We start from the raw sequence: 56,336 nt of genomic DNA on the forward strand, positions 1-56,336 counted from the left end.
ATTCCTTTCTCTTGTTTTCTTGGGGCTTTGGTTTTTCCTCCAACCCTAAATCAGGCATCACACCGATTTTTATTTGCTCTAACCACTAACAGACCACGACGGGGCGCGCACCGGAATCGATTCCGGTGCGCGCCCCTTACGCATGTGGTGCGTCAGCCGCCGAGGCCGGGGAGGCCCGCCGGCAGCCCGCCGAGCAGGCCCTTGACCGGGTCGGCGCTGCGCTGCCCGCCCTTTTCGCCGCTCGGCGCGGCCTTGGACGTGGCCTCGCCGAGGGTAGTCGGCAGCGTGGTGGCAGTCCCGGTGAGCGCGTCCTGCGCACCGGTCAGCGCCTCGGGAGCTCCGCCGGGGAGCTTGGTGACGACGTCCTGCACGGGCAGCGTCGTGGTGGCGGAGCTCAGCGTGCCCGTCAGGTCGGGGACGGCCGGCAGGGCCGGCGCCGCGGAGGCGCTGCCGGCGGCGGCAGCGGCGAAGGCGGCACCGAGAGCGGCGGCACCGAGGGTCTTGGCAGCAGACTGCTTCATGAAGAGAACGTCCTCGCAAACGGGGATGGGGAGCGGCTCTGCAAGCTAGCCACGCCCGGACTCCGCCGCAAACACGCGAAGGCGGCCGGGAATTGACGTTCCCGGCCGCCTCCAGTGCGGTGTGCTCAGCCTCGTGCGGAGGAAGAACCGCTGGTCGCGGCGGTCTGCCGGAACAGCCATTCGGATTTCAACTCGGCGTATCCGGGCTTGATCACGTCATTGATCATGGCAAGGCGTTCGTCGAAAGGAATGAATGCTGATTTCATCGCATTGACTGTGAACCACTGCATGTCGTCGAGCGTGTAGCCGAAAGCGTCGATCAGGTGCTCGAACTCGCGGCTCATGCTCGTACCGCTCATCAGCCGGTTGTCGGTGTTGACCGTGGTGCGGAAGTGCAGCTTGCGCAGCAGCCCGATGGGGTGTGCGGCGTACGAGTCGGCCGCGCCCGTCTGGAGGTTGGACGTCGGGCACATCTCCAGCGGGATGCGCTTGTCGCGCACGTACGCGGCGAGGCGGCCCAGCGTGACGCTGCCGTCCTCCGCGACCTCGATGTCGTCGATGATGCGTACGCCGTGACCGAGCCGGTCGGCGCCGCACCACTGGAGCGCCTGCCAGATGGAGGGGAGCCCGAAGGCTTCACCGGCGTGGATCGTGAAGTGGTTGTTCTCGCGCTTGAGGTACTCGAAGGCGTCGAGGTGGCGGGTGGGCGGGAAGCCCGCCTCGGCGCCGGCGATGTCGAAGCCGACGACGCCGTTGCCGCGGTAGCGGTTGGCGAGCTCGGCGATCTCCAGGGCGCGGGCGGCGTGCCGCATCGCGGTCAGCAGGGCGCCGACGCGGATCCGGTGGCCGTTCGCCTTCGCGCGGCGCTCGCCCTCGCGGAAGCCGTCGGTGACGGCCTCGACGACCTCTTCGAGCGTCAGCCCCTTCTCCAGGTGCTGCTCGGGGGCGTACCGGACCTCGGCGTAGACGACGCCGTCCTCGGCGAGGTCCTCGGCGCACTCGGCGGCGACGCGGAAGAGCGCGTCACGCGTCTGCATGACGGCGCAGGTGTGGGCGAAGGTCTCCAGGTATCGCTCCAGCGATCCGGAGTCGGCGGCCTCGCGGAACCAGATGCCGAGCTTGTCGGCGTCGGTCTCGGGAAGGGCCTGGTAACCCGCCTCGCGGGCGAGATCGATGATCGTGCCGGGCCGCAGACCACCGTCGAGGTGGTCGTGGAGCAGCACCTTCGGGGCGCGGCGGATCTGGTCCGCGGTGGGCGTGTTAAGGGTCTCGCTCGTCATCTGCGCACTCTAGCGCCTACGCGCGTAGATCGCCTCCGTCGATACGTAACAGTGACCGTGCGGACGGGTGGAGTACATCTGGGCTTCTGAGACTGTTCTGTCATGGCACAGCAAGCAATCCCGGTTTCCGGGGCCGCCCGATTGGGCCGGCCGGTCGGAGCGGCCCGAGTGGCCGGGGGCGGTGACCGCACGGTCTGCGGCGTGGTCCTGCTTCTCCCCGCCGGTGAACCGATGTCGGCCCGCAGACCGTCGCCGCTGGCGTACGCCGGTGTGCGGCCGCTGGCGCGGAGTCTGGCCGCGGCGGGGCGCGCGGAGGGGCTCGCCGCCCACGTGGTCCGCTACCGCGGCCGCGGCTGGAACGGCTCGGACGCGCGGCTCGCGGCGGATGCGACGTGGGCGGCGGACGAGGTCGTACGGCGCTACGGGGACGTACCGGTGTGTCTCGCGGGGATCGACATGGGCGGGCGGGCGGCGCTGCACGCGGCGGACCACCCGGCCGTGAACTCGGTGCTGGCGGTCGCGCCGTGGCTTCCGGACGACGATGTCGCGGCGGCGGAGGAGCCGGTGAAGCAGCTGGCCGGGCGCCAGGTGCTGATCGTGCACGGCACGAATGACGAACGTACCGATCCGGAGCTGTCGTACCGGCTGGCGGAGCGGGCGAAGAAGGTCAACCGCGACACGTGCCGCTTCGAGGTCCACTCCGACGGCCACTCACTGCGCCAGCACCGCCCGGAAGTGCTGGCCCTCGCGGCCGACTTCGTCCTGGGCGCGCTGTTCGGCCGCGGATACGCCCGCCCGGTGGCCGACGCCCTGGCCGCACCGCCGCCGCTGGGCTTGCGCATGCCGCTGGCCTCCGGCTTCGGCCACGCACTACGCCGCTGAAGCACCCCCGCTGCTCGGGACCAGGGGGGTGCCGGCGCTCAGCCCTCCGGTGTCGCTTCCGCTACCCAGCCGTACGGGAGCTCCCCGCCGTCGAGGGTGATCGCTTCCACCGCGCGCGTGCGGGGATCGATGTCGGCCGCGACGCCGTCGCCCTCGTAGCGGGGGTACCCGGACGCCCCGGTACCGCCAGTCGCTTCCACGACCGCCGTCCGCAGCGTGGACCCATGGTCCGGATGACCGTCCGCATCCGCCGCCCGAGGCTTGATCGCGACCGTGTAGCGGGCGGGCGGCGGCGGCTGCGGAGCAGCAGGAGTCGGCATACTTCGACGCTAGCGCCGTCCCCCACCGTCCGCCCCGTACGACGCGCGCCCCGCGCGACCCTCTGCCAGGGTCAAACGCATGATCCGTCTGGTCCGCGCCCGCCTCGCGCACTGGCCGACCGCCGTGCCCGTGCTGGCCGTCGTACTGCTCGTCCTCACCTGGGGGCGCGACCTGCCGGGAGCCGTGGTCGCGCTGCTGGCCTGCTTTCTGGCCGGTGCGGTGCTCGCCGCCGTACATCACGCCGAGGTGGTCGCCCACCGGGTGGGCGAGCCGTTCGGCTCGCTCGTCCTCGCCGTGGCCGTGACCATCATCGAGGTCGCCCTGATCGTGACCCTCATGGCCGACACCGGCGGCGAGAGCGGCGACAAGAACAGCTCACTGGCCCGGGACACCGTCTTCGCCGCCGTGATGATCACGTGCAACGGCATCGTCGGGCTCTCGCTCCTCGTCGGCTCGCTGAAGCGGAAGGTGGCGGTGTTCAACGCCGAGGGCACCGGCGCGGCGTTCGCGACCGTCGCCACGCTGGCGGGACTGAGCCTGGCCCTGCCGACGTTCACCACCAGCGCTCCCGGCCCCGAGTTCAGCCCGGCCCAGCTCACCTTCGCGGCGCTCGCGTCCGTGCTGCTCTACGGGCTGTTCGTGATGACGCAGACCTGGCGGCACCGGGACTACTTCCTGCCCGTGACCACCCAGGGGAAGGTGATCGACGTGGAGGAGCACGCCGATCCCCCGGCGCGGCGGGTCGCGCTCATCTCCCTCGGGCTGCTCGCCGTGTCGCTCGTCGCGGTGGTCGGGCTGGCGAAGGGTGTCTCTCCGACGATCGAGGAGGGAGTCGCGGCGGCCGGTCTGCCGGCCTCCGTCGTCGGGGTCGTGATCGCCCTGCTCGTGCTGCTGCCCGAGTCGATCGCCGCCGTACGGGCCGCCCGGCGCGACCGGGTGCAGACCAGCCTGAACCTGGCGCTCGGATCAGCCATGGCGAGCATCGGGCTGACCATTCCGGCGGTCGCGATCGCCACCGTCTGGCTGGAAGGGCCGCTGCTGCTGGGGCTCGGCGCCTCGCACATGGTGCTGCTGGCGCTCACCGTGGCCGTCGGCACGCTGACCATCGTGCCGGGACGCGCGACGCCTCTCCAGGGCGGCGTACATCTGGCGCTGTTGGCGGCGTACATGGTGCTCGCCGTCAGTCCGTGACGCGGCCCACCCCCCTCACTCCGGGAGCAAGTGGCCCCTGCGCGACAGCAGGAAGCGCTTGAAGGCCGCCACCGGCGGTGTGTCCGGGTGGCCGTCCAGCCACGCGACTCCGATCTCCCGTACAGCGCGCGGGGCCGTCACCGTCAGTTCCCTGACGCCGGGGCGGGCCACCGCCGGGGGCGGCAACAGGGCGACGCCGAGACCCGCCGCCACCAGGCCGCGCAGCGTCTCCGCCTCCTCGCCCTCGAACGCGACGCGCGGCTTGAAGCCCGCCTCGGCGCACAGGTCGTCGGTGATACGACGCAGCCCGTAGCCGGGTTCGAGGGTGACGAACGCCTCGTCGGCCGCCTCCGCGAGACGCACGCGCTTCCGGGTGGCCAGGCGGTGGTCGTCCGGGACGACCAGGCGCAGCCGCTGCTCGTCGATGCGGCGGGCGACCAGGTCGGGGGCGTCGGGGACGGGGGAGGTCAGGCAGAGGTCGAGGTCTCCGGCGCGCAGCCGTTCGATCATGGCCTCGCCGTAGTTCTGGACGAGCTGGAAGCGGACCCGCGGGTGGTCCGCGCGGAAGGCGCGGATCAAGCCGGGGACGGTCTCCGAACCCATGGTGTGCAGGAAGCCGAAGGCGACCTTGCCGGTCGAGGGGTCGGCGTCGGCCCGTACCGATTCCGCCGCCCGTTCGACCTCCGCCAGTGCGCGCTCGACGGTGGTGAGGAAGGTGCGGCCGGCGGGAGTGAGGGCGACCGTGCGGCCCTTGCGGGCGAACAGGGCGACGCCCAGGTCCTCCTCCAGCCTGACCATCGCGCGCGAAAGCGTCGACTGCGGGACGCCCAACTCGTGGGCCGCGCGCGTGACGTGCTCGTGGCGGGCGACCGCCGCGAAGTGCGCGAGGCGCGGCGCGAGTACCTGCTGGATGTCTTCTTCGTAACTGCTGGGTGACAGGCGGGGCCGTGAGCTCGGGTTATGCAGCATGGGATTGATTATCGTGTGTTTGTGCATTGGACGCATGAAGCTGCGGTGTTTACGTTCGATGCATGCCTCCTGCCAGTACCAAGGCGTCCACCACCCATGTGGACGCCGACGCCGTTGTTGACGTTGACACCGACTCCCGTCTCGCCCCCTCCTCCCCCGGCTACCGCCGGATGAGCTTCGCGCTCTTCGCCGCCGGGGTCGCGACGTTCGCCCTCCTCTACTCCACCCAGGCGCTGCTGCCGCTGATCTCCGCCGACTTCGGCGCGAGCGCGAGCGCCGCCAGCTGGACCGTCTCGGCGGCCACGGGTGCGCTGGCCCTGTTCGTACTGCCGATGAGCGCGCTCTCGGAGCGCTTCGGGCGCAGCCGGATGATGACGGTCTCGCTGGTGGTCGCGGTCGCGGTCGGCCTGCTCGTGCCGTTCGCGCCCTCGCTGGAGTGGCTGGTGGCGCTGCGCGCGGTGCAGGGCGCCGCGCTGGCCGGTGTGCCGGCCTCCGCGATGGCCTTTCTCGCGGAGGAGGTACGGCCGAAGGCACTGGTCGGGGCGATCGGACTGTTCGTGGCGGGCAACTCCATCGGCGGGATGAGCGGCCGCATCGTCACCGGCTGGGCGGCCCAGCTGTGGGACTGGCGCGCGGCGCTGGCCGCCGTCGGCCTGATGTCCGTGGTGTGCGTGGTGGTGTTCTGGCTGATGCTGCCGAAGGCCCGCAACTTCACGCCCGGTTCGCTGAACCCGCGGGCGCTGGCGAAGACGGTCCGCGGTCACCTGGCCGACCCGCTGCTGCTGCGTCTGTACGCGATCGGCGCGCTCTTCATGACGGTCTTCGGCGCGGTTTACACGGTGATCGGCTACCGGCTGGTCGAGGCCCCCTTCAGCCTCCCGCAGGGCGTCATCGGGTCCGTGTTCCTGGTGTATCTCGTCGGTACGGTCTCCTCCGCGGCGGCCGGAAAGCTGGTCGCCCGCCTGGGCCGCCGAGGTGCGCTGTACCTGGCGGTCTCGACGACCGCGGCCGGTCTGCTGCTGTCGGTGGCCGACGCGCTGGCCGCCGTGCTGGCGGGCCTGGTGCTGATCACCGCCGGGTTCTTCGCGGGGCACGCGGTGGCGTCGTCCTCGGTGAGCCGTACGGCGAAGACCGGCCGGGCGCAGGCATCCGCGCTCTACCAGTCGGCCTACTACCTGGGCAGCAGCGTCGGCGGCACGCTCGGCGCGGTGGCCTTCCACGCCGGCGGCTGGGCGGGGACCGTACTCCTCGGGCTGGTCGCGGTGCTCGGGGTCGTATCGATCACGCTGTACGGCACCCGGGTCGCCAGGGTCGAACAGCGCCGGCACGTTCCGCGACCCGTTTCGCGGCCGGTTTTCGCAGCCCGCCCCTGAATGTCAGTGGCGTCCGGTAACTTCCGAAGTGCTGGTGCCAATGGCGAGTGGGGTGGACCCGATGAGTGATGTCGTGACGACGCAGGACCTGGACTCCCGGCTGGAGAAGCACCGGACCGAGCTGACCGGGTACTGCTACCGGATGCTGGGATCGGCCTTCGAGGCGGACGACGCCGTGCAGGACACGATGGTCCGGGCCTGGCGGAATTTCGACAAGTTCGAGGGCCGGTCGTCGCTGCGCTCGTGGCTGTACCGCATCGCGACGAACGTATGCCTCGACATGCTCAACGCGGGAAACCGCAGGGCCCGCCCGATGGATCTGACCGCCGCGACCCCGGTGGCGCAGGCCGCGCTCAACTCCCGCCCCGAGGTCACCTGGCTGGAGCCGGTGCCGGACGGGCGGGTGCTGCCTTCGGTGGCCGACCCGGCGGAGACCGCCGTGGCGCGGGAGAGCGTGCGGCTCGCGTTCGTCGCCGCGCTCCAGCATCTGCCGCCGAAGCAGCGGGCGGTGCTGATCCTGCGCGAGGTGCTGGCCTGGAAGGCGAGCGAGGTCGCGGAGCTGCTGGAGACGACGGTCGCTTCGGTGAACAGCGCGCTCCAGCGGGCCCGCGCGACGATCGCCGAGCACGGCTCGCAGGAGACGGACACCGCGAATCCGCTGGACGAGGAGCAGCAGAAGCTGCTGGAGCGGTACGTCGCGGCCTTCGAGGGGTACGACATGACCGCCCTCACGGCGCTGCTCCACGAGGACGCCACGCTGTCCATGCCGCCGTACGACCTGTGGTTGCGGGGACACGACGACATCGTCGGCTGGATGCTGGGCGTCGGCGAGGTCTGCCGGGGCTCGAAGCTGGTCCCGGTCGTGGCCAACGGCACGCCGGCCTTCGCCCACTACCACCCGAGCCAGTCGGGCGACGGCAGCTTCGAGCCGTGGGCGCTCATGGTGATCGAGATCGTGGAGGGCAAGGTCAGCGGGATCACGTCCTTCCTGGACACGAAGCGCTGGTTCCCGCTCTTCGATCTGCCGGCCCGCCTGGAAAAGGAGTAGGAGCGGGAAGTGCGCAAGGTTCTCGTGATCGCCTGGGCGGTGCTCGCGATGACGGGGTACGGGCTGACGGTGCTGCTGGACGAGCCGCGGGAAATCAGCCCAGCCGGCCGGGTGTCGCCGCAGGACCCGTCGCCACCGTCCCCGCCGACATCGGACGCGGGGTGCCCGACGCCGGAGGATCACGAGGACGGGACCGTCGTCCTCTGCGTCCTCAAGACGGCGGGCTGAGACCGGCCAAGGGCTTCCGGGATTCAATTCGGAACCTTGTTGCACCCTTCCATTTCTACGACCGAATACCTTTCCGTTTATCATGCGGGGCGCCGGGCGAAATCACTTCGTACCACCCGCATTCCGACGATTTTCCTTTCGATCCGTTACTGCCCTCCTATTGCCGCGTTGAAGGAAGGTGAAGGCCGCAAGCCCTGCGGTCGACCTCTTCATCTCGCAAGGAGAACTGATGTCGCATATCGCGAAGGCAGCTGCCGTCATCGCCGGCACCGGTGCCATCCTGGCCGGCGGGGCCGGCGTGGCCACCGCCAACGCCGGAGCGCATGGTGAGACCGTCGGGAACCCCGGTGTCATCTCGGGCAACGCCATCCAGGTGCCCATCCACATCCCGGTCAACCTCTGCGGCAACACCGTGAACATCATCGCCGCGCTCAACCCGGCGTTCGGCAACACCTGTGCGAACGTCTCGGGCCACGGCGCCTACGGTCACTGATCCCCGCCTCACGCCACTGCGGCCTCCCCTTCAGGTATGGGGAGGCCGCAGTGGTGTGTCCGGTGCTAGGCGTAGCGGTAGATGCGGCTGTGGTCGAGGAGTTGCGCGGGCGCCACGTTCCACGGCGGCATCGGTTCGTCGAGGCTGAAGACCCGCCCGCGCTGCGGATCGGACCCGGTCAGCTTCTTGCGCGGCAGATAGCCGGAGCGGGGATGCGCCCGCTGCCAGCGGTCCCAGAGCAGGTCCATGAAGGCGTGGTGGAGCCAGAAGACCGGGTCGTTGGGCGAGGTGGCGCCCAGCATCGCACCGCCGACCCAGCGGTGGACCCGGTTGTGGTTGAACGTCGTGGCCGTGCCACCCCGCCCCCACCCCTCGATCTTGTTCCGGAAGCCCCTGGTCGTGGTGGAGTTCCACGGCGCGGCGTCGTAGAGCGGGTCGCTCAGCGCCTTCGCCACGTCCTGCCTGGTGGGCAGGGAGACGGGGGCGGAGGGCCGGCCGAAGTTGCGGGTGAGGTAGGCGCCGTCGCCGACCCGTGCGCGGATGTTCCAGTTGCCGGTGGCGTGGGCGAACGGTCCCGTCATGACCTTCTGGTCGCCGGCCCGGCCGTTGCCCCCGAGGAAATCCTCCGCCCACAGCGACGCGGCGGGAGTGTTGTCCTTCGTCCAGTCCCAGTACGGAACCGACACCCCCGGATCGACGGCTTGCAAGGCGCGTTCGAACTCCAGGAGATAGCGGCGGTGCCACGGGAAGAAGGAGGGCGTCATATGGCTGACGCGTGGCCCGGGCTCGTCGTCGGTGACGTAGTGCTGACCGTGCAGGGTCACGAACTCGTCGTACCGCCCCGAGCGCTTCAGCTCCAGGAGCGCACTGACCAGACGCTTCTTCTCCGTACGGGTGAGGTCGCGTTGGTTCTTCCGGGTGTACACCACTGTTGGCCCTCCCCTCTTCAGAGACTGTGCAGGGGGGATGCCGACAGCTGGGCGTCACCCAGCTCGTCCACCGCCGCGCGTGCCGCGTCGAGCAGCGTGGGGAACGACTCGTAGTGGTTCACCAGGCTCAGGTAGCTGCCGTCGGCGCGCCGCATGACGTGCAGCGGCCGGCCGTCGATGCGTACCTCGGCGTCCCGTACGGCGGCGACGGTCATGGCGTCACCGACGGCCCGTACGCGGCCGGCCGCCCTCGCGGGCATCGTGACCCTGGCGGTCCCCTGGATGTACCGGCCGCGGTACGTCTCGGCGAACCGCTCCAGCGCCGGTCCTGCCGTGCCTCCCGGCCTCTTGGTGAGGATCGGGGCGAGCGCCCCCGCGGTGCCCGCGATCACGCCCATCGCGAAGACTCCGCGCAGCAGAATGCGGCGGGTCAGGGAATCCCCTCGCACGGTCGCTGCGCTCCTGCGCGTGATCAGGCCCATGCCGAATACCCCTTGCCCTTCGCGTCGGTCCACTCTTGCGATGTGCGCGTGCCTCGGTTTTGACAACGACCCGCCGGCGAAACAGTTCTCGTGGGCGGGCGGCCGGCGCCCGTGAGGGACGCCGGCCACCGGATGCGCGGCCTCAGTCCATGAGCAGGGCGGCGGCCGGCGTGCCCTGCAGAATCGGCGAGACCAGCCCGAGCTGCGGCAGCACCGGCTCGGGCAGCCCCGAGAGGTGCTCGCGGGGCGCCGACAGCGGCGCCCCCACAGTGGCGCCCGGCGCCTTCAGCGTCAGGTCGGAGGCCTCGGAGACGGCGCGCAGCGCACCCAGGTTGCCCTCCCCCAACGGATCCTTCACCGGCAGTTCGACCTCCGTCTCCGGCAGCTCTGCCGTGAACGGCACCGCGGGCAGCGTCTTCTCCGGCAGGAGCCGGCCGGTGACGTAACGCGGCCCGTCGGGTACGCCGGCCACGGGCACCGGCACTCCGGTGCGCAGTTCGGGGGCCTCGACCGGCAGGACCCGCTCCAGGTGCTCCAGCGGCAGGTCGACAGGCGCCGACGTGCCGGCGGCGGCGGGAGAGGCCGCCGCCGCGGTCGCCATGCATGCCAGGAATGCCGCCGTGACGGAGCCTCGGATGGTCAAACTCATTGGTACGTACGTCCCCTCTGATTCGCAGACACGCTGTTGCTCTGCAAGAACGAGCCAAACGCCCGAACCAGTGCATAGTTCCCCCGTCCGCAGCAACCGACTCGGGCCAAAACGGCCGCCCGAGCTTCTGAAGGGTGTGGGTATGAACATCCCGACGCAGGCGTCCACGCAGCACATGCTGCGGGCGCACAACGCCGATCTCGCCGATCCGGTGTTCTGGCAACTGCCGCGCTCCGAACGGCTGAAGGCCTTCGCGCTGCTGCGCGGGCTCGACGCCCCGGTGCGGTTCGGGGAGAGTCCGGGCAAGAGCTTTTACGCACTGGTGAAGCACGCGGACGTGATGGAGGCGAGCCGGCAGCCGCGGCAGTTCGCAAGCGCTCCGGGCGTCACCACTCCGGAGCCGGCCGCCTGGGCGAAGGCCGTCTTCGGGAACTCCATGGTCAACATGGATGGTTCCGAGCACGCCACGATGCGCAGGATCGTCTCCCGCGCCTTCACGCCGCGCCTGCTCGCCGCCGCGGAGGAGGACATCCGCGCGGTCGCGAGGCGGGTGGTGGACGAGATGATCGACCGGCGGCCGGGCGACTTCGTCCCGTCGGTGGCTTCCCGTATGCCGTTCGAGGTCATCTGCAACCTGATGGGCATCCCGGAACGCTACCGCCCGGAGATCGCCGACCGCGTGAACCACGCGTCCGAGAATGTCGGCGTGAAGCGTGGCCTGCGGGCCAGGCTGCGGGTGCCGGGGCGCGGTCTGCGGGCCCTGGCCCATATGCAGCTCGTCATGGCGAAACTCGCCCGTGAGCGCCGCCGCCGGCCCACGGACGACCTCATTTCGGCGCTGGTACGTGCGGATATCGACGGCCAGTCGCTCTCCTCCCGTCAGCTCGGCGCCTTCTTCTCGCTGCTGCTTGTCGCCGGGGTGGAAACCACCCGAAACGCAATCGCCCACGGGCTGGCACTGCTGACCGAACACCCGGAGCAGCGCGCCCTGTTGGTGTCCGACTTCGACCGGTACGCCGACGGGGCGGTGGACGAGATCGTCCGCCACTCGACGCCGATCATCCAGTTCCGCCGGACGGTCATTGCTGAATGCTCCCTGGGCGGACGGGAGTTCCGTCCGGGCGAGAAGGTGGTGCTCTTTTACGCTTCGGCCAATCGCGACGAAGCGGTGTTCACGAATCCCGATGTCTTCGACATCACCCGCGACCCGAATCCGCATCTGGGGTACGGCGGTGGCGGGCCGCATTACTGTCTGGGGTCACATCTGGCCCGGCAGGAGATGAAGGCCCTGTTCCACGAGCTGCTGACCCGGCCGCGGGATCTGCGGGCGGTGGGGATTCCGGAACTTGTCGACTCGAATTTCGACAACCGGGTGCGCGCCCTGCGTTTCGCCTTCGACCTGTCCTGAGGAATTTCACCCGAGTGGCCGAGTTCGAGGGGGCCCGTATCGCCAATGGCCTACTGACAAGCATGCGGACAGCCCATTAGTAAGACTTTCTGCCTACTGTCGGACGCGTCGGTAAGAACGACCGATCGTAGGAGGAGTCATGGCTAAGAGGCGCCGTCTCACCGGCACCTGCATCGGGACGGTTGCCATAAGTCTCGTCGTCGCCGGTGGTGTTCTCGGAGGAAGAGCGGCCGAAGCAGCACCGCCCACCGAAAACACCTACACCTCAGAGGATCCGGAGAATCCCCCGCCCTCCATTGGCGCGTATCTCGACTACGGGCCCGACGGCGTGACACGGATGGCTGAACTGTCCCAGTGGCTGGGCGGTGCGGAACTCTCGGTCGGGCACACCTACCTGCCGGGCGATCTCTGGGAGAACATCGAAGGCCGCCCCGGCTTCCTGCGCTCCTGGGCGGACTGGCGGCGCGGTGCGCAGGACCGCATGTTCGTGCTCAACGTGCCCATGCTGGAGCGGAACGAGGAGCGCCTCTCCGACGACGAGGTCCGCGGGCTCCTCCAGGAGGGCGCCGGCGGCGCCTTCGACCACCACTACCAGAAGCTGGCCACACGCCTGGTGGAACTGGGCGTACCGGACACGGTGATCGTCCTCGGCTGGGAGATGAACGGCACGACGTACTCGCATCGCTGCGGACCGGACCCCGATGCCTGGAAGACGTACTGGAACCGCATCGTCGCGGCGATGCGGTCCGTTCCCGGCCAGAAGTTCCGCTTCGACTTCGCCCCGAACCGCGGCATCGACGCGATTCCGTGGACCGAGTGCTATCCGGGCGACGACGTCGTGGACATCATCGGCATGGACTCGTACGACCAGCCTCCCGGCGACACCTTCGACCAACAGGTGTCGGATCCGTACGGGCTGCAGAAGCAGGTCGACTTCGCCGCCGAGCACAAGAAGGCGATCTCGTATCCGGAGTGGGGGCTTTTCCGCAACGGCGACAATCCGGAGTACATGAGGCGGATGCTCGACTGGATGGACGAGCACAAGCCGCTGTACCAGACGATCACTGATTACTGCCCGCACGGCGTCTGGCAGTGCGACGAGAACCCGCAGTCGTCGGAAGTCTTCCGCTCGAAGCTGTTCGGGTGGCAGCCGCCCGGGATGCAGACGCCGGGTACGCCGACGCCCGACACGCCGACGCCCGACACGCCGACGCCCGCGCCGCCTCAGGCCCCCGCGCCTTCCGTGCCGAAGCCCGCGGAGATCAAGCCGGTCAGGCCCACGCCGACCGATCCTCCGGGAAAGCCGTCCGACGAGGAACGGGACGAGAAATGGTGCGTGCCCATCGAAATGGGCGAATGGATCAACCAGTGGATGAAGGACTTCACGGTCTGTGTGAAGCCCGGGATCCCGAAGCACTGGAAGCCCTGACGGCCCCGTCCGCCCGCCAGCTGTTCACCCGGTCACGCCAGTCACGCGCCGCCGGAAAGCGCGTGCTCACGGTCTCGGCGGCCCGCTCCCGCATGGTCACCTGCGACTCGCGCATGCGCAGCAGGGGTTCCAGGCCGGACCGGGCCAGCAGCAGCCGCTGGTTGGTGACCGTCGCCGGCCGCCAGTGGTTCTTGTACGGTTCCGACCCGCGCAGCAGGCTCAGCACGCCGCGGCCCGAGCCCGCGGCCAGCTGTGCCTCGTGGCGCAGCAGCATCGCCGTGACGTCCACCTTCTTGTCGCGGAGTGCCGGATCGGCGCCGTACAGGTAGCCGCCGGACAGGAGGCCGGACTGGAGCGTCATGCTCACCGCCACCACGTCGCCGTCCAGCCGGAACTCCGTGACCGCCGCGTCACCGTCGCGCAGCATCCGCCGCCCGGCGCGCCCCAGGTGCTCGGCGAATCGCGGTCTGAGGTGCTCCACGTTGACGCCGCGGCCCCGCCACTGGAGTTCGTGCAGGTGAAGGAGGCGGCCGATGGCTCCGGGTACGTCGTGCTCAGGGACCTCGCGCTCCTCGATCCTCAGTGCGTCGATCTTGCGCAGCTTGGCCCGTACCCGCTGGGCGCGGTTGCTCTGCATCCGTTTGAGGAGCGCGTCGATCGGCTCGGCGGGCAGCTCCATGCACGTCGAGTCCGTGAGCTGGGCCCGGGCGCCGGTCCATCGCTCGTACAGCAGCTCGGCCGCAGCGCCGGGCCGTACCTCGCGCAGGTCGATCACCGCCTGGCGGGCCGCTCGGTCGAGTCCGCGTTCCAGTGCGGTGATGGCGTTCTTTGGCTCGTTCGCGTCGACCAGTACGTCGGAGAAGTCCGAGATCGCGCCGCCGATGGGGACGAGCAGCGGCATCGGGCGGTGCACGAGCATCAGCGGCGCCGCGCCGATCAGCCGGCCGTCGCGGCGGGCCAGTACGACGCGTAGCCGGCCGTTCGTCCCGTACGAGAGCCACCAGGAGTGGAGCCAGGCGTGGCTCTGGAAGGGTGTGGCGGCGGCGCAGCGGCGGTGGAGTCCGTCCCATTCCTGCTGGAGCGCGGCGAACCGGGCGGGGTCGCGGCACAGCGTGACGGTGAGGCCCCGGGTCCGCTGGTCGCCGGGGGCCATCACACCAGCTCCCGCTCGGCGTTGGTGTTGGTGTTGGCCGTGGCGTGGGCCGTGGAGGGTGCGGGCACCGACGCGGTCGTGCGGGGGCGCCTCGGCCGTACGAGGAGCGCCAGGCCGCCGATCAGGCCGCCGGTGCTCCCGCCCACGGCGGCGCTGATCGGGACGGACGGGGAGGCCGGCTCGGCCGGTGCGATCGCGCGGGAGAAGACGAGCAGCTTCACGCCGGTGTTCTTGGAGACGTGGTTGCTGCTGACGAGGACGGCTTCCGCCACGGCGTTGGCGATGTCCGCCGCCGCAGCCGGCTTGGCGGCGGTGCCGGTGATCGCGATCATCGGCGAGTCGGGGGAGGTCTGCGTGCTGACCTGTGTACGCAGCGCCTTCGGCGGGACTCCCGCGGCCACGCGCGCGTACGCGAGGGTGGAGTCGCTGGTGGTGATACGGCCGTAGGCCTGGGCGTAGCCGAGGGCCGCGGTGGGCTCGATGCCCTTGGCGGGGACGGCTACGACGTAGCTGGTGGCGGTGTACTCCGAGGTCTTGAGGGCGCCGTACGACACTCCGCACAGTGTGCCGAGGAGGGCGCAGACGGGGACGGGCCACCACGCGGGGAGGGTGGTGGCTTTGATGTGTTGTGTGGTCTTCGTGAGGAGCCGGGTGATCCGTCCGGGGGCGGCGGGCTGCGGCTGCGGCTGGTCGGGTGACTCGGTCATTGGTGTGTTTTTCTCCTGGTCGAGGGAGCGGAGGCAGTGGAAGTGAGGGCGTGTTCGTACACGTCCATGAGGCGTGCGCTGCTGCGCGCGATGTCGTAGTGGCCGACGGCCGGCGGCGGAACCAGGCGCCGTGCTCCGCCCTCCATCTGCCGGCGCAGCGCCGCCGTCAGCTCGCCGACGTCACCGGTGATGCGCCGGGCGCCGGGGGCGTGGCCCGGGGGCAGGTCGTCGATGGCGGGGCAGGTCCGGTGCAGTACGGGCAGGCCTGCGGCCAGGGCCTCCACCACGGCCAGGCCGAAGGCCTCCTCGCGCGACGTCGAGACGAAGACGTCGACGGCGCAGAGCATCGCGGGGACGCGAACGCGGGGCGTACGGCTGCGGGCCTTGGTGACGCCGCCGGTGTCGCGAGAGCAGTCGCCCAGGAAGCGGATGCGGTCCGTGGCTCCCAGGCGCGCGGTCAGCGTGCGCAGTGCGCCTGTCTCGGGGCCGTCGCCGGCCAGCAAGAGCCACGCGCCGGGCAGGGCCGCGACCGCTCGGACCAGTACGTCGAACCGCTTGCCGGGGACGAACCTGCCCACCCCGCCGACCACGAACGCGTCGGCGGGGACGCCCAGTTGTGCGCGGGTGGTGAGGCGGCGTGCGGCGTCGAAGCGGAAGTGCGCGGCTTCGATGCCGTTGGGCACCACGTGGATGCGCGCGGCCGGTACACCCCAGTCGCGCAGCCGTCCGGCAACGGTGTCGGAGACGGCTACGGTGGCGGAGCCCAGGCGTTCGGTGCCCAGGTACAGCGCGCGGGCGCCGCGGGTGAGCGGGCGGCCCTCGATCTCCGACTGGCCGAGGGAGTGTTCCGTGGCGACCGTGGCTTTGACCCCGGCCAGCCGTGCGGCGATCCGCCCGTAGACGCAGGCGCGGTACAGGTGCGTGTGGACCAGGTCGTACTTCCCGCGTCGGATCAGGTTCGTCAGCGCGGGCAGGGCCTTGAGGTCCCGGTTGCCCTTTATCCCCAGGTGGGCGACCCGGACGCCGTCCGCGCGCAGCCCTCTCGCCACCGGGCCCGGGTTCGTCAGCGTAACGACGTCGCAGGGTACGGGCAGGTGCCGCAGCAGCAGCCGCAGTTGCTGTTCGGCGCCTCCGGTGCCCAGGCCGGTGATGATGTGCAGTGCCTTCATCGGCCTGGACCCCGTACGGCGAAACGGTGGCGCAGCCGCTTCGCCCGGAGGCGAAGGCCCCGGTCGGCGTGGCTGATGTGCGTTCGGGGCAGGGCGTACGTGCCGAGCGGCGGGTCGGGGGCGATCGCGAAGCCGTAGGTGTAGCCGGCGGCGCGTACCGCGTCTGCCACGCGGTCGTCGACGATGCCGTACGGGTAGCAGAAACTGTCCGGGGCGGTGCCGGTGATCTCGCGGAGCAACTCCCGGCTGTGGAGGGTTTCCTGGCGCAGGTCGGTGTCGGACAGTGCGGTGAGGTTCTGGTGGTAGAGGCCGTGCGAGCCGATCCGCATGCCGGCTGCTGCGGCCGTTCTGATTTCCTCCGCCGTGAGCAGCCGCTTGCGCGGGCCCAGCGCGTCCCACTCGTTGGAGCCGCCGCAGCGGCCGGGCAGGACGAACACCGTCGCCGTGAACGCGTGCCGGCGCAGCACCGGCAGCGCCTCGTGCAGGAAGTCGGCGTATCCGTCGTCGAAGGTCAGTCCGACCAGGTGGCCGGCGCGGCCCGCCGCGTGGGCTCGCAGGAGTGTGCCTACGTCGACTCCGGTGAGTCTTCGGCGGCGCAGCCAGGTCAGGTGCCGGTCGAGGCGTTCGCGGGCGACGGTGATGCCGTACGGGTCGTCCGCCGGGTCGGCCACCGAGTGGTACATCCAGATCCATGGCCGGCGGTGGGGGCGGGGGGTGCGTACGGGGCGTTGGGCGGTGCGCGTTGTCGTTTCAGTGGCCATGGTGGAACCTCTGTCGGGTTTGGGCCAGCAGGTGAACGACCTCTGGGGCTCTTACCGCGAGTCCGCAGAGGACGAATACGGTCGGGACGAGGACGCAGCCGACTGTCAGGCTCAGCAGCGGGTCCGACATCCTCGGGGCGGCCGCCGCGCCCGCCGTGGCCGCCGCTGCCGCCGCGAGCATCAGGCGGCCGAGGGATGCGGTGATGGCCCGTACCCGTACGGGGACCACGCGCGAGCCAAGGCCGGTGAGCAGGAGCAGCGCCGTCGTGGTGATGCCGACTGCGTTCGCCGCCGCGATGCCGTGTACGCCGAAGCTGCCGACCGCGGCGGCGCCTGTGGCGGTGGTGACGACCAGGCCTGCGGCCATTGCGGCGGCCGGGTACCAGGTGGGGCGGCTGGTGGAGAAGAACGGCCTGCTCAGGGCGCCCACCAGGCAGTGGCCCAGGAGGCCGGCCGCGTACACGCGCATGACGGTTGCCGTCGTGGCTGTGTCCTGGGCGTCGAACGCGCCGCGTTCGAAGAGTACTTCGATGATCTGCGGCGCGTAGCCGAGAACCAGCGCTGTCCCGAGGAGGACGACCATCGCGGCCAGGGCCAGGTCTCTTTCCACCCTGCGGCGGGCTCCTTGCTGGTCTCCTTCGGCCATGGCTCTTGCTACGACGGGGTACGTCACCGTGCAGATCATGAGCGACAGCACCATCGGCATCTGCGCGACCTTCTGCGCGTAGTTCAGGTGCGAGATGGCGCCGCCGGGGAGGGAGGACGCCAGGAAGCGCTCTACCAGGACCTGGGCCTGGCGGCTCACCGCGAAGAGAACCACCGGGGCCAGGACGGCTGTGCCCAGGAGTGGGGGGATGGTGGTGCGGGTGCGGGTGCGGGTGCGGGTGCGGGTGCGGGTGCGGGTGCGGGTGCGGGTGCGGGTGCGGGTTGGCTTTACCAGGCGTAGGAATGTGGGGAGTTGGGTCAGGATCATCAGGAGGCTGCCTGCCGCCACCCCGGCCGCGGCTGCTCGTACGCCCCAGAGGGAGTGCAGCGTCAGCATCGTGACGATGATGCCTAGGTTGTACGCGGCGTAGACGCCGGCCGGTTGCCAGAACCTGCCGTGTGCGCGCAGGGCGGCGCTGAAGTATCCGGTGATGCCGAAGGTCAGTACGGTCACCGCTGTGAGGCGGGTGCAGTCGGTGGCCAGTTGGGGGTTGCTGAAGCCGGGGGCGAGGACTTTGACGAGCCAGGGCGCACCGAGGATCAGGGCCCCGGCTGCGCAGGACAGCAGGGCGAACAGCCGGGGCAGGGTGGCCAGGACCAGCGCTCTTACCGCGTCGCGCTGGGCGGCGCGGCGGGCGATGGCGTGGCTGAAGGCGGGGACCAGCAGCAGCGCCATCGCGTCCTCGATGAGGAGGGTTGACGCCATCTCGGGCAGGGTCCAGGCGATCAGGAAGGCGTCGCTGTCGACGCTCGCGCCGAAGAGGTGGGCGATGGCCTGGTCCCGTACCAGACCCAGCAGCGCCCCTGCCGCGGTCAGGCCGGCGGTGACGGCGGCGGCCCGCGCCAGAAACCGGCCCAGCTTCGGCGGATGCGGGTCCCGGGGCTCTGGGGTCGGTGCCGCGCCGTGGCGTCTCCTCGGGCGCCGAACGTTCGGGTAGCGCGTTGTTTCTTCGGGCTCGTTGCGTTCGACGCCCTGCGGGGAGCGCCCCGGCACGTCCCCTCCTGGCACCGTGTTTCGCGGGGCGGGGTCGGGCTCGTCGAGTGCCCGCGTCGGGTGGGCGGGGGCGTCGGTCATGCCCTCTCCTCGGACGGCGCCAGGGCCCACCAGGCGGCCAGGCCCAGGATGATTCCGGTGAGGACGGTCGAGGGGCCGCCGATGTCGGCGTAGAGGAAGTCGACCGTCTGCCAGGTTGCCAGGCCTACTGCTGCCAGGCCGCAGTCCGCTGCTTTTTGGGGGGCTCGGGTCAGTCTGCGTAGGGCTGTCAGGAGGATCGCTGCCCAGCCGGCCAGGAATGCGGTGAGGCCGATCAGGCCCTGTTCGCTGAGGACCAGGAGGTACATGTTGTGCGGGGAGAGCAGGGCTTGTTTGTGGAACGTCTGGCCCGCTCCCGCGGTGTCGCTGCCTGAGGAGAGAGCGATCGACGCGTGGGCGTCACGGTGGGCGGGGAAGCCCTTGAGGCCTACTCCGGTGGCGGGGCGGTCCTGCCACATGCTCACCGCGGCGGTCCACATGGTGTAGCGGTCGGTGACCGAGCGGTCGGGCGCTTCGGTCACCTCCGTGATGCTGGTGAGGCGTTGGGAGATCATCTCGGAGCCGATGCCGAAGCCGCCTACGAGGATGACCGAGGCTGCTGTGAGGGTGGTCAGGGCTCGTACCGCCTGGCGCCGGCCCGTGAGGAGGATCATGGCGAAGGCTGCGGCGAGGGTGGCGATCCAGGCTCCTCGGCTGAAGGAGAGCGCCAAGGGGATGGTCAGTGCTGCTGCTGTGGCCGTGGCGGTCGGGCGCAGGTACGGGTGAGCGTTCTTGGGGGGGCGCAGTGCCAGGGCCAGGGCTGCCAGGAGACCGTAGGAGACCACCGTGGCCATTCCCATGACGTCGGTGGCGCCGAAGGTGCCTACTGCCCTGATGTCCTCGCCCATGTACGACGCGCCTGTGTTGGTCGCGTACTGGTAGACCCCTGTGGCTCCTTGGGCTACCGCCAGGGCGATCAGTGCGGTCGTGATGACGCGGAAGTGGTTCGGGGTGCGGAGGAGGAGGACCACCGCTGCGGGGACCAGGACGAAGACCTGGAGGTAGCGGGCGAATCCGGTGAGGGCGGCTGTGGGGTCCGTGGCGGTTGCCGTTGCCACGGCGATGGCGACGGCGGGGAGGCCCAGGACCAGCGCGGCGGTGAGGGTGAGTGGGCGTCGGCGTTCGTGTAGTGCTTTGGCCAGAGCTGTCAGGACAAGGGCGCACGAGGCCAGGTCCGCCGGCGTGATGTTCGCCGATGTGCCCGCTCCTGCGGTTTGGATCGGCGCTGCCAGCAGCAGCACTGTGGCGATCAGGGGCAGGAGCGGTAGTCGGTCGACGCGCGGTAGTGGTGTGGTCCACACGGCCGTCATGCTCAGCTGCCTCCGAGCCGGAACAGGGAAGCGGCGGTGCGCATGAGGATGCACACGTCCTGCCAGAGCGACCAGGTCTCGATGTAGAGGTTGTCGAAGCGGGCGCGGTCCTCGATCGAGGTGTCGCCGCGCAGTCCGTTCACCTGGGCCAGGCCGGTGATGCCCACGGGCATGCGGTGGCGGGCCTGGTAGCCGGGGTAGGCGTGACTGAATTTGGAGACGAAGTACGGGCGTTCGGGGCGGGGGCCCACCAGACTCATGTCGCCGCGCAGGACGTTCCAGAGCTGGGGAAGTTCGTCGAGGGACGTGCGGCGGAGGATGTTGCCTGTCGAGCTCATACGGCGGTCCGTGGCCACGCTCCAGCGGGTGGCGGACTCGTGCTCGTCGGCCGGGCTGAGCGTACGGAACTTCAGGAGGGTGAAGGGGCGGCCGTCGCGGCCGATGCGCTCCTGGCGGAAGATCACGCCGGGGCCGTCGGAGAGGCGTACAGCCAGGGCGCAGACCGCCATCACGGGAGCTGTCGCGAGAAGCGCCAGCGCGGCGACGGAGGCGTCCATCGCTCGCTTGGCCGCGTGTGCCACTGGTCTGTGGAGCCGGGTGTGGAGCGGTTGTACGGCGAAACCCCAGAGGTGGTCGGGGTGGTGCGTGTGGTCGGTTACGCGCCAGAGGTGGCAGTCGTGCTCGGTGAGGAGCGCGACCAGCGCTGTCGCGTCGGGGGCCTGCTCGGGCGGGTGGGTGAAGACGGCGTGGCGTACGGAGTTCTGGATGATCGCGCGGCTGACGTCCTCCAGGGTGGCGAGGACGGGGAGTTTTTCGGTGGCGTCCGTGGGTGAGGCGTCGATTCTGCCGACCGGGCGCAGTCCGTACTCGGGCCGCTCGTGGAGGGCCGCCGTGACCTGCTGGGCCACCGGGCCGCGGCCGACGATCAGTGCCGACTGCGGGCGCCGGGCGGCCGTCCTGCGGCGGGTCCGGTAGACCAGGGCGCGGGAGGTGCAGGTGAGGGTTGTCTGCGTGGCGGTCGCGAGGGTGATCGTTGCCCAGGTGACGGTGTGCTCCGGGGCGTACGTGCTGAGGGCCTCCGCTGTGGCGTACCACTGGATCAGGGCGAGGATGAGGAGCGGGGGGAGCTCGGCCAGCGCTGAGGGGGACAGGCGTGCGCGATAGAGGCCGCGGTACGTGTGCAGTGCCAGCATGAGTGTCGCGAGCGGGGCGAACACCACGGCCGGCCACGGCATCAGGGCCAGGGTGAGGGCCAGCGCGAGGGCGTCGGCGGCCAGGAGGCCCGCGACGGGGCCGCGCCGGATGCTCCGTGGGGCGAGGGGTACGGGGCGGCGGCCGGTGGCGCTGCGTGGCGGGTGGACGGACGGAGCCGTGAGCGGTACGGCCGTGGCCTGGGCGGTGTTGGGCGCGAACGCACTCTCCGTCGTCATCGCTCGGTGCGCCTCCTCGTCATGGGTCGGTGCGGGCTGAGAAGTTCCCGATAGAGGCCACAGACGGCTGCGGCGGTCTCCCGTACGTCGCGGGTCGACCGGGTGTGGGTCTGCGCCGCACGGCCGAGGGCGTCCCGGAGACCGGGGTTGTTCAGCAGCTTGGTGAGTGCCGCCCCCAGGGCCGCCGGGTCCTCGGGCGGTACGAGGCAGTGGGCTTCGTGACCGGGCGGCAGGCTCTCCCGGGCGCCGCTGACGTCGGAAAGCACGACCGGCCTGCCGCAGGCCATGGCTTCGAGCGGAGCAAGGGCCATGCCCTCCCAGCGGGACGGGAGGACCACGATGTCGGCCGCGTGGAACCAGGGGCGGGGATCGCGGCTCGCGCCGGCGAAGAGCACGCCGGGGTGGGGGTCCGACATCAGTTGGTCGCGGTCCGGGCCGTCGCCCACCAGGACCAGCCGGGCGCCGGGTACCGCCCGGGCCACCTGTTGCCAGGCCCGCAGCAGAATGTCCTGGCCCTTCTGGCGGCACAGGCGGCCTACGCAGACCACCAGGGGGGTTCCGGCGGCCATCCCGGTCAGCAGGGGCAGGGCGGCGCGGGCGGGGGCGCGGCTCGCGCCCTCGTCGGGGCGGAAGTGGCGGAGGTCGATGCCGTTGCGGATCACCGACCAGCGGGCGGCGATGCCGGCCTCCTCGCCTGTTTTACGCTCGGTCTCGCTGACGCACAGGGTCCTTGAGCTCCAACGGGTCCCGTACTGCTCCCATGTGAGGGCGAGTGCCGCCTCGCGGCCCTGCACCGCTTCGAAGGACCAGGCGTGCGGCTGGAAAACCGTCGGCACCCGGCCGCGTACGGCCAGCCTGCCCGCGAGCCCGGCCTTGGCGCTGTGGGCGTGCACGACATGGGGGCGGCTCTGGCGGATCAGCCGTGCCGCGGTCATGACTTCGCCGGCCAGGCCGGCACCGGGAGCGCGTACGGCAGGCCAGGTGTGTACGTACGCTCCTGCCTCGGCGGCCTCGGTCGCCAGCGCTCCGCCCGGCGGGCAGGCGACAACGGTCCGCAGGCCCTCGCGCGTCTGCGCTCTGACGAGATCGGTGACAACGCGCGCGACTCCCCCTTCCACCGGCTGAACAAGGTGAAAAACCGTCAGTTGGCTCTGCTCGGTCCAACTTCTTTGCAGCACGTGCGGCTCCTGACCGAGAAAGCAACCGCGGATTTCGGATGGGAAACAAGGCGACGAAAGCAGGAGTGAACTTTGTCAGAACGCCAGTTGGAAAATCACGCTGGACTCGCCTGTTCGGCCATTTGGAGCCTTTGGGCCGTGGCGGCCTTTCAGCGGCATTGACTTGCGTCAACAGGCCTTCTCCGCTTTTGCGGAAATAACCCATCGGGTGATCGCGCCGCAGGGGTTACCGCGCTGACCCAAGGCCCTAGGCGACGTCGCTGAGGCCCGCCAGGCGCAGCAGCATCAGCAGGTCCTGGCGGACGCCGCACAGCCGCAGCCGGCAGCCGGCCCTGCGGGCGGTGAGCCGTAGGCGGGCCAGGGCCTCGACGGCGGTGAGGTCCGGGTGGGTCAGTCCGGTGACGTCACAGATGACCTCGGTGGCCCCTGATGCGTACAGCAGGCTGTCGAGTTCGTCGCACAGACGAGGGACGTCGGCCGGGGTCACCCGGCCGACGACGACGAGAACGGTCGGCATCGTGGCATCCACATGAGGGAGACCCTGGCGGCGTCGGTAACTCATCGGTGGACGAGAAGAGCGGGACCGGTGGCTTCCACCGGTCCCGCTCGGTCGTGCACGTCGTACGGGTCAGGCGATGCGGCCCAGCACGATCGGGTTCGGGGTGAACTCCGTGCCCTCGGGGGCGGTGAGGACCCCGCCGTTCAGGGCTTCCAGGGCGTACTCGAACTTCTCCGGGGTGTCCGTGTGCAGGGTCATCAGGCGCTGGCCCGCGGTGACCTTGTCGCCCGGCTTGGCGTGGAGTTCGATGCCCGCGCCCGCCTGGACCTGGTCCTCCTTGCGCGCGCGGCCCGCGCCGAGGCGCCAGGCCGCGACACCCACGGCGTACGCGTCCATGGTGGTGAGGACGCCGGACTCGGAGGCGTGGACCACGTGCTGCTCGCGGGCGACCGGGAGGGCCGCGTCCGGGTCGCCGCCCTGGGCCGCGATCATGCGGCGCCAGACGTCCATCGCGGAGCCGTCGGCGAGCGCCTTGGCCGGGTCGGCGTCCTTGAGGCCCGCCGCGTCGAGCATCTCGCGGGCGAGCGCGAGGGTGAGCTCGACGACGTCGGAGGGGCCGCCGCCCGCCAGGACCTCTACCGATTCGCGGACCTCGAGGGCGTTGCCCGCCGTCAGGCCCAGGGGCGTCGTCATGTCGGTGAGCAGGGCCACCGTGCGTACGCCGTGGTCCGTGCCCAGGCCCACCATGGTGGCGGCGAGCTCGCGGGCGTCCTCGATGTTCTTCATGAAGGCGCCGGAGCCGACCTTCACGTCCAGGACGAGCGAGCCCGTACCCTCGGCGATCTTCTTCGACATGATGGAGGAGGCGATCAGGGGGATCGCCTCCACCGTGCCGGTGACGTCGCGCAGCGCGTACAGCTTCTTGTCGGCCGGGGCCAGGCCGTCGCCCGCCGCGCAGATGACCGCGCCGGTCGATTCGAGGACGTTCAGCATCTCCTCGTTGGAGAGCAGCGCGCGCCAGCCGGGGATCGACTCCAGCTTGTCGAGCGTGCCGCCGGTGTGACCGAGGCCCCGGCCCGAGAGCTGGGGTACGGCCGCACCGCAGGCGGCGACCAGGGGTGCGAGGGGCAGCGTGATCTTGTCGCCGACGCCGCCGGTGGAGTGCTTGTCGGCGGTGGGGCGGGAGAGCTGCGCGAAGTTCATGCGCTCGCCCGAGTTGATCATCGCTGCGGTCCAGCGGGCGATCTCGACGCGGTTCATGCCGTTGAGCAGGATCGCCATCGCGAGCGCTGACATCTGCTCGTCGGCGACCTCACCGCGCGTGTAGGCGTCGATGACCCAGTCGATCTGCTCGAGGCTCAGTTCGCCCTTGTCGCGCTTGGTCCGGATTACGGAGATGACGTCCATGGGGTTTATCGGGTTCCTTCCGGGGTGCCGGGCGCCAGGTGCTGGGGGCCGAAGGCGTCGGGGAGCATGTCGGCGAGGGTACGGATACCCGCCGACGTGTCGAGCAGCAGCGCGGGGCCGCCGAACTCGTACAGCAGCTGGCGGCAGCGGCCGCACGGCATCAGGATCTCGCCCCGGCCGTCGACGCAGGTGAAGTGCGTCAGGCGGCCGCCGCCGGTGGCGTTGAGCTGCGAGACGAGGCCGCATTCCGCGCACAGGGAGAGGCCGTACGAGGCGTTCTCCACGTTGCAGCCGGTGACGATGCGGCCGGTGTCGACGAGGGCCGCGGCGCCGACCGGGAAGCCCGAGTACGGGGCGTACGCATGGGACATGGCCTCGCGCGCCGCCTCCCGCAGGGCTTCCCAGTCGGCTGGAACCGCGGCGTCCGTCATTTGCCCTGGCCCTTCCGGTACGGCATGCCGTTGGCCTTGGGCATCCGCAGCCGTTGCGCGGAGAGCGCCAGGACGAGCAGCGTGGTGATGTACGGCGCGGCGTCCACGAACTGGCTCGGGACCTCGTCGGTGAACGCGTACCAGGTGAAGAGGAGCACGGCGGCCACGGCGGAGATCGCCGCGGGGAGGTACTTCTTCTTGTAGAGCTGCCAGAAGACGACCAGCAGCAGCAGGATCGCCAGCAGGAGCAGCATCGCGTGGACGTTCTCGGCGCCGCCGCGCAGCTTGAGGCTGTCGGTGAAGCCGAAGAGGCCCGCGCCGAGCGCCATTCCGCCCGGCATCCAGTTGCCGAAGATCATCGCGGCGAGACCGATGTAGCCGCGGCCGCCGGTCTGGCCCTCCTGGTAGATGCCGGTCGCGACGATGGCGAGGAACGCGCCCGCGAGGCCGGCCAGGCCGCCGGAGACGACGACGGCGATGTACTTGTACTTGTAGACGTTCACGCCGAGGGACTCGGCGGCCATCGGGTTCTCACCGCAGGAGCGCAGCCGCAGGCCGAACGCCGTACGCCACAGGATCCAGATGGTCGCCGGGATCAGCAGCAGCGCGAAGATGGTCAGCAGGGAGAGGTTCGTGAGCAGGCCGCCGAGGACGCCGGCGACGTCCGAGATGAAGAACCAGTGTTTGCCCTGGATGTCCTGTAGCCAGTCGGACAGCCCTGGGACGGTGACCTTGGTGATCTCGTCGATGCGGGGGGACTGCTTGGAGGAGCCGCCCTCGACCTGGTCGAAGGTGAAGTTGGACAGGTAGCGGGTGGCGCCCACGGCGAGGATGTTGATGGCCACACCGGAGACGATGTGGTTCACGCCGAAGGTGACCGTGATGATCGCGTGCAGCAGACCGCCGATCGCGCCGCCGAGGATGCCGAAGGCGACACCCGTCCACGGGCCCCACTGGTAGCCGGCGTACGCGCCGAACCAGGTGCCCAGGATCATCATGCCTTCGAGGCCGATGTTGACGACGCCCGCGCGCTCGGCCCACAGGCCGCCTAGACCGGCGAGGCCGATCGGGATGGCGAGCTGGAGCGCGCCGGAGACCTGGCCGACCGAGGTCAGGTCGTCGGCGCCGCTGATGATGCGGACCAGCGAGACCAGGGCGAGACCGCCCGCGATGATCAGCAGGATGACGGGTACGGACAGTTTGCGGCGGGCGCTCTTCTTCGGCGCCGCGCTCACGGCGGAGACAGTGCTGGTACTCATTACGCCGCCACCTCCTCACGGTTCTTGCGGGCGGCTGCGGCGAGCTCCTCGCCCACCTTCTGCTGCTGGCGGCGGAGCCCGTAACGGCGGACGAGTTCGTAACTGACGACGACCGCGATCACGATCAGGCCCTGCATGATCGTGGCGATTTCTTTTTCGTAGCCGTACTGGTCGAGCGCGGCGGACGCCTTGTCCAGGAACGCGATCAGCAGTGCGCTGAAGAAGATGCCGACCGGGTTGTTGCGGCCGAGCAGGGCGATGGTGATGCCCGTGAAGCCGATTCCGGTCGGGAAGCTGAGGCTGTACGTGTGGGTGTCGCCCAGCAGCGTCGGCATGCCGGCGAGACCGGCGACGCCGCCCGAGATGAGCATCGCGGTGAGGATCATCTTCTTGGCGTCGACACCGGAGGCCGCGGCGGCGCTCTCGCTGGCGCCGGTGGCGCGCAGGTCGAAGCCGAAGCGGGTGCGGTTGAGGATGAACCAGTAGACGACGCCGAGTGCGAAGGCGACGAACGTGAAGCCGTAGATCTCGCCGCCGTCACCCATGCTGACGCTCGGGAACCAGCCGGACTCCGCGATCTCACCCGTGGTGAGGTCGTTGGAGCCCGGGAGCTGCACACCGAAGTTGTCGGTGAGGATCAGCCAGGCGATCAGGCTGGTGGCGATCGCATTGAGCATGATCGTGGAGACGACCTCGCTCACTCCGCGCAGCGTCTTGAGCACACCCGCGATACCGGCCCAGAAGGCGCCGGTCAGCATCGCGACGATCACGATCATCGCGATGTGCAGCGGACCCGGCAGCTCGACGGCGGCGCCGGCCAGGGCCGCCATCATCGCGGCGAGCCGGTACTGGCCGTCGACGCCGATGTTGAACAGGTTCATCCGGAACCCGATGGCCACGGCGAGCGCCGCCAGGTAGTACGTGCCGGCCTGGTTCAGGATGAGCACCTGGATGTCGGCGTACTGCGCACTCTCGACCATCAGCGTGTACGGCTCGAACGGGTCGCGGCCCGAGGCGAGCAGCACCACCGAGGTGAGCGCGATGGCGACGACCAGCGCGAGCACTGGGCCGGCGAGGCCCAGAATCAGCCGGTCCTTGTCGAATTTCTTCATCAGGCCTCGTCCTCCGGGGCGTGCTCCAGATGACCGCTGGCGGCGCCGGTCATGGCCGAGCCCAGCTCCTCCGGGGTGATGGTGGCCGGGTCGGCGTCCGCGACCAGGCGGCCGCGGTACATGACCCGCAGGGTGTCGGAGAGCCCGATGAGCTCGTCCAGGTCGGCGGAGATCAGCAGTACGGCCAGTCCCTCGCGGCGTGCCTCGCGGATCTGGTCCCAGATCTGCGCCTGCGCGCCGACGTCCACGCCGCGCGTGGGGTGCGCGGCGATGAGCAGCTTGGGAGCGTGGCTCATCTCGCGGCCGACGATCAGCTTCTGCTGGTTGCCGCCGGACAGGGAGGCCGCGGTGACCTCGATACCGGGCGTACGGACGTCGTACTCGCGCACGATCCGCTCGGTGTCGGTGCGGGCCGCCTTCAGGTCGAGCAGCCCGCGCTTGGAGTTGGGCTCCTCGGTGACGTGGCCGAGGATGCGGTTCTCCCACAGCGGCGCTTCGAGCAGCAGGCCGTGCCGGTGGCGGTCCTCGGGGATGTAGCCGATGCCGCGCTCACGGCGCTTGCGGGTGGGCGCGCGCGAGATGTCGGTGTCGTCGAGTGTGATGGCACCGCCGTCCGGGGTGCGCAGACCCATGATCGTCTCGACGAGTTCCGCCTGGCCGTTGCCCTCGACACCCGCGATGCCGAGGACTTCGCCCTTGTGGATGGTGAAGTCGATCCCGGCCAGCACCTCGCGTACGGCGCCGTCGGGGTCGATGGCGTTCAGGTGGAGGTCCTGGATGCGGAGCATCGGTACGTCGGTGACCGTCGACTCGCGGGTCTCGGGCGACGGGAGTTCGGTGCCGACCATCAGCTCGGCGAGCTGCTTGGTGGTGGTCTTCTTCGGGTCGGCGGTGCCCACGGTCGTACCGCGCCGGATGACGGTGATGTCGTCGGCGACGGACAGCACCTCGCCCAGCTTGTGCGAGATGAAGATGACCGTCAGGCCCTCGGACTTGAGCTCGCGGAGGTTGGCGAAGAGCGCGTCGACCTCTTGCGGGACCAGGACGGCGGTCGGCTCGTCGAGGATGAGGATGCGGGCGCCGCGGTAGAGGACCTTGAGGATCTCCACGCGCTGGCGGTCGGCCACACCGAGGTTCTCGACCAGGGCGTCGGGGCGCACGTTCAGTCCGTACGCCTGGGAGATCTCCTTGATCTTGTTACGGGCCTTGTTGCCGATGCCGTAGAGCTTCTCGCCGCCGAGAACGACGTTCTCCAGGACGGTGAGGTTGTCGGCGAGCATGAAGTGCTGGTGCACCATGCCGATGCCGCGTGCGATGGCGTCGGCGGGGCTGTGGAAGGTGGCCTGCTCCCCGTCGATGGTGATGGTGCCCTCGTCCGGCTTCTGCATGCCGTAGAGGATCTTCATCAGGGTCGACTTTCCGGCACCGTTCTCACCGACGAGGGCGTGCACGGTGCCCTTGCGGATGGTGATGTCGATGTCGTGGTTGGCGACGACGCCGGGGAAGCGCTTGGTGATGCCGTGCAGTTCTACGGCGGGGGGCGGGCTGGACGCGTTGATGACGCACTCTCCTTGGCGGAAAGGAGCGGGAGGCAGGGAGGCTGGGGCGCGGCGAAACTATCGCGCTGCGAGAGTGTCTACGCGCGTAGCACTGCCAAATATCAAAAAGACGGGGCGATGCGGGCTTATTCGGATGCGGCCCGGGGGCCGGAGAGGCGGCGGAAAACCGCCTCCCCGGGCCCCCGGGTCTCGCGTCGTCGTGGCCGGTGGGCCGTTACGGCGCGGTCTTGACCTTGATCTTGCCGGCGATGATCTCGGCCTTCGCCTTGTCCACGGCGGCGATGAGGTCCGTCATCTTCTTGTACTCCGGGTTGGAGTCGGAGAGGCCGACGCCGTTCTCCTCGAGGCCGTAGCGAACCTCACCGGACTGCGGCTTGCCGTCCTTGACCGACTTGATCAGGTTGTAGACCGCGTCGGAGACGTCCTTGGTGACCGAGGTCAGGATCTTGTCCTTGTACTTCGCCAGACCGGCCTGGGTGTACTGGTCCGAGTCGACGCCGATGGCCCACTTGCCCTTGGTGGCGGCCGCCTCGATCGAGCCGGAGCCCGCGAGGCCCGCGGCGTGGTAGATCACGTCGGCGCCCTTGTCGAGCTGGCCCTGGGCGGCGGCCTTGCCGAGGTCGGGCTTGGAGAAGCCGTCGAAGTTCGGCGGCTGCGTCAGGTACTGCTTGAGCACCTGGACGTCGGGCTTGGTGTCCTTGACGCCCTGGGCGAAGCCCGCCTCGAACTTCTTGATCAGCGGGACCTCGACACCACCGATGAAGCCGACCTTGTCGGTCTTGGTGGCCTTGGCGGCGGCGACGCCGGCGAGGTACGAACCCTGCTCCTCGTTGAAGACCATGTTCGCGATGTTCTTACCGGTCACCGAGGTGTCGTCGATGATGCCGAAGGTGGTCTTCGGGAACTTCGGCGCGACCTTCTTGATGGCCGGGGCGTAGGCGAAGCCGACACCGATCACCGGGTTGTTCCCGGTACGGGCCAGCTCGGTGAGGCGCTGGACCTTGTCGGCGTCCGACTCGCCCTCGGAGGGCTCCTGGTCGTTGCCCTTGATGTCCAGATCCTTCTCGGCCTTCGACAGACCGGCGTAGGCCGCGTCGTTGAAGGACTGGTCACCACGGCCACCGATGTCGTACGCGATGGCGGCGCTGGGCTCCTTCGAGCCGGAGCCGGAGTCCGACGTCTTGCCACACGCGGTGGCGGAGAACGCGAGGGCTGTGGACGCGATGGCCACAGTGGCAATCCTGGTTACGCGGCGCAAGGGAGGGCTCCTTCGACCTGACCGAAGCGCCTCTTCCGGCGCTGGTTTCGCGGCGATCGTAACGCGCGTAGATGCCGGATAAGCGACCGTACGGCAGCTGTTATCGGATCGTCGTGAACGGAAGGCGCCGTGGCTGATTACGAACGGTGTCCGTCAAGCAGCACTGCGGCGGTGAAGAGCTCGACCCCCGCCTCGATCGCGGCCTCATCCACGTCGAAATCACCACGATGCAGGTCACGCCGGGCCGTGTCACCCGGAGTGCGTACGCCCAGACGGGCCATCGCGCCGGGAACCTGCTCCAGGTACCAGGAGAAGTCCTCGCCGCCCAGGCTCTGCTCGGTGTCCTCGATCGCGTGCAGTCCGCGCCTGGCGGTCATGGCGGCGACGAGCAGCTCGGTGACGTCGTGCTCGTTCACGACGGGCGGGACGCCGCGCACGTAGTTGATCACCGACTTGGCGCCGTGCAGGCTCGCGACCTCGTCGACGGCGGCATGGACCAGGTCCGGCGCCTCGTGCCAGGCCTGGAGGTCCAGGCAGCGGACGGTGCCGGCGAGGACGGCGCGCTGCGGGATGACGTTGCAGGCGTGACCGGACTCGATGCGGCCCCAGGTCACTGCGAGGCCCGCGCGCGCGTCGACGCGGCGGGCGATCAGCGCCGGGACGTCGGTGGCGACCCTGGCGACGGCCGTGACCAGGTCGGTGGTGAGGTGCGGGCGGGCGGTGTGGCCGCCGGGCCCGTCCAGCGTGATTTCGATGCGGTCGCAGGCCGAGGTGATCGGGCCCGTACGCAGACCGATGCGGCCCGCGTCGACCTTGGGGTCGCAGTGCACCGCGATGATCCTGCCGATGCCGTCGAGCCCACCGGCTTCGACCACGCCGAGCGCGCCGCCGGGCATCATTTCCTCGGCCGGCTGGAAGATCAGCCGTACCGGATGCGTCAGCACGCCCTGGCGGTCCAGCTCGGCGAGGATCAGGCCGGCGCCGAGCACCACCGTGGTGTGCACGTCGTGGCCGCACGCGTGCGCGCGGTCCGGGACCGTGGAGCGGTACGGCGCGTCCGTCTTGGTGTCCGGGATGGGGAGCGCGTCGATGTCGGCGCGCAGGGCCAGCATCGGGCGTACGCCGTCCCAGCCGGCCGCGCCGGTGCCGATGTCGCAGATGAGTCCGGTGCCGGAGGGCAGCACACGCGGCGTGAGGCCTGCCTGCTCCAGGCGGGCCTTGATCGCGGCGGTGGTGCGGAACTCCTGGTTGCCGAGCTCCGGGTGCATGTGCAGGTCGCGACGGAAGGCGATCAGCTCAAGGCGCAGGCTCTCGGGCAGCGTGCCGGGGAGCTGGGGCGCCACCGGCAGTGCTGCTTCTTCGGACTCGCAGATCAGCTGGCTCATCCCTGAAAGAGTAGGCGTCTTATGGGGGTAACTAACCAGCGATCAACGAAATTTCAGCCGCATAGGGGAAAAGAATCTGGTTCCGAGGCGCATAAGCGTCGCTGGGGGCGGGTATGCTGCGCCGCTCCTCGTTCCCGTGCCGGCCTGGTGTTTTCCCCTCCAGCGGGTCCGTTCCCGGGCGCGCTGGGGCGCCGACGGGACGCGCGATACACGTGGTCAAGGTCACATACGTGACTAACTAGACATTTGCCCCAGCGCGGGCAGGTGCTGGACGTCGCGCGCCGTGGTCGTGACGCCCGACAGGAAGCCCTGGGCGCGCGGCGAAGCAGTGTCCCGCAGCCACAGCGGGTTCACGTCGCAGACCGCGACCCGTACGCCCGTGCCCGCGAGGGCGAGGGGGAGGGTGTGTACGACGGTTGACGGGAAGCTGAGGATCAGGCGGCCGATCGGGCCGCGCCGGGCGATCAGCTCCAGCGGCAGGTCGGGGCGGACGATCTCCAGGCCCGTCTCGACGGCGAGGCGGTGCAGCTTGTGCGCGCTCTCCCGGCGGTGCGCGAAATAGCGGGTGGCCCCGTGGGCGCGGGCCAGAGCGGTGACCGCCTCGACGTACCGGTCCGGGTCGACGACGCCGGTCTCGACCAGCGACGTACCGACGAGGTCGGCGCCGCGCGAGATGCGGGGCGGACCGAAGCGGGCGCGCGTCCAGCCGAAGTCGTTGGCGGTGACGGTCAGCCCCGGGGCCTGCTCCACGGGCATCGAGGTGAAGACCTCGACCGCGCGGCTGCCGGACGGGGTGAGGCGGCGGCGCGCGATCGCCGAAACCGGCCCGAAGACCAGGTCGCGCGGCCCCCGGCGGCCGCCGCGCCGGTGCCAGCGCTCCAGGCGCTCGCCGCCGGTGAGCTGGGCGACGAACTCCATGGTGGCCGTGCCGTCGTCGACGACGACCAGGTCACGGGCGCGCGTGATCGTCAGCAGCAGCTGTACGTACCGCGAGAACGGGTCGCCGATCACCACGCGGCGCGCCCGGCGCAGGGCGGACGCCAGCCCGCCGATCGTCTGGAACGGCGCCCCCGCCCCGCCCCGGGCCTCCTCCCACCGCACCCGCATCCCTTCGTGGCGCGCGAGCTCCGCCATGCGCCGCAGCTGGCCGCGGGTCATGGGGTCGGTGGGTGACAGGACGACGACCGTGAGGTCGTTCGGCTGTGTCTGTGCCTGGGGCCCGGCCTTCGCATGGGCCCACTCCAAAACGTTCAGGAGCTGGACCGGGCTCTCCACGAAGGCGAGCGTCCCGGAGGCCTCGGTGGCGGGGGCGGCGGGGGTGCCGTTCACGGCGACTACGACCGTATCTCCGTCGGGTCTGTCCGTCAGACCGCGACGGGCTCGCGGTCCGCGCCCTCGGCGACGACGCCCGCGACCCGGCGCAGCTTCTTCATCGGGCCGAGCTCGGACTCGTACACCTTCTTGACGCCGTCACCGAGGGAGGCCTCGATGGTGCGGATGTCACGGACCAGGCGGGTCAGGCCGCCCGGCTCGACGGAGGCGGCCTGGTCGGAGCCCCACATGGCGCGGTCGAGGGTGATGTGGCGCTCAACAAAAGCGGCGCCGAGGGCGACGGCGGCCAGGGTCGTCTGGAGGCCGGTCTCGTGGCCGCTGTAGCCGATCGGGACGTTCGGGTACTCGGCCTGAAGCGTGTTGATCACGCGGAGGTTGAGCTCCTCGGCCTTGGCCGGGTACGTCGAAGTGGCGTGGCAGAGCAGGATGTTGCTGCTGCCCAGCACCTCGACGGCGTGGCGGATCTGCTGCGGCGTCGACATGCCGGTGGAGAGGATGACCGTGCGGCCGGTGGCGCGCAGGGAGCACAGCAGCTCGTCGTCGGTGAGGGACGCGGAGGCGACCTTGTGGGCCGGCACGTCGAACTTCTCCAGGAAGGCGACGGCCTCGGTGTCCCACGGGGAGGCGAACCAGTCGATGCCGCGCTTCTTGCAGTAGTCGTCGATGGCGCGGTACTCGTCCTCGCCGAACTCGACGCGGTGGCGGTAGTCGATGTACGTCATCCGGCCCCACGGGGTGTCGCGCTCGATGTCCCACTGGTCGCGCGGCGTGCAGATCTCCGGGGTGCGCTTCTGGAACTTGACCGCGTCGCAGCCGGCGTCGGCGGCGGCGTCGATGAGCGCGAAGGCGTTCTCGATGTCGCCGTTGTGGTTGATGCCGATCTCGCCGGTGACGTAGACGGGGTGGCCGGGGCCCGCGGTCTTGGAACCGAGGGTGCGCAGGCGGGAGTTGGTGCTCATGTGGTTCTTTTCCTTAGGGGGGAGGTGAGTTACGGGGTGGGGGTAAGGGAGGGGCCGGTGAGGGAAGGGCCGAGGATCCAGGCGGCCATCTCGCGGATGGCGCCGTCGCCGCCGGGGACGGTCGTCACGGCGCGCGCCGCCGCGCGCACCGTGTCGTGGGCGTTGGCGACCGCCACCGGCCAGCCGACGAGGGCCAGGCAGGAGAGGTCGTTGACGTCGTTGCCGGCGTAGAGCACGCGCTCGGGCGCGACGCCCTGCTCCTCGCACCACTGCTTGAGGGCGAGGTCCTTGCGGTCGATGCCGTGGAGCACGGGGATGCGCAGCTTGCGGGCCCGTGCGGCGACGACCGCGTTCTGTTCCGTGGACAGGATCAGCAGCTTGAGCCCCGCGTTGCGCAGGGCCGCGATGCCGAGTCCGTCGCCGCGGTGCACGGCGACGAGTTCCCGTCCTTCGGAGTCGATCAGCACCCGGTCGTCGGTCTGGGTGCCGTCGAAGTCGATGACGACGGCGTCGATGTCGTCGCGGGTGGGGAGGTCGGTGCCCCGCGGATCCAGCAGCGGCGCGAGGGCGCGGGCGCGGGCCAGGTCGTGCGGGTCGTCGATCTCCAGGACGCGGGCCGGGTCCGTGACGACGAGCGCGGTCCGCCCGAAGAAGCGATGCCCGGCCTTCCGGAACCCGGCGGCGTCCATGGCGTACGCCGCCCCGGTCTCGAGAAAGTCCTGCGGCCGGTCCTGACGGCGGGGCCGGAAGCTCTTGTCGTGATTCACGCCCTGACCGCCGGAGGCGGCGGGGCGGTGGTGGTCGGCGAGGCCATCCGGACCGCCGTCCGCGCCGGCAGCACAGTGAGCAGCGGCGACCTGGCCGCCGTCCGCGCCGGCGGGTGTGGGGTGGTCGGCCATGGTGCACGGGCCGCCCGGGCCGGAGAGTGCCTCGGCGGCCGGGGACGCCGCATCGGCGGCGGTGGCGGCCGGGCCGTCGGCTTCCCGGGGGCCGGGGGCAACCGCGACGGCTGCCATCGGGAGCGCGCCCGCCGCGTGAGCGGCCGTGTCGGCCTCCGTCGGGCTCTCCTCGGCCTCCCGCCAGACGAAGCCGTGGAAGGGGGCCACCGTGTGGGCCGTGTCGGCGCCGTCCTCGACGACCGCCGCGCAGACGCCGTCGACGTCCTCGCTCGTCAGGAACGGGCTTGTGCACTGCACCAGCAGCACCACGTCCACCACCGCGCCGTGCAGCGCCTCGTGGGTGTCCAGGGCGTGCAGTACGGCCGCCTCGCTGGTCGCCGTGTCCCCCGCGATGTCCGCCGGCCGCAGCGCCACCTCGGCGCCCGCGCCGCGCGCCGCCGCCGCGATGGCGGGGTCGTCCGTGGACACCACGACGTCCGTGACCCGGCCGGCGCCCAGGCACGCCCGTACGGCGCGCGCCACCAGCGGCACGCCCCCTACCGGGGCGAGGTTCTTCGCCGGTACGCCCTTGGAGCCGCCCCGGGCGGGGATGACGGCCAGGACCCGGCGTACGGGCTCGGTGTCGGTTTCGGTCTGCGGCCGGCTGCTCATAGTTCTCCCATGCGGCGGATTACGGGCGCCACGCGCTGCACCCCGTGGCGGTACGCCCCGCGCGCCGCCTCCCGTACGGTGTCGCGCAGGACGCGGCGTACGCCGGTGACGTCGGTGGTGGCGGTCTGCGTGCCGTCGAGGCGGTGGCGGGCGAGGATGCCGGGGAGGTAGCCCGGCGCGGTGGCGGAGGTGTAGTAGGGGGCGATCGGCGGCAGGCCGGGGCGCTCCAGGAGTGCGGTGACCCGCTTTCGTACGGCGTCGAAGGCCGTCTCGTACGAGCCGTCCGCCGCCACTCCCTGGCTCGCCAGCCACTCCTCGTCGGCCCGCGGCCGGTGACCGGCGTCCAGCTGGTCCCAGGAGGCAAGGCACCCGGAGCCGAGGAAGTGGTGGTTGCCGAGGACCTCGCGCACGCCCAGGTCGGTGAGGACGGCGGTCGGGATGCGGCGGTGCAGGGACTCCAGGGCGGCGGTCGAGCTGACCGTGACGAGGAGGTCGGTGCGGTCCAGGACCTCGCCCATGTGTCCGTAGACGAGGCGGAAGTTGGGCGGTACGCCACCCTCGATGCGGGCCGCCAGCTTCTGGTACGGCAGTTCCTCGATGTGGGTGGTGTGCTCCCCCGGCTTGCTGCGGAGCTTGAGCAGCACCTCGCGGCCGGGATGCAGCCGGGCGTGCTGGACGAGGCGGCGCAGCAGGTACGTGCGGTCGGCGCGGGACTGCGGCACGGAGGGCTGGGCGGCGAAGACGACGGTGCGGGTGTCCGTACCCGTGTAGCTGTCGCCGCCCAGGAACGGCAGTGCGGCTTCCGTCACCGCCGACGCGTCCGCGCCCACTCCCTCGTACACCGCGCGGAAACGTTCCGCGTCGTGGCGGGAGTTGGCGATGACGATGTCCGCGCCGTGGCGCAGCAGCAGCCCGTCGGCGAGCTTCTCGTACACGACACCGACGTAACCGGTGCAGAGGACGGGTCGTCGGTCGGTGTCGGGCCACAGCGGTGCGAGGCCGTGCAGCATCGCCTGTACGGCGCCGCCGACGAGGGCGAGCAGGACGACGTCGTACGCCGAGTAATCGATCTCGCCGATGAATTCCGCGGCGGTCACCTCGCGCACCCCGTCGACCGGCACGCCGACCTCGGCGAGCTGGCGCGGTGTGGGAGTGGCCCGGCCGCGCAGCAGGAAACCGTCGATCCGGGCTTCCGGCGCGATACGGCGGGCGGTGAGGGCGCCCCATTTCCATCGCGTATCGGAATCGGCGATCACGGCGATCCGCAGGGCTTTGCTGGTACTTGCTGGCACACCGACGAAACTAGGGAGGCATTCCGATTGACGGCCCAACTCAGCCGCAACAAACGGTTAACAGCACATCGACGATCGGCGTCGGAGCCCGGAAAGCAGACGGGTTAACCATTCCGCCATTCTTCGTTCACCCGCCATCTCTCCGGCGGTCGCAACGAATGCCGCGCTGCGCCCTAGCGTCACGCAGGTGGTCAAGCTCTCTGTCGTCGTGCCGTTCTTCAACGTGCAGACATACGCCCCAGACACCCTTCGAAGCCTCCGCGCGAACGCCCGCGAGGACTTCGAATTCATCCTCGTCGACGACTGTTCGACCGACGGAACGCCGGAGATCCTCCAGCGCGCCGAGCGTGACCTCCCGGGGGCGGTCCTGGTCAGACACGAGACCAACGGCGGCCTGGCCACCGCCCGCAACACCGGCCTCGACGCCGCGCGCGGCGAGTACCTGACCTTCCTGGACGGCGACGACTGGCTGGCCCCCGGCCACTACGCGCGCCTCCTGGCCACCATGGAGGAGCTGGGCTGCGACTTCGTCCGTACGGACCATGTGCAGTGCACCGGACGTACGCGTACGGTCCACCGCGTCCCGCACGGCAAGCGCGGCGTCGTCATGTCACCGCGCGAGGCGATCCTGCCCGCCACCCGCTCCACCTCCGTCGACTACGCGTTCGCCTGGGCCGGCATGTACCACCGCAGGCTCGCCGACCGGGGGCTGCTGCACTTCACCGACGGCCTGCGCACGGCGGAGGACCGGCCGTGGATCTGGCGGCTGCACCGGGAGGCCGAGAGCTTCGCGGCGCTCGGCACGCTGGGGGTCTTCTACCGGCGGGGCGTCGCTTCCTCGCTGACGCAGATCGGCGACGTACGCCAGCTTGATTTCATCCGGGCCTTCGATCAGGTCATCGAGGAAACGGCGAAGGACCCCGACGCGGACCGCCTTCTGCCGAAAGCGGTGCGTACGTACTGCGCCATCATTTCCCACCACTTGGGAAGTATCGAAAGGTTCGAACCGGCCGTGGCACGGAAATTGCGGACGATGAGTACGGCGGCCCTCAAGCGGATGCCGCAGGATTTCCTCAAGGACGCGCTGGATTCGATGGACATGGAGCGTTCGGGGCGGCTGCGCCGGCTGCGCCGCCGGCCCGTGGCCCCCGGCACGACCGCCGCGCCGGAGGTCGCTGCCTGATGGCCACCACGCAGATCTTCTTCGCCTCCACGCTGTACGGCGCCGCGACGCTCGCCGCCGCGATCGACAGCGACTGCTTCTCGCCGGCCGGCCGGCGGCTGCTCCTCGTCAGCAACAACACCACGACACCCGAGACGACGCCCGCCCTCGACGAGATGCCGGGCTTCGAGCGGCTGCGCGGCCGCTTCGACCGCGTGCTGTCCTGGAACGAGACCATCGCCCCCTTCCACCCCGGCGCCTGGTCGCCGCGCGCGGACGACATCCCGCTGTGGGAACGGCACCTGCGGCTGCTGTGGGGGCTCGGCGACGACCCGGTGGAGCTGTTTGTCGAGTCCATCCAGGTCAACCCGGCGCTGGCGCTCGCCCAGCTGTTCACGGACGCGCCGATCGAGGTGTACGCCGACGGGCTGATGAGCTACGGCCCGACCCGCAACAAGATCGACCCGCTGGTCGGCACGCGTGTACGCCGCCTCCTCCACCTGGACCTGGTGCCGGGCCTCAGGCCGCTGCTGCTGGGGGAATTCGGCGTACCGCCGGAGCTCGTACCGACGGAGGCGTTCCTGAAGGTCCTCACGGAACTGTCCGACGGGGAGGAGGCGTTGGCGGTACCCGCCGACTCGGCTCTTCTCCTCGGCCAGTACCTGTCCGCGCTGTCGATCCTCACCGCCGAGGAGGAGGAGAACCTCCACGTCACGATGTTGCGCGGGGCGGTCGAGCGGGGCCACCGGCAGATCGTCTTCAAGCCGCACCCCACGGCGCCGGCCCGCTGGTCACGCGTGCTGGAGCGGGAGGCGCAGACGCTGGGGGTCGAACTGACCGTCCTGGACAGCCCGGTGCTGGCCGAGGTGCTGTACCAGCGGTTCCGGCCGGCGCTGGTGGTCGGGTGCTTCTCGACGGCGCTGCTGACGGCGAGCACGTTCTACGAGATCCCGGTGGCCCGCACGGGCACGGACGTACTGCTGGAACGCCTCTCGCCGTACCAGAACAGCAACCGCGTGCCCGTCACGATCGTCGACGCGCTGGTTCCCGACCTGGCGGAAGGCACCCCGCAGCCCGCTCCGGCCGACCTGGCGTACCTGGCGGGCCTCCTCCAGGCGGTCGGCTTCGCGATGCAGCCGCAGATCCGGCCCGACCTGCGGCCGGCGGCCGAGCGCTTCCTCTCCCGGCACCTGGACGGCCACACCTGGCGCTACTTCAAGCGCCGCCGCCTGACGACGCTCGCGCTGCCGGGCGCGATCCCGAAGCAGTTCGCGTTCATCCCGCGCAGTGCGGGGCTGCGGCGGGTGGTGCGCAGGGCGCGGTCCTTGAAACGGGCGGCGCTCAAGCGGGCCGCACTGGGTTGACATCCTCCCCCTCGTGAACGAGGGGGATTCCTCACTTCGCAGTGAGGGTTTCCTGCTTCGCAGCAAGTTGCCCCGTCCGGGAGGACTCCCGTTGAGGTCTTACACCCGCTCCACAGGCTGTCACCGCCAGCCCGGCGGCCAGAATGTTGCATGCCGCGTTCACGTCGCGGTCATGCGTCGTGCCGCAATCGCACGTCCATTCACGGACGTTCAGCGGCAGGTTCTCTCGGATGGTGCCGCATGCGGAGCAGAGCTTGGTGGAGGGGAACCAGCGGTCGATGGTGACCAGGTTCCTTCCGTACCAGGTGCACTTGTATTCCAGCATGGAGCGCATGTCGGTCCAGGCCGCGTCCGAAATGGCGCGGGCCAGACATTTGTTCTTGACCATGTTGCGGACGGTCAGGTCCTCGATCACGATCGTTTGGTTCTCACGAACGAGCCGAGTGGTCAGCTGGTGCAGGAAGTCCCGGCGCCGGTCGGCGATCCGGGCGTGGATCTTGGCGGCCTTGATGCGGGCCTTGTCCCGGTTGCGGGAGCCCTTCTCCTTCTTCGCCACGGCCCGCTGGGCCTTGGCCAGGCGTGCACGGTCCCGGCGTTCATGCCGCGGGTTGGTCACCTTCTCCCCGGTGGACAGCGTCACCAGACTGGTGATTCCGGCGTCGATCCCGACCGCCGTGTCCAGGGTGGGCAGGGGCTTGACGGACGCGTCCTCGCAGAGCATGGACACGAACCAGCGGCCCGCACTGTCCTGGGACACGGTCACCGTGGACGGCTCCGCTCCCTCGGGCAGAGGGCGGGACCACACGATCGCGAGAGGGTTCTTCATCTTGGCGAGCGTGAGCGCACCGTCGCTGTACTTGAACGCCGACTTGGTGTACTCCGCACTGCGGCGGGTTTTCTTCTTCGACTTGAACCGGGGGTACTTCGCCCGGCCCTCGAAGAAGTTCGAGAACGCGCCTTGCAGATGCCGCAGCGTCTGCTGCAACGGCACCGACGACACCTCGCAGAGAAAGGCCAGCTCTTCGTTCTTCTTCCACTGCGTCAGCATCGCCGAGGTGGCGTTGTAGTTCACCCGCTCCTGACGCTGGAACCACGCCACCGTGCGGGCTTCCAGCGCCAGGTTGTAGACCTTGCGGACACACCCGAACGTACGCGACAGCTCCGCCGCCTGCTCGTTCGTGGGGTGAAAGCGGAACTTGAACGCCCGCTTCACCAACTCGGTCTTCACATCTCACTAACCACCAGACCCGTTAATAAGACACGGACAGCCAGAACGGATACGCACCCAAGCTCCGCCGCTTCGCGGCTCCCGGCCAAGGATGCGCTTCCTCCCCGAGACGAAGCACGGGGTATCCACGCAAGGATTTTGGGATGAGCACTGCCGAGGCCGTGCTGGCCGGGCCACCGCGCATGCCGGACGGTGCGCGCGACACCAAGCCGACGACGCACGACACCAAGCCGGGGCACCATGCCAAGCCGACGCGCCCCGCGCGGCTGGGCGCGCTGGACGGACTGCGGCTGGCCGCCGCCCTGATGGTCGCCGCGTACCACTACGGCGGCCGGGACGGTGACATCACCACGGCCTGGGGCTCCTCGCCCAAGGTCCAGTTCCCCACTGCCCACGAGTGGTTCGCCTACGGCTCCCTCGGGGTGCAGATCTTCTTCGTCATCAGCGGCTTCGTGATCTGCATGAGCGGCTGGGGCCGGCCGCTGCGCTCCTTCTTCGCCTCCCGCGTCTCGCGGCTCTTCCCCGCCTACTGGGCGGCCATACTGCTGGTCACGGCGGTCTTCGCGCTGCCCTGGGTCGCGTACGAGGCGGTCTCGCCCAGCGATGCGCTGGTCAACCTCAGCATGCTGCAGCAGCCGGTCGGCGCGGACAGGGTGCTCGGCGTGTGCTGGACGCTCTGGGCCGAGCTGCGCTTCTACGCGTTGTTCGCTCTGTTCGTCGTGCTCCCCGGCGCCAACAGACACCGCGTCGTGCTCTTCTGCGTGGTGTGGACCCTGGCCGCCGTCCTCGCGGACGCCGCGAACGAGCCGCTGCTCGACGTCGTCCTGATGCCCGAGTACGCGCCCTTCTTCATCGGCGGCGTAGGCCTCTATCTGCTGCATCGCGACCGCCGGGACGCCACCGCCTGGGGCATCGTCGCGCTGAGCTGGCTGCTCGGCCAGCACTACGCGGTGGCGCAGCTGTGGCACACGGACAGCCCGCACTTCTTCTCGTACCGGTCGGCGTCGCTGATCATCGCGGTGGTCACGGCCGGCTTCGTACTCGTCGGCGCGATAGCGCTGGGGTACTTCCGCTGGGCGAACTGGCGCTGGCTGACGGTGGCCGGCGCCTTGACGTATCCGTTCTATCTCGTGCACGAGCACCTGGGCTGGGTCGCGGTCGACGTACTGCACCAGCGCCTGGGCCTGCCCTCGTACGCGACCTTCGGGCTGACGATCGCCGGGATGCTGCTGCTGGCCCGGCTGCTGAACCGTTGCGTCGAGAAGCCGCTCACGCCGCTGCTGCGCAGATCGCTCGCCGCCAGGCGCTAGAGGGGAAAGCAGGAGAAGGGTGGGGCACCCCGTGCACGGGGTGCCGCACCCTCCTGCTGTCCATCAGCGAGCCGGGCGCCCCAGGATCACCCTCAGATCGGCGGCGTTCGCCTCGGTCACCTTCCACAGCTCCTGCTGTCGGCCGTGCACGTCGGCCACGGCTGCCGCATGGTCGTCGAGCAGGCCCAGCGCGCGCTCGGTGAGCACCGCGCCGAGGTTCTTGTCGTGTACGGAGATGCCCCACTCGGGCCGGTCGATGTCGGACAGGAAGTACGCCATCTTCGGGTGCGAGATGAGGCTGATGATCGGCGTACCGCAGCCGAACGGGATCATCCCGGCGTGCCCGCGCATCCCGATGACCAGCTTCGTGCGCGCGTACGTGTCCCGGATCGCGTCGTTGTCGAAGTCGTACATCGGGATGACCGGCAGCGAGACGCCGTGCTCACGCCGCAGGTCGAAGGCGATCTTCTCGTCGTCGAGCGAGTGCGCCACGCACTTCACCTCGGCGTGGGCGCCGAGCGCCCGTACCGCCTTCGCCATCTCGGCGAGGAAGTGGCCGTAGTCGTGGCCGAAGCGCAGCCCTGCCCTGTCGTACGCCGCGTTGACGAGGACCGTGTTCTCGCGGTGGAGGGGGTCGGTCCAGCCGTCGACGAGCTGCCGGGTGACGGTGGTCGGGCAGGGCTGGAAACGTACCTTGTCGTGCAGCTCGGCGGGGAGGAGCGCGCGTACCTTCTCGATCGATCCGTGGTTGCGGAGGCCGAAGAAGGAGGCGCGCTCGACGAGGGTGCGCAGGGCGGTGTTGAAGCGGCCGGCGCGGTAGGACTGGCCGTCAAAGGCGTTGAAGCCGACGGCGTACACCATGACGGGTACGTCGATGCGGTTCAGGAGCGCGTCGGGGACGTTCCACTGCCAGGCGCTGTTGCCGTTGGGCGCGGTGTCGGGGATGAACAGCCCGCCGCCGCCGATGACCAGGCCGCGCCGGGCGTTGACGCGCTCCAGGGCGGCCTCGTCGAAGAGGCGGTGGGCGTGGACGGAGTGCCAGGTGCGCGGCCCGGTGTCGCCGCCCGTGTCGAAGGCGAGCCGCACGCTCTCGGGCAGCAGCTTGTCCCCGGCGTTGCCCTGCTGCTCCATGTAGAAGGCGACGTGCGCCAACTGCTCGCCGGGCACGCCGGCTTCGGCGGTTCGCGGATTCTTGGTACGTCGCTGCATGAGCCGGTTGGCCCGGTGCGTCGGATCGACCCGCAGCCCGTCGAGCGCGTGCTGCTGCGCCGCCTCGTCGTCGCCGTGGATCCAGGCGATCTGCGCCAGCCGGCCGAAGGCGGTGGCGGCCCGGTTCGGGGCGGCGGTGGCCAGCAGCAGCTGCGCCCGGGCTTCGTCGTAACGCGACACGCTCATCAGCGCGTGGCCCAGCACCTCGTGCGGCCAGGCCGAGTCGAGCGGGATGCGTACGCGCCCGAGCAGATCCACCGCTTCCTGGTACTCGCCCGCCGCGATGTGGGCGGCGGCGACCTTGCGGGTGCTTTCGACATCGCCGGTGCGCTCGACGTGCGGGGTGCCGAAGTGGACGAGCAGGTCGTGGTGCATGCCCTTGCCCAGCGCCAGGTAGGCGGCGTGGAACTGCGCGTCGGACAGCTCGAACTCACGCCAGCGGTCCTCGGCCTTCCCGTACCCCGCCTCGCCGCCCTGCCAGGGCTTGTGGCGCCCGGTGAAGTGGAGGATCGCGGTGTCGTCCGGTACGGGCAGGTCGCCGGACAGCCGCCGCTTGACGAAGTTGTAGCGGGCGTCGAGCTGGACGAAGTCCCCGTCGAGCACGGCGTTGAGGATGCCCTGGTCGTGCTTGTCGAGCTCGTAGTCCCCGCTGCGACCGATCTCGTCGATGCGAGCGCAGAATTCATCACTCAGGTACTCGCGCTGAATCACCAGCAGCCCGCTGTTGAGCTTGTGCTGCCCGTAGAAGAACTGCGGTACGGCGGCCAGCCCTTCGCGCAGCTTCAGCAGTTCCCCCAAATCGCCCAGCACCACCATGTCAGTGTCCAGGGTGATCACGGTGTCGTAGTCGCGAATGCGGAAGACGTCGAGGATGAAGTAGGCCTTGCGGACCAGATAGTTGTCCTGGTCGCCCTTGGCGTACGAGTCGTAGCGCGCCGCATCGACGCGGCGCAGCTCGATGCGCGGGTGCAGGGCCCGTATCCGGGCGACGGAGGAAGGCTTCAGATCGTCGTGCAGGACGATGAAGTCCTCGCACAGCGCGGGATTAGACAGGGCGAGGCTGCGCAGCAGCACAAGGAACCCGGGCAGGTAGTTCTCGTCGACGAAGGCGGCGAAGGCGATGCGGCGTTTGCCGGTAAGGGCATGGGTGGTGGATGTCATCGCAGGGAGATCCTCATGTCACTGACGCTCTGGGCGCGTTCCATGACCCACGCCTTTTCGCTGGTGTATTCGTGCACGGAGGTGATGGGCATCCGCATCGCCTCGTGAAGGCGGTAGGCACCGCTCTCGTAGAAGTCGAAGCCGATGAGATCGAGCGTCGGGCTGACGTCGAGGAAATCCAGCAGCCACAGCATGTTGAAACCGCTGGTGGGGATGGAGGACCACACATCCGACCCCACCTTGCCGACATTGCGCAGCGGCCAGCGCAGCGACTCGTCGCCGAGGTACTTCTGGGCTCCGGGTACGAGCCGGTTGCGCAGCGAGTGCTTCCAGTCGCCGGAGACGCCACCGAAGACGAGCCGCGTCGTGACCGGCTGCTCCCAGTTGAAGCCGTGCTTGTGGATGGTGGCGTGGATGTCGGTGCGGCTGCCGGTCGCCGCCGCGTCGAGCTTGTACGAGTTGAAGCGGACGACGAGGTCGTAAGCGTCGATCTCACTCCCCAGCGAGCTGCGTCCCACCCGCTGAGAATTGGCTATGAGGCAGATGGACTTGCCGGCGATCTGATTCCGGAACTCCCCCAGGGTGATCCACTCCACCCCTCCGAAGGTCGGGTCGGCGACGGGCCCTCGCATGCGATTCCTACGCTGCTCGGCGTAGAGCGTGATGACCTCGGGCAGCCCTGCCGCTTGGCCCCCATTGGCCCCGATCCGCAGATCAAGATACTGACCGACAGCCTCCTGGAGATCCTGGACAGGACTCCCGCTCCGCTCCATGGCAAGCAGCGCACCGACGAGCCGCGCCTCGCCCCGCGCCCACTCCCCACGCGCGTGCAGCGCGAGACCTTCGGCCCAGACATCGGTGGCGGGCCCGGTGGAGTGCTCCCTCGCCCCGGGGCACTCGCGCTCCAGCAGCCGCAGCAGCTCGTCCTGCTGCCGCCCGCCGGCCCGCATGCCGGCGATTTTCGGCGCGATGCCGAACCCGTCGTCGTCGGTGAGCGCCAGATAACGCTCGTACGCCTCGACAGCGGCGGCCTCGTCCCCGATGGCGTCCAGCGTCCGGGCGCGCAGCCGCCAGCCGGCCCGCGATTTGGCCCGCCGGGTCAGCACGGTGTCGCTGACGAGCAGGGCCAGCCTCAGCTCGTCGTCGTACCCGCACTCCAGAGCCTTACTGCCCACAGCGAGCAGCGCGTCGAGCAGCTCACTGCCCAACACATCGGCGGGACCACCCGCGCCTTTGGCGGCACGCCGGATCAGCGCGGTGGCACCGGAGGCGGCGGGGACGAGCGCCGGCTCCTGCGCCATGGCCTGCACAGCGAGCAACTGCCGCAACTTCTCGGCAAGTTCGGTACGCCGGCGATCCAGCCCGGCGACAAGCTTGCCGCTGTGCACGGCGCACGCGCGCAGGCACTCGTCGAGCCCGGTCGGCTTGATCCCAACAGATGACTCATGAGGTGACTGGCGGTCCGGCGCGCCGGTGGGGTTCTCCCCGTCGCGCGGTCTCGGCCATCGGTTGCGGGCCTTCGTCATGATGCTCCAAGGTCTTTCCGCCCCGCTGACAGGTGGCGGGTCCGCGTCACCTTAGGAACCCAGCACGACCCCAGGATGAACTCCCCTCGTCGCCCCGGAAAACGCCAGGCCCCTACCAGGGCCGCTCGCCGTGCGTGGGCAGTGGGTGCAAGGTCGGCCAGCGGTGCAGGAGGCGGGTGGCCAGGGTGTCGCTCAGGCGGCCGAGCAGGTGCAGGTGGTCGTGGGTGCGGGTCAGGGCGGCGACCGTGTTCAGGCGGTGGAGCAGGCGTTCGCGGGCGGAGACGTAGCCCCAGGCGAAGTCCTCGGCGGGGATGCGGGCCAGGTGGTCGGTGGACTCGCGTTCGGCGCGCTGGACGAGGGCGTCGCCGCGGATCAGCCAGCCCGCGCAGGCGTCGGCGAGGTCGCCGGGGACGTCCGTGCCGGTGAGACCGCGCCAGGTGGACCGGTAGATGTCCTCGACCTCCGTGAGCGGGGTGCCGGTCACCGACATGGCGCACCAGCAGGTCGGGAAGCCGATGCGGAAGTACGCCAGTTCGACGAGGCCGTTGCCCAGTGATGCCTGCTCGAAGTCGATGAAGCGCAGGCCGTCGGCGGTGCGCAGGTCGTTGCCGGGGCAGGGGTCTCCGTGGAGGAGGGCGTGGTGCGGGGTCGGGTCCAGGCGGTCGATCAGGTCCGCGAGTTCGTTCGGGAGTCCTGGCGGGACGGTTACGTCGAGTGCCTTCGCCAGGGCGAGGAAGGACTCGGCGTCGGCGGCGGTCGGCCCCGACCAGGCGGGGAGCGTGCCGGTGTCGGCCGGACCGGTCAGCGCGTGCAGGCGGGCCAGCGACTCGGCGTACGCCGGCATCCAGTCGTCGACGGCCCCGAGGTCGTCGAGGTACTCCAGGACCATCACCCGGGCCGCCGGGTCCGTGGCGAGCAGCGCGGGGGCGACGGCCGGTCGGCCGGCTCGGGCGGCTCCGGCGGCTCCGGCGGCTCCGGCGGCTCCGGCGGCTCCGGCGGCTCCGGCGGCTCGGGCGGCGAGGCGCAGTGCGGCGACCTCACGGGCGTACCGCGCGTCCCCGTCGGCCTTGGCCCCGGCCCCTCCCCCGTCGGCTGCTTGCTTGACGATTACCCGGTCGCCCCCGCGCAGCTCCACCCGCCACACCCGGGAACGCGGGCTGCTCTCCAGCAGCGTGGCCCGGGACGGTGCGCCCACGACCGAACGTAACGCGTCACTCATCGGCACCTGGATCGACATGACGCCCAGCGTAGGGGTTCAGGTCTCAACACCGTTGACGTCAAGTGCACTTGAGGTCCTACGGTCGGTCTCATCAGCGGAAACACCGCACTGCAACGAGGTGAGGACAGAGCCATGGAGTACTCGCACGACGACGCAGGACTCGCGCGCCAGCCGATCGGTTACTGGAGCTGGGCCGCCCACAGGTCGGTCGTCACCCACATCCGCACCGCCCTCGCGGAGCTCGGCCTCAGCCAGCCCCAGTGGTGGATCCTGAGCCAGCTCGTCGACCACCCGGAAGGCAGGCCCCGGACGGACGTGGAGGCCGTTCTTGAGGGCTACCTGGACGTGGGCGCCACCCTGGAAGGCGAAATCGACGCCCTCACCGCCAGGAACCTCATCGTCCAGGACGACGACGACAAGCGTCTTCGGATCACCGACGAGGGCCGGGCGCTCCAGAAGACCACCGCCACACACCAGCAGACCCTGCGCGCGGAGATCCACGCCGACATCACGGACGAGGAGTACGTGCGTACGCTCAAGGTCCTCCAGCGCATGATCCACAACACCGGCGGCCAGGCCTGGCACGAGTGAGGCGCCGGTTCGCCGGCCTCTCCGCTCGCGACGCCCGCTCTCGCGGAGTAAGCAGGATTCGGCGCGGCGCGCGGGACGGTGCACCGTGGCGATCTCAGCGGTGCCCTCGCGAACCACACCCACGACATCGTGATGTTCGATGTGCCGCCGCCCCACGACGGCGTGCGCGGTATCGACGCGTACCGCGAGACGTGGCCGCCGTTCTTCGAGTGGCAGGCGCAAGGCGCGGCGTTCGAGATCGTGTCCCTGGACGTCACCGTCGGCGGGGACGTCGCCTATGCACACGCCCTGCTGCGCTGCGGAACCCAGAAGGAGCTCGCCGAGCATCCGGAAGGCCGCCTGCGGCTTACGGTCGGGCTGCGCAAGGAGCAGGGGCGATGGGTCGTCGCACACGAGCACCACTCGTTCGCCGATACCTCGGCCGGGGACGGTGGGGCAACCGCAGCCGCCTCAGACGCTGCTGAATGACAGCTTCGCCGCGAAGCCCAGGAACAGGGCCCCCGCCGCCGACGTCGCGCCCGCCGACAGCCGCTTGCGGCGGCGGAAGGTGGCGGCCAGGTGGGTGCCGCCGAAGATCAGGGCCGAGAGGTAGAGCACGCTCGCGACCTGGGCGAGGGTGCCCAGCAGGACGAAGGAGAGGGCGGGGTGGGCGTACGCCGGGTCGACGAACTGAACGAAGAAGGAGATGAAGAAGAGGATCGCCTTCGGGTTGAGCAGGCTGATCACGAGCGCCCGGCGGAACGGGCGCTCGCCGGCCGGAGCCGCGTCGGCATCCGCGGTCCCGGCGTCCGTGCGCTCGTTGCGGCTGCGCCACATCGACCAGGCCGCGCGCATCATCCCGATCGCCAGATACGTCAGGTAGCCGGCGCCCGCGTACTTCACGATGCCGAAGAGCAGCGCGTTCCCCTGAAGCAGCGAGGCCACACCGGCCGCTGACAGCACCATCAGGACCGCGTCGCCGCACCACACGCCCGCGGCCGCCGTATAGCCGGTGCGTATGCCGCGCCGCGCCGCGACGGACAGGACGTAGAGGGAATTCGGACCCGGCAGAAGAATGATCAGGACGAGCCCGACGAGGTAGGTCGGCAGATCGGTGACACCCAGCATGGGCCGAGTGTCGCACAGGGGTACGACACTCGGCCGAAGCATTTCGGAGTGCGGTCAGTCGCCGTCGAGGAGGGTGTCCACGGGCAGTTCGAGGGTGACGCCGACGGAGGCGGGGACGGGCACCGAGGCCCCCCGCTCGTACCGCTGCGGCGGCGGATACTTGCCGTCCGCCGGATCGCTGTAGAGCAGCACTTCACCGTGCTTGCGGTCGACCACGATGTAGACCGGGACCCCGGCCTCGGCGTAGCTCTCGACCTTGGTCCCGAGGTCGTCGGCCCAGTTCGAGGAGGTCACCTCCACCACCAGGCGGAAGACGTTCGGGGCGTAGCAGTTCTTCTGCACATGAGCGTCCCGGAAGTCCTCGTCGACCACGGAGAAGTCGGGGATCGCGTAGTCGTCGGGCAGGCCGGGCAGCCACAGGCCGATGCCCTGGACGTACCTGAGCCCAGCCTGCCTCGCCCCGGCACGGTCGAACGCCACGACCAGCCAGGTCAACGACAGTGCATGCGAGCCGTCCGGCGGTGGTGTCACGATGAGCCTCCCCTGGAGAATCTCCACGCGGTGCCCAGGCAGTGCACGGGAGAGCAGGTCGGCGGCTTCGCCCAACGTCAGCTCGTGTTGCATGACAGCCACGGCATCCTCCTTGTCGGGATCACTCTTCACGAGCGTATCCGCCACCACCGACAGTCCGCTCGGGATCACTCATTCGGGGTACGCGCTCAGAACGCGTTCTCAGAACGCGTTCGTCGGCACGTACGTCCCCCACACCTCCCGCAGCGCGTTGCAGACCTCCCCCACCGTCGCCCGCGCCCGCAGCGCGTCCTTCATCGGGTACAGGACGTTGTCGGTGCCCTCCGCCGCCTTCTTCAGCTCCACCAGCGCCGCGTCCACCGCCGCCTGGTCGCGCTCGGCCCGCAGCTTGGACAGCCGCTCCGCCTGCTGGGCCTCGATCGCGGGGTCGACGCGCAGCGGCTCGTACGGCTCCTCCGTCTCCAGCTGGAAACGGTTCACGCCGACCACGACGCGCTCGCCGCTGTCCGTCTCCAGCGCGATGCGGTAGGCGCTGCGCTCGATCTCGTTCTTCTGGAAGCCGCGCTCGATCGCGTTGACCGCGCCGCCCATGTCCTCGACCTTCTCCATCAGCTCGATGGCGGCGGCCTCGACCTCGTCGGTCATCTTCTCGACGACGTACGAGCCCGCGAACGGGTCGACGGTGGCCGTCACGTCCGTCTCGTACGCGAGGACCTGCTGCGTGCGCAGCGCGAGCCGGGCGCTCTTGTCGGTCGGGAGCGCGATCGCCTCGTCGAAGGAGTTGGTGTGCAGGGACTGCGTGCCGCCGAGGACGGCCGCCAGGCCCTGGACGGCGACGCGCACCAGGTTGACCTCCGGCTGCTGCGCCGTGAGCTGCACGCCCGCCGTCTGCGTGTGGAAGCGCAGCATCAGGGACTTCGGGTTCTTCGCGCCGAACTCGTCGCGCATGACCTTCGCCCAGATCCGGCGCGCGGCACGGAACTTGGCGACCTCTTCGAGGATCGTCGTACGCGAGACGAAGAAGAAGGACAGGCGCGGCGCGAAGTCGTCGACGTCCATGCCAGCGGCAACGGCGGTGCGGACGTACTCGATGCCGTCCGCGAGCGTGAACGCGATCTCCTGCGCGGGCGAGGCACCGGCCTCGGCCATGTGGTAGCCGGAGATCGAGATCGTATTCCACTTCGGGATCTCGGTCTTGCAGTACTTGAAGATGTCCGCGATCAGGCGCAGCGACGGCTTGGGCGGGAAGATGTACGTCCCGCGCGCGATGTACTCCTTCAGCACGTCGTTCTGGATGGTGCCGGTGAGCTTGTCGGCCGGTACGCCCTGCTCCTCGCCCACCAGCTGGTACATGAGGAGGAGGAGAGCAGCGGGCGCGTTGATCGTCATCGACGTCGAGACCTTGTCCAGCGGGATGCCGCCGAACAGGACGCGCATGTCGTCGATCGAGTCGATCGCGACGCCGACCTTGCCGACCTCGCCGCTCGCGATCGCCGCGTCGCTGTCGTGGCCCATCTGGGTCGGCAGGTCGAAGGCGACCGACAGGCCCATCGTGCCGTTGGCGATCAGCTGCTTGTAGCGGGCGTTGGACTCGGTCGCGGTACCGAAACCGGCGTACTGGCGCATCGTCCATGGCCGGCCCGTGTACATCGACGGGTACACGCCGCGCGTGAAGGGGTACTTGCCGGGCTCGCCCAGCTTCTCCCGGGCGTCCCAGCCCTCCAGGGCGTCCGGCCCGTACACCGGCTCAATAGGCAGTCCCGACTCCGACTCGCGCGCCATCTGCTGTGCCTCCCGCTGAACGTACTGGCTGGTAATGAACCGACCCTCGCGACGGACTGTAGCGGCGAGCGTGCGGCGGGTGGAGAGCCGCAGGCTGGGACCTTGCTCACAACGTCGCTGTTCGTCGCCGTTCGTCGCTGTTCCCATGATGCGGGGGCTTTCGCAACCGGGCAGAGCGGGAAACAGTCCATAGGGACATACGAGATGCCCGGGGGGCGGGGATGGACGAGAACCAGCGGAACAACAGGGCCGTGCGCAGAGCGGTGGCATTGACGGCGGTTGCGGTGGTGGCCGTGACAGCGGGGTGTACGGCGCGGGCGAGCGGGGCGGGAGCGGGAGCGGCGGCGAGCGTGACGAAGTCGGCGGCTCCCGCTCCCGCGCATGAGGCCGCGATCGCGTCGCCCTCGGCAGGGGCACCCGGCAAATCCGGGAACTCGGGGAACTCCGGGAAGGCGTCGCCGGGCACAGCCGCCCCCACCGAAACCCAGTCGCAAACGCCCGAGCCCAAGGCCACGCCCACGCCCGCGCCCACGCCCACGCCCAAGGCACCGGCGCCGAAGGTCCTCATGGCGAGCGGAGCCGAAGGCTCCCAAGTACGCGAACTCCAGGCCCGGCTCCGCCAGATCGGCCACTTCAACCGCACCCCCACCGGCCACTACGCCTCGGTCACCGCCGCCGCGGTCTCCTCGTTCCAGAACAAGCGCGGCCTGCCCCGCACGGGCGCCACCGACACCGTCACCTGGGACAAGCTCCTCGGGATGACCAGGAAGCCGACGCGCGCCGAGCTGCACCCGACGACCGCCAACCCGGTCACCAAGCCCGACCCGCGCTGCATGCGGGGCCGGGTTCTGTGCATCAGCAAGACCAGCCGCACGCTGTCCTGGATGGTCGAGGGGCGGGTCGTCTCGGCGATGGATGTGCGCTTCGGATCGCAGTACACGCCCACCCGCGAGGGGACGTTCAACGTGTACTGGAAGTCCCGGCACCACGTCTCGACGCTGTACGACAGCCCCATGCCGTACGCCCTGTTCTTCAGCGGCGGGCAGGCTGTCCACTACTCGTCGGACTTCGCGGCCCGCGGCTACAGCGGTGCGTCGCACGGCTGCGTCAACGTCCGGGACGAGGGGAAGATCGCGAGTCTGTTCTCGCAGGTGCGCAACGGCGACAAGGTCGTCATCTACTGGTAGCGGATGAGGGAGAAGAAGAAGTGGCGCGGGCGGGACCGGGGGAACGTGTCCCGCCCGCGCCTGTTGCGCGGAGCCGAAGGTACGGGGGGAACCCCGGCTCGTCGCGCTGCCGATGACCAGTCGGCTCACTCTCTACTGCGTCACCCGGCCGAAAAACGTCACACCTGCGGGAGCGCGGCAACAAAAGCGCAGGTCAGCGAGGGTTAGGGCGGTCAGTGCGGCTGCGGCGAGGCGCCGACAGTGGCGGACGGCTCGACGGTCGGGGAGGGCGGCGGAGTGTAGGAGATGGGCGGCACGGCGCGGCTGATCCCGCCGGGGGCGTCTTGGCTCCCGTCGCCTCCGTCGCCCTTTTCGCCGTCCTTGTCGCCGCCGTCGCCGTCGCCGCGGCCGTCGCCTTCGCCGTTTCCGCCGCCGCTGCTGCCGTCGCCTTCGCCGCCGCCTTGTTTGCCCCCGGTGCCGGTCCCGCTGCCGGAGCCGTCCAGCACACGGTCACAGAAGCGCTCCACCCGGTCGGCGCCGTTGGCCGCCTCTTCCAGGCGTCGCTCACGGTCGGGGGTGAGGCTGCCGGCGCGGTAGTCCTGGCAGGCCTTGGCCGTCTTGCGGTACCAGTCGCCGGAACCAGGGCCGGAACCGGAACCGTCACCCGGTGCCGTTCCCGGAGGGCCGTCGCCGGTCCAGCCCGGGTAGGTGGGGAGCAGGCCGGTGTCCGACCCCGGGGAGGACTCGTGCGTACCGCCGGTTTCGCCCTCGCCGGCGCCGTCGCCGTTCGCGCCGCCGGGCGTCTGGTGCTCGCCGCCGGGAGTGCCGGTGGCGCCCGGTGTGGGCTCGCCGGTTTCGCCCGGTTCACCTGTGGTGGACCCGGAGGTTAGCGGCTGGGGCGTCGCGGCCGCGGACACGGAGGACGCGGGCGCGGGGTCGGCGCCGCGCCCGAAAGGGCTCGGCAGTACGCCCGTGCCCGCCGCCACCGCGACGCCGCCGAGCGCGACACCGGCGAGCGCCCCGGCCAGCCCGAGGCGTACGGGACGCGCCCAGCGCACGGGGACGGTGACCTTGCGTCCGATACGTACCGTGGCAGCGGAAGTGGAAAAGGTGTCGGGGGCCGCGGCCCTGGCCTTCCGGAAAGCCGCCAGCGCGGCCGCCTCGCCGGGGAGTTCGCCCGCCTCGTGGCCGCCGGCCCGGGCCACGCCGTCGAGGGCGGCGGAGAGGCGCTCGGCCTGGGCGCGGGCGTGGTCGCCGACAGGCCCGACGGGTTCTCCGCGCAGCAGTCGCTCCGCCGTGTCCTTGTCGAGCCACTCGTAACGCTCGTCGGCCATCACATGTCCTTCTGCGTCCGCACGCCGGAATGCGTCACACCGGCGGACGTCGCCCGGCCCGTTCGCGGGCCTCGCTGGGGCGGTACGGCGCCGAGTTCCGGCCTCCCGCCGGCCGGGCCCGCCAACGTACCGCTGCTGTCGCTGTCGCTGTCTTCGCCGCCAACGCCAACGCCGTCGCCGCTGTCGTCGCAACCGTCCGCCGCGTTGAGCAGCTCGGCCAGCCGCTTCAGGCCCCGGTGTGCGGCGGTCCGTACGGCGCCGGGGCGCTTGCCCAGGGTCTCGGCGGCGCTCTTCGCGTCGAGCCCGACGACGACGCGCAGGACAACGGCCTCGGCCTGGTCCTGCGGGAGCTGGGCGATGAGCGCGAGGGTGTCGCCGGTGGCGAGGGCTTCCATCGCCTCGTCGGCGGTGTCGCAGGCGCCGGGCTTGCCGGCGAGTTCCGTCTCGTCGCCGCCTATGGCGGGGCGACGGCCGCGCATGCGGATGTGATCCAGGGCACGATTGCGCGCTATGCGCGCGGCCCAGCCCCTGAACCGGTCGGCGTCGCCGCTGAACCGGTCGAGGTCACGGGCAATCTGGAGCCACGACTCGGAGGCGACGTCCTCTGCCTCCGGGTCGCCGACCAGCGTTCGTATGTAGCCCAACAGCCGCGGGTGCACGGCGCGGTACACAGTACGGAAGGCGTTCTCGTCCCCGTCCTGTGCCGCGAGCACCGCGGCGGTCAGCTCCGCGTCGTCCCCCAGCACTCCCTCAACCTGTCCCAAGTCGCAGCTGGTCACCACTGCCGCGCAGCCCCGCGCGAGTCAGCACGCTACGACGTTCGAAGGGGTCACGTCCACGTCTTGCACAACGCGCGACGACGCGCTGACAGAGAGCGGTGTGACAGAAAACGCATGCACGGCGCTGAGAGTAGTACGGGCCGCCGCACGGTCCGCGGACGGCGACCGGGGCCTCTCCTGTGGGGGGTGGCGGCCCCGGTCGTCCTTCCAAGACCTGCGGCGGCCCTATCTTCCAGATCTTCCCGACGGCCCTTGACCGCTTTCACGGTCTGCCGGATTCGCTTTCGCCGCTCTCGCCGTTGCCCTGGGTGCCGTTCCCGCTCTGACGGCCGCCGTCGCCGTCTTCTTCCCTGTCGGCGGGCTGCGTGGGATCCGCGGCGGGATTCCCCGGATCCGCTGGATCCGCGGCAGCGTCGCCTTCCGGCTTCGCCGGGGGCTCCTCCGGCGTCCCGGGCGCCGCGCCCGGCTTCGAGGCGTTCAGGCCTTTGGGTGCCTTCGTAGAGCCCTTCCCGCCAGTACCCCGGCCCAGCTGCTGCTTGTCGGCCACCAGCAAGCGCTCGCAGTACGCCTCCACCGTCAGCCCGGCTTCCTCGGCGTCCGCCGTCAGCTGCTGGGATGCCGCACCGTGGCCGGAGGCCGAGCGACCGTGGGACACGAGGTACGCGACGCAGTGCGCGACGTCGTCCCGCGCCTGGGCCGGGCGCGCCGGCCCCGAGCGGGTGACGTCGGCCGAAGGAAGGCGCGCCGCGCCCTCCTCTGCCGCGCCGGGCGCGCTTCCCCGCGCCGCGCCGGGGGTGGCCGGGGCGCTGCTGTGGGTCCCGGTCGCCACGGCGGCGGCCCCGCCGCCCCCCGCAGCACCGTCGCCGATCCCGAACGGCGCGGGGATCGCTCCCGTGCCGGCCGCGAGCGCCACCCCGCCCAGCGTCACCGTTGCCGCGGCCGAGGCGAACGCCGCCCTGACCGGCAGTACGCCGCGCCACCGCCGGGACGGCCGCCAGTCGTCGCGTCTGCGCGCCTGCCACCAGCGCCCCGGGCCGGCGTGCACGCCGGAGTCGCGCGCCTCCCGGTACGCGGCGAGCGCCGCCTGCGCATCCGGCTCGCCGGGGCGAGGCGCGGATCGGCGTACGGCGGCCAGCAACGCCTCGACCTCCGGCGTGACCGCCTCCTCACCCACCGCTTCCCATTTCCCGGCCCCGGCCCGCTGTCGCGTCCGCGCCCGTCTCCGTACCTGTCTCATGTGTCACGTCTCATGCGTCACGTCTCATGTCTCATCTCTCAGCGTGCGCGGCGCCGCAGACGTCACAACGCCCGTCCGGCTCCCCGCGGCCAGCTGCTCGGCCAGCCGCTTGAGCCCGCGGTACGCGGAGGTCCGTACGGACCCACTGCGCTTGCCCAGCACCCGGGCCGCCGCGGGCCCGTCGAGCCCGACGACGACGCGCAGCAGCACTGCCTCCGCCTGCTCGCGCGGCAGCGTGGCGATCATTTCCAGCGCCTGACCGGTCGACAGCGCTTCGAGCGCGTCGTCGGCGGTGTTCTGCCGGCCGGGAAGGTCCAGTACGTCCTGCTCGATCAGCGAGGTAAGGGGTCTTCGCTTCCGCTTGCGCAGGTGGTCGAGTGCGCGGTGGCGGGCGATCGTCGCCGTCCAGCCGCGGAATCCCGCCCCGTCGCCGCGGAATCGCCCCAGGTCCCGGGCGATCTCCAGCCACGCCTCGGACGTCACGTCCTCGGCGTCCTCCCCGACCAACCCCCGCACGTATCCAAGCAGTCCCGGATGCACGAGCCGGTACGCCGCAGCGAACCCGCTCTCGTCCCCCTGCTGGGCCCGCTCGACGGCAGCACCCAGCTCCGCGTCGTACGCCTGTGTACGACGCCGCTCCCCGCCCCTGACCACACGACCCTCTTCGTACGACTCGGCACTGGTCACCGTGCCCATGCCCCCTGGGGAGCCAGGCCCCCCATTGCTCTGCGCCGGGAGCCACAGAAACGTCACAGCGTCTTCGCCGCGCCCGTCTCAGGCTTCCATCAGAAGGTCACTTTCAAGGTCACCTTCACGGTCACCGTCACGCCTCGCAGACGGCCTTACGGGCCCGACCGTGAAGCAGCAGATAGAACCGCTGCACCGACTCCTCGGAACCG

53 protein-coding genes (1 of these 53 running past the window's edge) are annotated in these 56,336 nt (G+C 70.3%); 14 read left to right on the plus strand and 39 right to left on the minus strand.

Features of this window, described 5'->3' with window-relative positions:
- Positions 1-152: 152 nt before the first annotated feature.
- Both ABZX79_RS12250 and ABZX79_RS12255 read right to left on the minus strand, forming a co-directional pair.
- A complete protein-coding gene (locus tag ABZX79_RS12250) occupies positions 153-521 on the minus strand; it encodes an ATP-binding protein (protein ID WP_355254939.1) in 369 nt (122 codons plus the stop codon).
- Between the two features lie 125 nt (positions 522-646).
- Positions 647-1,801: an adenosine deaminase gene (locus ABZX79_RS12255; RefSeq protein ID WP_355254942.1), complete on the minus strand. Its 1,155-nt coding sequence runs from the start codon at positions 1,799-1,801 to the stop codon at positions 647-649.
- A 102-nt stretch (positions 1,802-1,903) separates the two neighbouring features.
- On the opposite strand from ABZX79_RS12255, the gene ABZX79_RS12260 reads away from it, so the two are divergent.
- A complete protein-coding gene (locus ABZX79_RS12260) occupies positions 1,904-2,683 on the plus strand; it encodes an alpha/beta hydrolase (protein ID WP_355254945.1) in 780 nt (259 codons plus the stop codon).
- A gap of 38 nt (positions 2,684-2,721) precedes the next feature.
- Here ABZX79_RS12260 and ABZX79_RS12265 read toward each other — a convergent pair whose 3' ends face one another.
- A complete protein-coding gene (locus ABZX79_RS12265) occupies positions 2,722-3,003 on the minus strand; it encodes a hypothetical protein (protein ID WP_355254948.1) in 282 nt (93 codons plus the stop codon).
- Positions 3,004-3,082: 79 nt separating this feature from the next.
- On the opposite strand from ABZX79_RS12265, the gene ABZX79_RS12270 reads away from it, so the two are divergent.
- Positions 3,083-4,195 carry an ionic transporter y4hA gene (locus ABZX79_RS12270; protein WP_355254951.1) on the plus strand — a complete coding sequence of 371 codons (1,113 nt, stop codon included), beginning with the start codon at positions 3,083-3,085 and terminating at the stop codon, positions 4,193-4,195.
- A 15-nt stretch (positions 4,196-4,210) separates the two neighbouring features.
- Here the strand turns inward: ABZX79_RS12270 and ABZX79_RS12275 are convergent, their stop codons facing one another.
- Positions 4,211-5,164, minus strand: a complete 954-nt coding sequence (locus ABZX79_RS12275; protein WP_355254954.1) for a LysR family transcriptional regulator — start codon at positions 5,162-5,164, stop codon at positions 4,211-4,213.
- Between the two features lie 62 nt (positions 5,165-5,226).
- Here ABZX79_RS12275 and ABZX79_RS12280 point away from each other — a divergent pair, with 62 nt between their 5' ends.
- From ABZX79_RS12280 to ABZX79_RS12295, 4 genes are all read left to right on the plus strand, one after another.
- The gene (locus ABZX79_RS12280) at positions 5,227-6,537 is read left to right on the plus strand and encodes an MFS transporter (RefSeq protein ID WP_355254957.1); all 1,311 of its coding nucleotides are present in this window, start codon (positions 5,227-5,229) and stop codon (positions 6,535-6,537) included.
- Positions 6,538-6,598: 61 nt separating this feature from the next.
- Complete coding sequence (locus ABZX79_RS12285; protein WP_355254960.1) at positions 6,599-7,585, plus strand: sigma-70 family RNA polymerase sigma factor; 987 nt, start codon at positions 6,599-6,601, stop codon at positions 7,583-7,585.
- Positions 7,586-7,594: 9 nt separating this feature from the next.
- The gene (locus tag ABZX79_RS12290; protein ID WP_355254963.1) at positions 7,595-7,813 is read left to right on the plus strand and encodes a hypothetical protein; all 219 of its coding nucleotides are present in this window, start codon (positions 7,595-7,597) and stop codon (positions 7,811-7,813) included.
- 229 nt (positions 7,814-8,042) lie between these two features.
- Positions 8,043-8,306: a chaplin gene (locus tag ABZX79_RS12295; protein WP_355254966.1), complete on the plus strand. Its 264-nt coding sequence runs from the start codon at positions 8,043-8,045 to the stop codon at positions 8,304-8,306.
- A 65-nt stretch (positions 8,307-8,371) separates the two neighbouring features.
- Here the strand turns inward: ABZX79_RS12295 and ABZX79_RS12300 are convergent, their stop codons facing one another.
- From ABZX79_RS12300 to ABZX79_RS12310, 3 genes are all read right to left on the minus strand, one after another.
- Positions 8,372-9,232 (minus strand): tyrosinase family protein, encoded by an 861-nt coding sequence (locus ABZX79_RS12300; protein WP_355255670.1) that lies wholly within the window; start codon positions 9,230-9,232, stop codon positions 8,372-8,374.
- A gap of 20 nt (positions 9,233-9,252) precedes the next feature.
- Positions 9,253-9,633 carry a tyrosinase family oxidase copper chaperone gene (locus ABZX79_RS12305; RefSeq protein WP_355255673.1) on the minus strand — a complete coding sequence of 127 codons (381 nt, stop codon included), beginning with the start codon at positions 9,631-9,633 and terminating at the stop codon, positions 9,253-9,255.
- Positions 9,634-9,859: 226 nt separating this feature from the next.
- A complete protein-coding gene (locus tag ABZX79_RS12310; protein ID WP_355254969.1) occupies positions 9,860-10,366 on the minus strand; it encodes a hypothetical protein in 507 nt (168 codons plus the stop codon).
- A gap of 142 nt (positions 10,367-10,508) precedes the next feature.
- Here ABZX79_RS12310 and ABZX79_RS12315 point away from each other — a divergent pair, with 142 nt between their 5' ends.
- Both ABZX79_RS12315 and ABZX79_RS12320 read left to right on the plus strand, forming a co-directional pair.
- Entirely contained in the window at positions 10,509-11,774 is a 1,266-nt protein-coding gene (locus tag ABZX79_RS12315; protein WP_355255676.1) for a cytochrome P450, read from the plus strand.
- Between the two features lie 139 nt (positions 11,775-11,913).
- Complete coding sequence (locus ABZX79_RS12320) at positions 11,914-13,203, plus strand: glycosyl hydrolase (protein ID WP_355254972.1); 1,290 nt, start codon at positions 11,914-11,916, stop codon at positions 13,201-13,203.
- Here ABZX79_RS12320 and ABZX79_RS12325 read toward each other — a convergent pair.
- From ABZX79_RS12325 to ABZX79_RS12420, 20 genes are all read right to left on the minus strand, one after another.
- Positions 13,157-14,356, minus strand: coding sequence for a GNAT family N-acetyltransferase (locus ABZX79_RS12325; protein ID WP_355254975.1), 1,200 nt, complete (start codon positions 14,354-14,356; stop codon positions 13,157-13,159). The two genes, ABZX79_RS12320 and ABZX79_RS12325, sit on opposite strands and share 47 nt — an antisense overlap.
- A complete protein-coding gene (locus ABZX79_RS12330) occupies positions 14,356-15,063 on the minus strand; it encodes a lipopolysaccharide biosynthesis protein (RefSeq protein ID WP_355254978.1) in 708 nt (235 codons plus the stop codon). Before ABZX79_RS12330 ends, ABZX79_RS12325 begins: the two co-directional genes overlap by 1 nt.
- Complete coding sequence (locus ABZX79_RS12335; RefSeq protein WP_355254981.1) at positions 15,060-16,232, minus strand: glycosyltransferase; 1,173 nt, start codon at positions 16,230-16,232, stop codon at positions 15,060-15,062. Before ABZX79_RS12335 ends, ABZX79_RS12330 begins: the two co-directional genes overlap by 4 nt.
- The gene (locus ABZX79_RS12340) at positions 16,229-16,993 is read right to left on the minus strand and encodes a polysaccharide deacetylase family protein (protein ID WP_355254984.1); all 765 of its coding nucleotides are present in this window, start codon (positions 16,991-16,993) and stop codon (positions 16,229-16,231) included. Before ABZX79_RS12340 ends, ABZX79_RS12335 begins: the two co-directional genes overlap by 4 nt.
- Positions 16,983-18,773 (minus strand): lipid II flippase MurJ, encoded by a 1,791-nt coding sequence (locus ABZX79_RS12345; RefSeq protein WP_355254987.1) that lies wholly within the window; start codon positions 18,771-18,773, stop codon positions 16,983-16,985. Before ABZX79_RS12345 ends, ABZX79_RS12340 begins: the two co-directional genes overlap by 11 nt.
- Positions 18,770-20,080 carry an O-antigen ligase family protein gene (locus tag ABZX79_RS12350; protein ID WP_355254990.1) on the minus strand — a complete coding sequence of 437 codons (1,311 nt, stop codon included), beginning with the start codon at positions 20,078-20,080 and terminating at the stop codon, positions 18,770-18,772. The genes ABZX79_RS12345 and ABZX79_RS12350 overlap by 4 nt, the downstream gene beginning before the upstream one ends.
- A 2-nt stretch (positions 20,081-20,082) precedes the next feature.
- Complete coding sequence (locus tag ABZX79_RS12355; protein WP_355254993.1) at positions 20,083-21,510, minus strand: exopolysaccharide biosynthesis polyprenyl glycosylphosphotransferase; 1,428 nt, start codon at positions 21,508-21,510, stop codon at positions 20,083-20,085.
- Complete coding sequence (locus ABZX79_RS12360) at positions 21,507-22,688, minus strand: glycosyltransferase (RefSeq protein ID WP_355254996.1); 1,182 nt, start codon at positions 22,686-22,688, stop codon at positions 21,507-21,509. The genes ABZX79_RS12355 and ABZX79_RS12360 overlap by 4 nt, the downstream gene beginning before the upstream one ends.
- A 247-nt stretch (positions 22,689-22,935) precedes the next feature.
- Positions 22,936-23,205 (minus strand): STAS domain-containing protein, encoded by a 270-nt coding sequence (locus ABZX79_RS12365; RefSeq protein ID WP_355254999.1) that lies wholly within the window; start codon positions 23,203-23,205, stop codon positions 22,936-22,938.
- Positions 23,206-23,316: 111 nt separating this feature from the next.
- Positions 23,317-24,594 (minus strand): thymidine phosphorylase, encoded by a 1,278-nt coding sequence (locus ABZX79_RS12370; protein WP_355255002.1) that lies wholly within the window; start codon positions 24,592-24,594, stop codon positions 23,317-23,319.
- 5 nt (positions 24,595-24,599) lie between these two features.
- Entirely contained in the window at positions 24,600-25,025 is a 426-nt protein-coding gene (locus tag ABZX79_RS12375) for a cytidine deaminase (protein ID WP_355255005.1), read from the minus strand.
- Entirely contained in the window at positions 25,022-26,284 is a 1,263-nt protein-coding gene (locus ABZX79_RS12380) for an ABC transporter permease (RefSeq protein WP_355255008.1), read from the minus strand. The genes ABZX79_RS12375 and ABZX79_RS12380 overlap by 4 nt, the downstream gene beginning before the upstream one ends.
- Positions 26,284-27,396 carry an ABC transporter permease gene (locus ABZX79_RS12385; RefSeq protein WP_355255011.1) on the minus strand — a complete coding sequence of 371 codons (1,113 nt, stop codon included), beginning with the start codon at positions 27,394-27,396 and terminating at the stop codon, positions 26,284-26,286. Before ABZX79_RS12385 ends, ABZX79_RS12380 begins: the two co-directional genes overlap by 1 nt.
- A complete protein-coding gene (locus ABZX79_RS12390; protein WP_355255679.1) occupies positions 27,396-28,922 on the minus strand; it encodes an ABC transporter ATP-binding protein in 1,527 nt (508 codons plus the stop codon). The genes ABZX79_RS12385 and ABZX79_RS12390 overlap by 1 nt, the downstream gene beginning before the upstream one ends.
- A 247-nt stretch (positions 28,923-29,169) precedes the next feature.
- Positions 29,170-30,213: a BMP family ABC transporter substrate-binding protein gene (locus tag ABZX79_RS12395; protein ID WP_355255014.1), complete on the minus strand. Its 1,044-nt coding sequence runs from the start codon at positions 30,211-30,213 to the stop codon at positions 29,170-29,172.
- Positions 30,214-30,350: 137 nt separating this feature from the next.
- Entirely contained in the window at positions 30,351-31,598 is a 1,248-nt protein-coding gene (locus ABZX79_RS12400) for an amidohydrolase (RefSeq protein WP_355255017.1), read from the minus strand.
- A 234-nt stretch (positions 31,599-31,832) separates the two neighbouring features.
- Positions 31,833-32,927 (minus strand): hypothetical protein, encoded by a 1,095-nt coding sequence (locus ABZX79_RS12405; protein WP_355255020.1) that lies wholly within the window; start codon positions 32,925-32,927, stop codon positions 31,833-31,835.
- A 35-nt stretch (positions 32,928-32,962) separates the two neighbouring features.
- Entirely contained in the window at positions 32,963-33,889 is a 927-nt protein-coding gene (locus ABZX79_RS12410; protein ID WP_355255023.1) for an N-acetylneuraminate synthase family protein, read from the minus strand.
- A gap of 29 nt (positions 33,890-33,918) precedes the next feature.
- Entirely contained in the window at positions 33,919-35,439 is a 1,521-nt protein-coding gene (locus ABZX79_RS12415; RefSeq protein ID WP_355255026.1) for an acylneuraminate cytidylyltransferase, read from the minus strand.
- The gene (locus ABZX79_RS12420; RefSeq protein WP_355255029.1) at positions 35,436-36,731 is read right to left on the minus strand and encodes a DUF6716 putative glycosyltransferase; all 1,296 of its coding nucleotides are present in this window, start codon (positions 36,729-36,731) and stop codon (positions 35,436-35,438) included. Before ABZX79_RS12420 ends, ABZX79_RS12415 begins: the two co-directional genes overlap by 4 nt.
- A 187-nt stretch (positions 36,732-36,918) precedes the next feature.
- Here ABZX79_RS12420 and ABZX79_RS12425 point away from each other — a divergent pair, with 187 nt between their 5' ends.
- Both ABZX79_RS12425 and ABZX79_RS12430 read left to right on the plus strand, forming a co-directional pair.
- The gene (locus ABZX79_RS12425; protein WP_355255032.1) at positions 36,919-37,914 is read left to right on the plus strand and encodes a glycosyltransferase family 2 protein; all 996 of its coding nucleotides are present in this window, start codon (positions 36,919-36,921) and stop codon (positions 37,912-37,914) included.
- Complete coding sequence (locus ABZX79_RS12430) at positions 37,914-39,257, plus strand: alpha-2,8-polysialyltransferase family protein (RefSeq protein WP_355255035.1); 1,344 nt, start codon at positions 37,914-37,916, stop codon at positions 39,255-39,257. Before ABZX79_RS12425 ends, ABZX79_RS12430 begins: the two co-directional genes overlap by 1 nt.
- A gap of 31 nt (positions 39,258-39,288) precedes the next feature.
- Here ABZX79_RS12430 and ABZX79_RS12435 read toward each other — a convergent pair whose 3' ends face one another.
- The gene (locus ABZX79_RS12435) at positions 39,289-40,485 is read right to left on the minus strand and encodes an RNA-guided endonuclease TnpB family protein (RefSeq protein ID WP_355255038.1); all 1,197 of its coding nucleotides are present in this window, start codon (positions 40,483-40,485) and stop codon (positions 39,289-39,291) included.
- 143 nt (positions 40,486-40,628) lie between these two features.
- Between ABZX79_RS12435 and ABZX79_RS12440 the strand changes: the two genes are divergently transcribed.
- Complete coding sequence (locus ABZX79_RS12440; RefSeq protein ID WP_355255041.1) at positions 40,629-41,795, plus strand: acyltransferase; 1,167 nt, start codon at positions 40,629-40,631, stop codon at positions 41,793-41,795.
- Between the two features lie 63 nt (positions 41,796-41,858).
- Here ABZX79_RS12440 and ABZX79_RS12445 read toward each other — a convergent pair whose 3' ends face one another.
- From ABZX79_RS12445 to ABZX79_RS12455, 3 genes are all read right to left on the minus strand, one after another.
- A complete protein-coding gene (locus ABZX79_RS12445; RefSeq protein ID WP_355255044.1) occupies positions 41,859-44,165 on the minus strand; it encodes a glycosyltransferase in 2,307 nt (768 codons plus the stop codon).
- Positions 44,162-45,691 carry a hypothetical protein gene (locus ABZX79_RS12450; protein WP_355255047.1) on the minus strand — a complete coding sequence of 510 codons (1,530 nt, stop codon included), beginning with the start codon at positions 45,689-45,691 and terminating at the stop codon, positions 44,162-44,164. Before ABZX79_RS12450 ends, ABZX79_RS12445 begins: the two co-directional genes overlap by 4 nt.
- 112 nt (positions 45,692-45,803) lie before the next feature.
- A complete protein-coding gene (locus tag ABZX79_RS12455) occupies positions 45,804-46,928 on the minus strand; it encodes a phosphotransferase (RefSeq protein ID WP_355255050.1) in 1,125 nt (374 codons plus the stop codon).
- Positions 46,929-47,042: 114 nt separating this feature from the next.
- Here ABZX79_RS12455 and ABZX79_RS12460 point away from each other — a divergent pair, with 114 nt between their 5' ends.
- Both ABZX79_RS12460 and ABZX79_RS12465 read left to right on the plus strand, forming a co-directional pair.
- Positions 47,043-47,501, plus strand: coding sequence for a MarR family winged helix-turn-helix transcriptional regulator (locus ABZX79_RS12460; protein ID WP_355255053.1), 459 nt, complete (start codon positions 47,043-47,045; stop codon positions 47,499-47,501).
- A gap of 78 nt (positions 47,502-47,579) precedes the next feature.
- Positions 47,580-47,969 (plus strand): nuclear transport factor 2 family protein, encoded by a 390-nt coding sequence (locus ABZX79_RS12465; protein WP_355255056.1) that lies wholly within the window; start codon positions 47,580-47,582, stop codon positions 47,967-47,969.
- Here the strand turns inward: ABZX79_RS12465 and leuE are convergent.
- From leuE to ABZX79_RS12480, 3 genes are all read right to left on the minus strand, one after another.
- Positions 47,952-48,608, minus strand: a complete 657-nt coding sequence (gene leuE / locus ABZX79_RS12470; RefSeq protein ID WP_355255059.1) for a leucine efflux protein LeuE — start codon at positions 48,606-48,608, stop codon at positions 47,952-47,954. The genes ABZX79_RS12465 and leuE overlap by 18 nt on opposite strands.
- 54 nt (positions 48,609-48,662) lie before the next feature.
- Positions 48,663-49,232, minus strand: coding sequence for a Uma2 family endonuclease (locus ABZX79_RS12475; RefSeq protein WP_355255682.1), 570 nt, complete (start codon positions 49,230-49,232; stop codon positions 48,663-48,665).
- A 108-nt stretch (positions 49,233-49,340) separates the two neighbouring features.
- Positions 49,341-50,921, minus strand: coding sequence for a methylmalonyl-CoA mutase family protein (locus tag ABZX79_RS12480; protein ID WP_355255062.1), 1,581 nt, complete (start codon positions 50,919-50,921; stop codon positions 49,341-49,343).
- Between the two features lie 221 nt (positions 50,922-51,142).
- Here ABZX79_RS12480 and ABZX79_RS12485 point away from each other — a divergent pair, with 221 nt between their 5' ends.
- Positions 51,143-52,108 (plus strand): L,D-transpeptidase family protein, encoded by a 966-nt coding sequence (locus tag ABZX79_RS12485; protein ID WP_355255065.1) that lies wholly within the window; start codon positions 51,143-51,145, stop codon positions 52,106-52,108.
- 212 nt (positions 52,109-52,320) lie between these two features.
- On the opposite strand, the gene ABZX79_RS12490 is transcribed toward ABZX79_RS12485, so the two are convergent.
- From ABZX79_RS12490 to ABZX79_RS12510, 5 genes are all read right to left on the minus strand, one after another.
- On the minus strand, positions 52,321-53,421 hold the full coding sequence (locus ABZX79_RS12490; RefSeq protein WP_355255068.1) for a hypothetical protein: 1,101 nt from the start codon (positions 53,419-53,421) through the stop codon (positions 52,321-52,323).
- On the minus strand, positions 53,421-54,167 hold the full coding sequence (locus tag ABZX79_RS12495; protein WP_355255685.1) for an RNA polymerase sigma factor: 747 nt from the start codon (positions 54,165-54,167) through the stop codon (positions 53,421-53,423). Before ABZX79_RS12495 ends, ABZX79_RS12490 begins: the two co-directional genes overlap by 1 nt.
- 295 nt (positions 54,168-54,462) lie before the next feature.
- Complete coding sequence (locus tag ABZX79_RS12500) at positions 54,463-55,437, minus strand: hypothetical protein (RefSeq protein WP_355255071.1); 975 nt, start codon at positions 55,435-55,437, stop codon at positions 54,463-54,465.
- Between the two features lie 24 nt (positions 55,438-55,461).
- Positions 55,462-56,091, minus strand: a complete 630-nt coding sequence (locus ABZX79_RS12505; protein WP_214972125.1) for an RNA polymerase sigma factor — start codon at positions 56,089-56,091, stop codon at positions 55,462-55,464.
- A gap of 169 nt (positions 56,092-56,260) precedes the next feature.
- Positions 56,261-56,336 carry the end of a hypothetical protein gene (locus tag ABZX79_RS12510; protein ID WP_355255074.1) on the minus strand. 371 nt of this gene lie beyond the right edge of the window, so the window shows 76 of its 447 coding nt (coding positions 372-447); the start codon falls outside the window, past its right edge; it ends in the stop codon at positions 56,261-56,263.

The organism is Streptomyces sp. NPDC002994 (genome assembly GCF_040611155.1).
Lineage (GTDB): Bacteria > Actinomycetota > Actinomycetes > Streptomycetales > Streptomycetaceae > Streptomyces.

Coding starts and splice junctions, on each gene's coding strand:
- ABZX79_RS12250 (WP_355254939.1), bottom strand. CDS start 521: ATGAAGCAGTCTGCTGCCAAGACCCTCGGTGCCGCCGCTCTCGGTGCC.
- ABZX79_RS12255 (WP_355254942.1), bottom strand. CDS start 1,801: ATGACGAGCGAGACCCTTAACACGCCCACCGCGGACCAGATCCGCCGC.
- ABZX79_RS12260 (WP_355254945.1), top strand. CDS start 1,904: ATGGCACAGCAAGCAATCCCGGTTTCCGGGGCCGCCCGATTGGGCCGG.
- ABZX79_RS12265 (WP_355254948.1), bottom strand. CDS start 3,003: ATGCCGACTCCTGCTGCTCCGCAGCCGCCGCCGCCCGCCCGCTACACG.
- ABZX79_RS12270 (WP_355254951.1), top strand. CDS start 3,083: ATGATCCGTCTGGTCCGCGCCCGCCTCGCGCACTGGCCGACCGCCGTG.
- ABZX79_RS12275 (WP_355254954.1), bottom strand. CDS start 5,164: ATGCTGCATAACCCGAGCTCACGGCCCCGCCTGTCACCCAGCAGTTAC.
- ABZX79_RS12280 (WP_355254957.1), top strand. CDS start 5,227: ATGCCTCCTGCCAGTACCAAGGCGTCCACCACCCATGTGGACGCCGAC.
- ABZX79_RS12285 (WP_355254960.1), top strand. CDS start 6,599: ATGAGTGATGTCGTGACGACGCAGGACCTGGACTCCCGGCTGGAGAAG.
- ABZX79_RS12295 (WP_355254966.1), top strand. CDS start 8,043: ATGTCGCATATCGCGAAGGCAGCTGCCGTCATCGCCGGCACCGGTGCC.
- ABZX79_RS12305 (WP_355255673.1), bottom strand. CDS start 9,633: ATGGGCGTGATCGCGGGCACCGCGGGGGCGCTCGCCCCGATCCTCACC.
- ABZX79_RS12310 (WP_355254969.1), bottom strand. CDS start 10,366: ATGAGTTTGACCATCCGAGGCTCCGTCACGGCGGCATTCCTGGCATGC.
- ABZX79_RS12315 (WP_355255676.1), top strand. CDS start 10,509: ATGAACATCCCGACGCAGGCGTCCACGCAGCACATGCTGCGGGCGCAC.
- ABZX79_RS12320 (WP_355254972.1), top strand. CDS start 11,914: ATGGCTAAGAGGCGCCGTCTCACCGGCACCTGCATCGGGACGGTTGCC.
- ABZX79_RS12325 (WP_355254975.1), bottom strand. CDS start 14,356: ATGGCCCCCGGCGACCAGCGGACCCGGGGCCTCACCGTCACGCTGTGC.
- ABZX79_RS12330 (WP_355254978.1), bottom strand. CDS start 15,063: ATGACCGAGTCACCCGACCAGCCGCAGCCGCAGCCCGCCGCCCCCGGA.
- ABZX79_RS12335 (WP_355254981.1), bottom strand. CDS start 16,232: ATGAAGGCACTGCACATCATCACCGGCCTGGGCACCGGAGGCGCCGAA.
- ABZX79_RS12340 (WP_355254984.1), bottom strand. CDS start 16,993: ATGGCCACTGAAACGACAACGCGCACCGCCCAACGCCCCGTACGCACC.
- ABZX79_RS12345 (WP_355254987.1), bottom strand. CDS start 18,773: ATGACCGACGCCCCCGCCCACCCGACGCGGGCACTCGACGAGCCCGAC.
- ABZX79_RS12350 (WP_355254990.1), bottom strand. CDS start 20,080: ATGACGGCCGTGTGGACCACACCACTACCGCGCGTCGACCGACTACCG.
- ABZX79_RS12355 (WP_355254993.1), bottom strand. CDS start 21,510: ATGACGACGGAGAGTGCGTTCGCGCCCAACACCGCCCAGGCCACGGCC.
- ABZX79_RS12365 (WP_355254999.1), bottom strand. CDS start 23,205: ATGCCGACCGTTCTCGTCGTCGTCGGCCGGGTGACCCCGGCCGACGTC.
- ABZX79_RS12370 (WP_355255002.1), bottom strand. CDS start 24,594: ATGGACGTCATCTCCGTAATCCGGACCAAGCGCGACAAGGGCGAACTG.
- ABZX79_RS12375 (WP_355255005.1), bottom strand. CDS start 25,025: ATGACGGACGCCGCGGTTCCAGCCGACTGGGAAGCCCTGCGGGAGGCG.
- ABZX79_RS12380 (WP_355255008.1), bottom strand. CDS start 26,284: ATGAGTACCAGCACTGTCTCCGCCGTGAGCGCGGCGCCGAAGAAGAGC.
- ABZX79_RS12385 (WP_355255011.1), bottom strand. CDS start 27,396: ATGAAGAAATTCGACAAGGACCGGCTGATTCTGGGCCTCGCCGGCCCA.
- ABZX79_RS12400 (WP_355255017.1), bottom strand. CDS start 31,598: ATGAGCCAGCTGATCTGCGAGTCCGAAGAAGCAGCACTGCCGGTGGCG.
- ABZX79_RS12410 (WP_355255023.1), bottom strand. CDS start 33,889: ATGAGCACCAACTCCCGCCTGCGCACCCTCGGTTCCAAGACCGCGGGC.
- ABZX79_RS12415 (WP_355255026.1), bottom strand. CDS start 35,439: ATGAGCAGCCGGCCGCAGACCGAAACCGACACCGAGCCCGTACGCCGG.
- ABZX79_RS12430 (WP_355255035.1), top strand. CDS start 37,914: ATGGCCACCACGCAGATCTTCTTCGCCTCCACGCTGTACGGCGCCGCG.
- ABZX79_RS12440 (WP_355255041.1), top strand. CDS start 40,629: ATGAGCACTGCCGAGGCCGTGCTGGCCGGGCCACCGCGCATGCCGGAC.
- ABZX79_RS12445 (WP_355255044.1), bottom strand. CDS start 44,165: ATGACATCCACCACCCATGCCCTTACCGGCAAACGCCGCATCGCCTTC.
- ABZX79_RS12450 (WP_355255047.1), bottom strand. CDS start 45,691: ATGACGAAGGCCCGCAACCGATGGCCGAGACCGCGCGACGGGGAGAAC.
- ABZX79_RS12455 (WP_355255050.1), bottom strand. CDS start 46,928: ATGTCGATCCAGGTGCCGATGAGTGACGCGTTACGTTCGGTCGTGGGC.
- ABZX79_RS12460 (WP_355255053.1), top strand. CDS start 47,043: ATGGAGTACTCGCACGACGACGCAGGACTCGCGCGCCAGCCGATCGGT.
- leuE (WP_355255059.1), bottom strand. CDS start 48,608: ATGCTGGGTGTCACCGATCTGCCGACCTACCTCGTCGGGCTCGTCCTG.
- ABZX79_RS12475 (WP_355255682.1), bottom strand. CDS start 49,232: ATGCAACACGAGCTGACGTTGGGCGAAGCCGCCGACCTGCTCTCCCGT.
- ABZX79_RS12480 (WP_355255062.1), bottom strand. CDS start 50,921: ATGGCGCGCGAGTCGGAGTCGGGACTGCCTATTGAGCCGGTGTACGGG.
- ABZX79_RS12485 (WP_355255065.1), top strand. CDS start 51,143: ATGGACGAGAACCAGCGGAACAACAGGGCCGTGCGCAGAGCGGTGGCA.
- ABZX79_RS12490 (WP_355255068.1), bottom strand. CDS start 53,421: ATGGCCGACGAGCGTTACGAGTGGCTCGACAAGGACACGGCGGAGCGA.
- ABZX79_RS12500 (WP_355255071.1), bottom strand. CDS start 55,437: ATGAGACAGGTACGGAGACGGGCGCGGACGCGACAGCGGGCCGGGGCC.